This is a genomic window from Duncaniella sp., assembly GCF_029056165.1.
Lineage (GTDB): Bacteria > Bacteroidota > Bacteroidia > Bacteroidales > Muribaculaceae > Duncaniella.
Window position 1 is genome coordinate 1 of sequence record NZ_JAIDBW010000029.1, and the last position, 57671, is coordinate 57671.

General features: G+C 50.5%; 54 protein-coding genes and 1 pseudogene (1 of these 55 running past the window's edge). 39 read left to right on the forward strand and 16 right to left on the reverse strand.

Annotated features, from left to right (window positions below):
- From rplB to rplQ, 26 genes and pseudogenes are all read left to right on the forward strand, one after another.
- A pseudogene (rplB, locus tag K2G41_RS05820) lies at window positions 1-167 on the forward strand (50S ribosomal protein L2); the annotation flags it as partial.
- A 26-nt stretch (window positions 168-193) separates the two neighbouring features.
- Window positions 194-463, forward strand: a complete 270-nt coding sequence (gene rpsS / locus K2G41_RS05825; protein WP_107031214.1) for a 30S ribosomal protein S19 — start codon at window positions 194-196, stop codon at window positions 461-463.
- Window positions 464-517: 54 nt separating this feature from the next.
- Entirely contained in the window at window positions 518-928 is a 411-nt protein-coding gene (gene rplV / locus K2G41_RS05830; RefSeq protein ID WP_300116354.1) for a 50S ribosomal protein L22, read from the forward strand.
- A 3-nt stretch (window positions 929-931) separates the two neighbouring features.
- Window positions 932-1666 (forward strand): 30S ribosomal protein S3, encoded by a 735-nt coding sequence (gene rpsC, locus K2G41_RS05835; protein WP_300116357.1) that lies wholly within the window; start codon window positions 932-934, stop codon window positions 1664-1666.
- Between the two features lie 24 nt (window positions 1667-1690).
- Window positions 1691-2122, forward strand: a complete 432-nt coding sequence (rplP, locus tag K2G41_RS05840) for a 50S ribosomal protein L16 (RefSeq protein ID WP_297070312.1) — start codon at window positions 1691-1693, stop codon at window positions 2120-2122.
- A 6-nt stretch (window positions 2123-2128) separates the two neighbouring features.
- Window positions 2129-2326, forward strand: coding sequence for a 50S ribosomal protein L29 (gene rpmC / locus K2G41_RS05845; protein WP_300116360.1), 198 nt, complete (start codon window positions 2129-2131; stop codon window positions 2324-2326).
- A 12-nt stretch (window positions 2327-2338) separates the two neighbouring features.
- The gene (gene rpsQ / locus K2G41_RS05850; protein WP_300116363.1) at window positions 2339-2596 is read left to right on the forward strand and encodes a 30S ribosomal protein S17; all 258 of its coding nucleotides are present in this window, start codon (window positions 2339-2341) and stop codon (window positions 2594-2596) included.
- 3 nt (window positions 2597-2599) lie between these two features.
- The gene (gene rplN, locus K2G41_RS05855; protein ID WP_107031220.1) at window positions 2600-2968 is read left to right on the forward strand and encodes a 50S ribosomal protein L14; all 369 of its coding nucleotides are present in this window, start codon (window positions 2600-2602) and stop codon (window positions 2966-2968) included.
- A 30-nt stretch (window positions 2969-2998) separates the two neighbouring features.
- Window positions 2999-3319, forward strand: coding sequence for a 50S ribosomal protein L24 (gene rplX, locus K2G41_RS05860; protein ID WP_300116367.1), 321 nt, complete (start codon window positions 2999-3001; stop codon window positions 3317-3319).
- Window positions 3319-3870, forward strand: coding sequence for a 50S ribosomal protein L5 (gene rplE, locus K2G41_RS05865; RefSeq protein ID WP_300116370.1), 552 nt, complete (start codon window positions 3319-3321; stop codon window positions 3868-3870). Before rplX ends, rplE begins: the two co-directional genes overlap by 1 nt.
- A gap of 9 nt (window positions 3871-3879) precedes the next feature.
- On the forward strand, window positions 3880-4149 hold the full coding sequence (rpsN, locus tag K2G41_RS05870) for a 30S ribosomal protein S14 (protein ID WP_123615502.1): 270 nt from the start codon (window positions 3880-3882) through the stop codon (window positions 4147-4149).
- 287 nt (window positions 4150-4436) lie between these two features.
- Window positions 4437-4835 (forward strand): 30S ribosomal protein S8, encoded by a 399-nt coding sequence (gene rpsH, locus K2G41_RS05875; RefSeq protein WP_300116374.1) that lies wholly within the window; start codon window positions 4437-4439, stop codon window positions 4833-4835.
- 21 nt (window positions 4836-4856) lie between these two features.
- Window positions 4857-5414 (forward strand): 50S ribosomal protein L6, encoded by a 558-nt coding sequence (rplF, locus tag K2G41_RS05880; protein WP_300116377.1) that lies wholly within the window; start codon window positions 4857-4859, stop codon window positions 5412-5414.
- 17 nt (window positions 5415-5431) lie between these two features.
- Entirely contained in the window at window positions 5432-5773 is a 342-nt protein-coding gene (gene rplR / locus K2G41_RS05885; RefSeq protein ID WP_297070324.1) for a 50S ribosomal protein L18, read from the forward strand.
- Between the two features lie 6 nt (window positions 5774-5779).
- Window positions 5780-6298, forward strand: a complete 519-nt coding sequence (gene rpsE / locus K2G41_RS05890; RefSeq protein ID WP_300116380.1) for a 30S ribosomal protein S5 — start codon at window positions 5780-5782, stop codon at window positions 6296-6298.
- Window positions 6299-6313: 15 nt separating this feature from the next.
- Window positions 6314-6493, forward strand: coding sequence for a 50S ribosomal protein L30 (rpmD, locus tag K2G41_RS05895; protein WP_297070328.1), 180 nt, complete (start codon window positions 6314-6316; stop codon window positions 6491-6493).
- Window positions 6494-6517: 24 nt separating this feature from the next.
- The gene (gene rplO, locus K2G41_RS05900) at window positions 6518-6964 is read left to right on the forward strand and encodes a 50S ribosomal protein L15 (RefSeq protein WP_300116384.1); all 447 of its coding nucleotides are present in this window, start codon (window positions 6518-6520) and stop codon (window positions 6962-6964) included.
- 17 nt (window positions 6965-6981) lie between these two features.
- Window positions 6982-8331, forward strand: coding sequence for a preprotein translocase subunit SecY (secY, locus tag K2G41_RS05905; protein WP_300116386.1), 1350 nt, complete (start codon window positions 6982-6984; stop codon window positions 8329-8331).
- Between the two features lie 40 nt (window positions 8332-8371).
- The gene (gene map, locus K2G41_RS05910) at window positions 8372-9154 is read left to right on the forward strand and encodes a type I methionyl aminopeptidase (RefSeq protein ID WP_300116388.1); all 783 of its coding nucleotides are present in this window, start codon (window positions 8372-8374) and stop codon (window positions 9152-9154) included.
- 38 nt (window positions 9155-9192) lie between these two features.
- Window positions 9193-9411 carry a translation initiation factor IF-1 gene (gene infA / locus K2G41_RS05915; protein WP_107031232.1) on the forward strand — a complete coding sequence of 73 codons (219 nt, stop codon included), beginning with the start codon at window positions 9193-9195 and terminating at the stop codon, window positions 9409-9411.
- A 61-nt stretch (window positions 9412-9472) separates the two neighbouring features.
- On the forward strand, window positions 9473-9589 hold the full coding sequence (gene rpmJ / locus K2G41_RS05920) for a 50S ribosomal protein L36 (RefSeq protein WP_016562612.1): 117 nt from the start codon (window positions 9473-9475) through the stop codon (window positions 9587-9589).
- Between the two features lie 160 nt (window positions 9590-9749).
- Window positions 9750-10130 (forward strand): 30S ribosomal protein S13, encoded by a 381-nt coding sequence (gene rpsM / locus K2G41_RS05925; RefSeq protein ID WP_123615493.1) that lies wholly within the window; start codon window positions 9750-9752, stop codon window positions 10128-10130.
- A gap of 9 nt (window positions 10131-10139) precedes the next feature.
- Entirely contained in the window at window positions 10140-10529 is a 390-nt protein-coding gene (rpsK, locus tag K2G41_RS05930) for a 30S ribosomal protein S11 (protein WP_107031234.1), read from the forward strand.
- Window positions 10530-10834: 305 nt separating this feature from the next.
- A complete protein-coding gene (gene rpsD / locus K2G41_RS05935; RefSeq protein WP_300116391.1) occupies window positions 10835-11440 on the forward strand; it encodes a 30S ribosomal protein S4 in 606 nt (201 codons plus the stop codon).
- A 17-nt stretch (window positions 11441-11457) separates the two neighbouring features.
- On the forward strand, window positions 11458-12450 hold the full coding sequence (locus K2G41_RS05940) for a DNA-directed RNA polymerase subunit alpha (protein WP_300116393.1): 993 nt from the start codon (window positions 11458-11460) through the stop codon (window positions 12448-12450).
- Window positions 12451-12458: 8 nt separating this feature from the next.
- Window positions 12459-12959, forward strand: coding sequence for a 50S ribosomal protein L17 (rplQ, locus tag K2G41_RS05945; protein ID WP_300116395.1), 501 nt, complete (start codon window positions 12459-12461; stop codon window positions 12957-12959).
- 658 nt (window positions 12960-13617) lie between these two features.
- Here rplQ and K2G41_RS05950 read toward each other — a convergent pair.
- The gene (locus tag K2G41_RS05950; RefSeq protein WP_300116397.1) at window positions 13618-15000 is read right to left on the reverse strand and encodes an MFS transporter; all 1383 of its coding nucleotides are present in this window, start codon (window positions 14998-15000) and stop codon (window positions 13618-13620) included.
- A 984-nt stretch (window positions 15001-15984) separates the two neighbouring features.
- Here K2G41_RS05950 and K2G41_RS05955 point away from each other — a divergent pair.
- The gene (locus K2G41_RS05955; RefSeq protein WP_300116399.1) at window positions 15985-18018 is read left to right on the forward strand and encodes a transketolase; all 2034 of its coding nucleotides are present in this window, start codon (window positions 15985-15987) and stop codon (window positions 18016-18018) included.
- A 415-nt stretch (window positions 18019-18433) separates the two neighbouring features.
- Here the strand turns inward: K2G41_RS05955 and msrB are convergent, their stop codons facing one another.
- The 4 genes from msrB to K2G41_RS05975 all read right to left on the reverse strand — a co-directional run bounded on the left by msrB (window position 18434) and on the right by K2G41_RS05975 (window position 24781).
- Window positions 18434-19429, reverse strand: coding sequence for a peptide-methionine (R)-S-oxide reductase MsrB (gene msrB, locus K2G41_RS05960; RefSeq protein ID WP_300116400.1), 996 nt, complete (start codon window positions 19427-19429; stop codon window positions 18434-18436).
- A gap of 213 nt (window positions 19430-19642) precedes the next feature.
- Window positions 19643-20815 (reverse strand): T9SS type A sorting domain-containing protein, encoded by a 1173-nt coding sequence (locus K2G41_RS05965; protein ID WP_300116402.1) that lies wholly within the window; start codon window positions 20813-20815, stop codon window positions 19643-19645.
- 256 nt (window positions 20816-21071) lie between these two features.
- Complete coding sequence (locus tag K2G41_RS05970; protein ID WP_300116403.1) at window positions 21072-22229, reverse strand: OmpA family protein; 1158 nt, start codon at window positions 22227-22229, stop codon at window positions 21072-21074.
- Between the two features lie 41 nt (window positions 22230-22270).
- Window positions 22271-24781, reverse strand: coding sequence for a hypothetical protein (locus K2G41_RS05975; protein ID WP_300116405.1), 2511 nt, complete (start codon window positions 24779-24781; stop codon window positions 22271-22273).
- Window positions 24782-25219: 438 nt separating this feature from the next.
- Between K2G41_RS05975 and K2G41_RS05980 the strand changes: the two genes are divergently transcribed.
- The 6 genes from K2G41_RS05980 to K2G41_RS06005 all read left to right on the forward strand — a co-directional run bounded on the left by K2G41_RS05980 (window position 25220) and on the right by K2G41_RS06005 (window position 32028).
- Window positions 25220-26140: a hypothetical protein gene (locus tag K2G41_RS05980; protein WP_300116407.1), complete on the forward strand. Its 921-nt coding sequence runs from the start codon at window positions 25220-25222 to the stop codon at window positions 26138-26140.
- A 156-nt stretch (window positions 26141-26296) separates the two neighbouring features.
- Window positions 26297-26683 carry a BlaI/MecI/CopY family transcriptional regulator gene (locus tag K2G41_RS05985; protein WP_300116409.1) on the forward strand — a complete coding sequence of 129 codons (387 nt, stop codon included), beginning with the start codon at window positions 26297-26299 and terminating at the stop codon, window positions 26681-26683.
- A 445-nt stretch (window positions 26684-27128) separates the two neighbouring features.
- Window positions 27129-29012: a M56 family metallopeptidase gene (locus tag K2G41_RS05990; RefSeq protein ID WP_300116411.1), complete on the forward strand. Its 1884-nt coding sequence runs from the start codon at window positions 27129-27131 to the stop codon at window positions 29010-29012.
- Window positions 29013-29109: 97 nt separating this feature from the next.
- Window positions 29110-30369, forward strand: a complete 1260-nt coding sequence (locus K2G41_RS05995) for a putative DNA modification/repair radical SAM protein (protein ID WP_300116413.1) — start codon at window positions 29110-29112, stop codon at window positions 30367-30369.
- The gene (locus tag K2G41_RS06000) at window positions 30366-31130 is read left to right on the forward strand and encodes a TIGR03915 family putative DNA repair protein (protein ID WP_300116414.1); all 765 of its coding nucleotides are present in this window, start codon (window positions 30366-30368) and stop codon (window positions 31128-31130) included. The genes K2G41_RS05995 and K2G41_RS06000 overlap by 4 nt, the downstream gene beginning before the upstream one ends.
- A gap of 49 nt (window positions 31131-31179) precedes the next feature.
- Window positions 31180-32028, forward strand: coding sequence for a patatin family protein (locus tag K2G41_RS06005; RefSeq protein WP_300116415.1), 849 nt, complete (start codon window positions 31180-31182; stop codon window positions 32026-32028).
- Between the two features lie 169 nt (window positions 32029-32197).
- Here K2G41_RS06005 and K2G41_RS06010 read toward each other — a convergent pair whose 3' ends face one another.
- From K2G41_RS06010 to K2G41_RS06030, 5 genes are all read right to left on the reverse strand, one after another.
- Entirely contained in the window at window positions 32198-32947 is a 750-nt protein-coding gene (locus K2G41_RS06010; protein ID WP_300116417.1) for a CpsB/CapC family capsule biosynthesis tyrosine phosphatase, read from the reverse strand.
- A 150-nt stretch (window positions 32948-33097) separates the two neighbouring features.
- Entirely contained in the window at window positions 33098-33871 is a 774-nt protein-coding gene (locus K2G41_RS06015) for a glycerophosphodiester phosphodiesterase family protein (RefSeq protein WP_300116419.1), read from the reverse strand.
- Window positions 33872-33929: 58 nt separating this feature from the next.
- Window positions 33930-35045 carry a radical SAM family heme chaperone HemW gene (gene hemW, locus K2G41_RS06020; RefSeq protein ID WP_300116421.1) on the reverse strand — a complete coding sequence of 372 codons (1116 nt, stop codon included), beginning with the start codon at window positions 35043-35045 and terminating at the stop codon, window positions 33930-33932.
- The gene (locus tag K2G41_RS06025; protein WP_300116422.1) at window positions 35045-37984 is read right to left on the reverse strand and encodes a PD-(D/E)XK nuclease family protein; all 2940 of its coding nucleotides are present in this window, start codon (window positions 37982-37984) and stop codon (window positions 35045-35047) included. The genes hemW and K2G41_RS06025 overlap by 1 nt, the downstream gene beginning before the upstream one ends.
- A gap of 59 nt (window positions 37985-38043) precedes the next feature.
- On the reverse strand, window positions 38044-39174 hold the full coding sequence (locus K2G41_RS06030; RefSeq protein ID WP_300116423.1) for a DNA polymerase III subunit delta': 1131 nt from the start codon (window positions 39172-39174) through the stop codon (window positions 38044-38046).
- A gap of 187 nt (window positions 39175-39361) precedes the next feature.
- Between K2G41_RS06030 and K2G41_RS06035 the strand changes: the two genes are divergently transcribed.
- From K2G41_RS06035 to K2G41_RS06050, 4 genes are all read left to right on the forward strand, one after another.
- Window positions 39362-40141, forward strand: a complete 780-nt coding sequence (locus K2G41_RS06035; protein ID WP_300116425.1) for a ZIP family metal transporter — start codon at window positions 39362-39364, stop codon at window positions 40139-40141.
- Window positions 40142-40288: 147 nt separating this feature from the next.
- Entirely contained in the window at window positions 40289-42061 is a 1773-nt protein-coding gene (locus K2G41_RS06040; protein WP_300116427.1) for a 1-deoxy-D-xylulose-5-phosphate synthase, read from the forward strand.
- A 192-nt stretch (window positions 42062-42253) separates the two neighbouring features.
- Window positions 42254-43054: a patatin-like phospholipase family protein gene (locus K2G41_RS06045; RefSeq protein WP_300116429.1), complete on the forward strand. Its 801-nt coding sequence runs from the start codon at window positions 42254-42256 to the stop codon at window positions 43052-43054.
- A gap of 73 nt (window positions 43055-43127) precedes the next feature.
- Window positions 43128-44831 carry an alpha-amylase family glycosyl hydrolase gene (locus tag K2G41_RS06050; RefSeq protein ID WP_300116431.1) on the forward strand — a complete coding sequence of 568 codons (1704 nt, stop codon included), beginning with the start codon at window positions 43128-43130 and terminating at the stop codon, window positions 44829-44831.
- A 95-nt stretch (window positions 44832-44926) separates the two neighbouring features.
- Here K2G41_RS06050 and K2G41_RS06055 read toward each other — a convergent pair whose 3' ends face one another.
- The 4 genes from K2G41_RS06055 to K2G41_RS06070 are packed head-to-tail and all read right to left on the reverse strand — an operon-like array spanning window position 44927 to window position 50776.
- Window positions 44927-46951, reverse strand: a complete 2025-nt coding sequence (locus K2G41_RS06055; protein ID WP_300116433.1) for a dihydrofolate reductase — start codon at window positions 46949-46951, stop codon at window positions 44927-44929.
- 32 nt (window positions 46952-46983) lie between these two features.
- Window positions 46984-48174 (reverse strand): class I SAM-dependent rRNA methyltransferase, encoded by a 1191-nt coding sequence (locus K2G41_RS06060; protein ID WP_300116435.1) that lies wholly within the window; start codon window positions 48172-48174, stop codon window positions 46984-46986.
- A 36-nt stretch (window positions 48175-48210) separates the two neighbouring features.
- Window positions 48211-49566 (reverse strand): RIP metalloprotease RseP, encoded by a 1356-nt coding sequence (rseP, locus tag K2G41_RS06065; protein ID WP_300116437.1) that lies wholly within the window; start codon window positions 49564-49566, stop codon window positions 48211-48213.
- A 37-nt stretch (window positions 49567-49603) separates the two neighbouring features.
- Entirely contained in the window at window positions 49604-50776 is a 1173-nt protein-coding gene (locus K2G41_RS06070) for a 1-deoxy-D-xylulose-5-phosphate reductoisomerase (protein ID WP_300116439.1), read from the reverse strand.
- A 184-nt stretch (window positions 50777-50960) separates the two neighbouring features.
- Here K2G41_RS06070 and K2G41_RS06075 point away from each other — a divergent pair, with 184 nt between their 5' ends.
- Window positions 50961-53168 (forward strand): tetratricopeptide repeat protein, encoded by a 2208-nt coding sequence (locus K2G41_RS06075; RefSeq protein ID WP_300116441.1) that lies wholly within the window; start codon window positions 50961-50963, stop codon window positions 53166-53168.
- A gap of 82 nt (window positions 53169-53250) precedes the next feature.
- Entirely contained in the window at window positions 53251-55338 is a 2088-nt protein-coding gene (locus K2G41_RS06080; protein WP_300116443.1) for a M3 family metallopeptidase, read from the forward strand.
- A 134-nt stretch (window positions 55339-55472) separates the two neighbouring features.
- On the opposite strand, the gene K2G41_RS06085 is transcribed toward K2G41_RS06080, so the two are convergent.
- The gene (locus K2G41_RS06085; RefSeq protein WP_300116445.1) at window positions 55473-56063 is read right to left on the reverse strand and encodes a nitroreductase family protein; all 591 of its coding nucleotides are present in this window, start codon (window positions 56061-56063) and stop codon (window positions 55473-55475) included.
- Between the two features lie 40 nt (window positions 56064-56103).
- Window positions 56104-57671: the 3' portion of a glycoside hydrolase family 43 protein gene (locus tag K2G41_RS06090; RefSeq protein ID WP_300116447.1), read on the reverse strand. It continues 28 nt past the right edge of the window; the window shows 1568 of its 1596 coding nt (coding positions 29-1596); its start codon lies beyond the right edge, outside the window; the stop codon is at window positions 56104-56106.

The following is a 57671-nucleotide window of genomic DNA, read 5'->3' on the forward strand; positions in this document are numbered from 1 at the left end:
ACCGCGGTGTTGTTATGAACCCTGTCGATCACCCCATGGGTGGTGGTGAAGGCCGCGCTTCCGGTGGTCATCCCCGCTCTCGCAAGGGCCTCTATGCTAAGGGTCTTAAGACTCGTGCCCCGAAGAAACATTCTTCGAAGTACATCATTGAAAGAAGAAAAAAGTAATCTGATTTAAATTAGCAACACTTATCATGAGTCGTTCATTAAAAAAAGGCCCGTTTATCAGCGTGAAGCTCGAAAAGAAGGTCGCTGCAATGGAAGAGAGCGGTAAGAAGTCGGTCATCAAGACATGGAGCCGCGCTTCTATGATCGCCCCCGAATTTGTAGGTCACACTTTCGCTGTTCACAACGGTAACAAATTTATCCCTGTCTATGTTACTGAAAACATGGTAGGTCACAAGCTTGGCGAGTTCGCTCCCACACGTACCTTCCGTGGTCACTCCGGTAACCGCAAGAAATAATTTGGGCCCTGATATAACTAATTCATTTGTAAAAAAGAAAAGAATTACAATAAAATGGGTGTAAGAAAAAGAAATTCAGCCGACCTCAGGAAAGCCGAACAGAAGACGGTAGCTTTTGCAAAGCTCCTCAACATCCCTACCTCTCCCCGCAAGATGCGTCTTGTCGCTGACATGATCCGCGGGGTCGAGGTCAACCGAGCACTCGGCATCCTGAAATTTTCAAATAAGGAAGCGGCTGCCCGCCTCGAAAAGCTCCTCCGTTCGGCTATCGCCAACTGGGAGGCTAAGAACGAACGCAAGGCTGACGCCGGTGAGCTCTATGTAAGCACGATCTTCGTGAACTGCGCTCCCATGCTCAAGCGTCTGCGTACAGCTCCTCAGGGCCGTGGCTACCGTATCCGTAAACGCGCAAACCACGTCACATTGATTGTTGACACAATTGATAACAAAAACGCTAAAGCTTAACAAATGGGACAGAAAGTAAATCCAATCAGCAATCGCTTGGGAGTTATCCGTGGATGGGACTCTAACTGGTATGGCGGTAAGAAATACGGCGATACTCTGCTCGAGGACTCCAAACTCCGCAAGTATCTCAATGTCCGCCTTGCAAAGTCAAGCGTTTCGCGCATCGTTATCGAGCGCACAATGAAGCTCATCACTATCACTGTCTGCACCTCACGTCCCGGTCTCATCATCGGTAAGGGCGGTTCAGAGGTTGACAAGCTGAAGGAAGAGCTTAAGAAAATCACCGACAAGGATGTTCAGATCAACATCTATGAAGTAAAGCGTCCCGAACTCGACGCGCAGATCGTCGCTTCAACTATCGCCCGTCAGATCGAAGGTAAGATCGCTTACCGTCGTGCTGTGAAGATGGCTGTCGCTTCAACTATGCGTGCCGGTGCAGAGGGTATCAAGGTTCAGGTATCAGGTCGTCTCAACGGTGCTGAAATGGCACGTTCGGAGATGTTCAAGGAAGGTCGTACTCCACTCCACACTCTCCGCGCCGATATCGACTACGCTCTCGTAGAGGCTCACACCAAGGTCGGTGTTATCGGTGTAAAGGTTTGGATCTGCCGTGGTGAGGTTTATGGAAAGCGTGACCTCGCTCCCCAGTACACCAATACCCAGAAGGAAAGCCGCAATTCATCTTCAAACGGCGCACCCCGTCGTGGCGGTTTCCGCAAACCTAAAAACAACCGTTAAACCCACAATTGATTCAACAACACAATGTTACAACCTAAGAAAACCAAATTTCGCCGCGCGCAAAAAGGCCGCATGAAAGGTATTGCGCAGCGTGGCAACCAGTTGGCCTTCGGTTCGTTCGGCATCAAGACTCTGGAGTCTAAGTGGATCACCGGTCGCCAGATTGAAGCAGCCCGTATCGCTGTGACACGTTACATGCAGCGTCAGGGTCAGATCTGGATTCGTATCTTCCCGGACAAGCCTATCACCAAGAAGCCTGCTGAAGTCCGCATGGGTAAAGGTAAGGGTGCTCCCGAAGGATTCGTTGCCCCTGTTACTCCCGGCCGTATCATCATAGAGGTTGAGGGCGTTCCCTACGACATCGCTAAGGAAGCACTCCGTCTCGCAGCTCAAAAACTCCCCGTGACCACTAAATTTATTGTGCGCCGCGATTATGACCCAACTCAAAATGTGTAACCCGTCATGAAGAAAGAATCATTCGCTGAAGTCAGCACTCAGGATCTCCGCGACCGCTTGGCTGAAATGGAGAAGGACTACACCCAGCTCACGATCAACCACGCTATCTCGCCCCTTGACAGCCCCGCAAAGATTACACATGCACGCAAGGCTATCGCTCGCGTAAAGACAGAGTTGCGTCAGCGCGAACTTAACAACAAATAAACTCCCCCTCAAATGGAAAAGAGAAATTTAAGAAAAGAACGTATCGGGGTTGTTTCGAGCAACAAGGGTGACAAGACCATCACCGTAACGGTGAAGTACAAGGAGAAGCACCCCATCTATGGCAAATTTGTCAACAAAACAAAGAAATATCACGCTCACGACGAAAAGAACGAATGTTCAGTCGGCGACACCGTCCGCCTTATGGAGACCCGTCCCCTCAGCAAGACAAAGCGCTGGCGTCTCGTGGAAATCATCGAAAAAGTGAAGTAAACTATGATACAGACTGAAAGCCGTTTAACAGTAGCCGACAACAGTGGTGCTAAGGAAGCACTCTGCATCCACGTCCTTGGTGGAACAGGCCGTCGTTATGCCTCTGTAGGTGACATTATTGTCGTTTCTGTCAAGAGTGTCATCCCCTCATCCGACGTTAAGAAAGGCACAGTATCGAAGGCTGTGGTTGTCCGTACAAAGAAGGAAATCCGCCGCCCCGACGGATCATATATCCGTTTCGATGACAATGCGTGTGTACTTCTCAACAATGCAGGCGAACTCCGCGGTACCCGTATCTTCGGTCCCGTTGCCCGTGAGCTCCGCGCTGCTAACCAGATGAAGATCGTTTCACTCGCTCCCGAAGTCCTCTAATCATCTTAACCGTCAAAAACAGTAAACGTAATGAGCAAATCACATATCAGAAAAGGCGACATCGTCTATGTTCTTGCCGGCGAAGACCGTGGCAAGGAGGGTCGTGTGCTCAAGGTGCTGAGAGAGAAGCAGAAGGCCATCGTTGAAGGTATCAACATGGTGACTAAAGCTACCAAGCCCAACGCACAGCACCCTCAGGGAGGCCTCATCAAGATGGAAGCTCCCATCCAGATTTCAAACATTGCTCTCATCGACCCCAAGTCAGGTAAGCCTACCCGCGTAAGCTGCCGTCGCGATGAAAAGGGTAATGTAATTCGTATTTCTAAAAAATCAGGAGAGGAGATTAAGTAATGAGCACCGAAACAGTTAAGAAAGACTATAAGGAACGCATCGTTCCCGCCCTGACCGAAAAGTTCAGCTATACAACACCCATGCAGGTGCCCAAGCTGAAGAAGATCGTCATCAATCAGGGTCTTGGCGCAGCTACTCAGGACAAGAAGCTCATCGAAACAGCTATCAACGAGCTCACCGCAATCACCGGTCAGAAGGCTGTCGCTACTCTCTCTCGCAAGGACATCTCGAACTTCAAGCTTCGTAAGAAGATGCCCATCGGCGTTATGGTGACACTCCGCCGCGAGAAAATGTATGAATTCCTTGAAAGACTCATCCGCGTGGCTCTGCCCCGTATCCGTGACTTCAAGGGTATCGATGGAAAGCTCGACGGCCGTGGTAACTACACCCTCGGTATCACTGAGCAGATCATCTTCCCTGAAATCAACATTGATGCTATCAACAAGCTCATGGGTATGAACATCACTTTCGTTACTTCAGCTAATACTGACGAAGAAGGTTATGCTCTGCTCAAGGAATTCGGTCTCCCTTTCAAAAACGCTAAAAACTAAGCTTAAGCTATGGCAAAAGAATCAATGAAGGCACGCGAGGTAAAACGCGCAAAGCTTGTTGCCAAGTATGCCAAAAAGAAAGCTGAACTCAAGGCTGCCGGTGACTACGAAGGTCTCCAGCTCCTCCCGAAGAACGCTTCAACCGTACGCCTCCACAACCGTTGTTCTATCACCGGTCGTCCCAAAGGCTACATGCGTCAGTTCGGCATTTCACGTATTCAGTTCCGTGAGATGGCTTCAGCCGGTCTCATCCCCGGTGTGAAGAAGGCTTCTTGGTAAGCAACCGTTTTACTGAATGTACTGAATGCTCCTGCGCTGCCTTTAGTCTGAGCATCCCTGTTTCCTGAGAGTCGGCGGCTCGAGAGTCGTTACCTCTAAGCGGAATCATGATCAATAAAGTTACTCGTATCCCACCGGTCATCTCCGCGGCCGTCTGACATAAAGGAACTCTTTCTCACTGACAGGTCAAGCGCACTCCTTACCTCTCACCTCAACCAGCTCCAAAGAATCATAGTGAGTATTAAATATTGTTGGGAAAATCCCAATCAATTTAAACATTTTTCAAAATGACTGATCCTATAGCAGATTATCTGACAAGATTGAGAAATGCAATCAAGGCCAACCACCGTGTGGTCGAGATTCCTGCCTCAAACTTGAAGCGAGAGATCACCAAGATTCTCTTCGAACAAGGCTACATCCTCAACTATAAGTTTGAGGAAAGCGAAACTCCCGCGGGCACAATCAAGATCGCCCTCAAGTATGATCCCATTGACAAGGTCAATGCCATCAAGAACCTTGAGCGCGTTTCCCGTCCGGGTCTCCGCCGTTATACCGGCTACAAAGATATGCCTCGTGTGTTGAACGGACTCGGCATTGCCATCCTCTCGACCTCGAAGGGTGTGATGACTAACAAAAAGGCCCGCGACCTGAAGATTGGTGGTGAGGTCCTTTGCTACGTTTACTAATCAATAAGGAGGATACAAATTATGTCACGTATAGGTAAAGCTCCCATTGAAGTTCCCGCAGGTGTCACCGTCACCGTCGATAAGGACAATGTAGTAACCGTTAAAGGTCCCAAAGGCACACTTACCCAGAAAGTAAATCCCGATCTCGAAGTTAAGGTTGAAGATGGTCACGTGACTGTGACCCGTCCCAGCGACGACCGCGAGCACCGCGCTCAGCACGGTCTCTACCGCGCACTCATCCATAACATGATCGTCGGTGTTTCTACTGGCTATCGCAAGGAATTGGAATTAGTAGGTGTGGGTTACCGCGCCGCCGCCACCGGTCAGGTGCTTGAGCTCTCGCTCGGTTACTCACATGCCATATATATTAAGCTTCCCCCCGAAGTTAAGGTTGAAGCAAAGAGTGAGCGTAACAAGAACCCCCTCATTATCCTTGAGAGCGACGACAAGCAGCTCCTCGGTCAGGTGTGTGCCAAGATCCGTTCACTCCGCAAGCCCGAACCCTACAAGGGCAAAGGTATCAAGTTTGTGGGCGAAATTATCCGTCGCAAGTCGGGTAAGTCGGCAAGTGCTAAATAATTAAATTGATTAAAACAATGGTTTCTAAGATACAACGTAGAAATAAAATCAAGGCCCGCATCCGTGGCAAGATTTCCGGCACCGCCTCTCGTCCCCGTATGTCGGTTTTCCGCAGCAACAAGCAGATTTATGTCCAGCTCATCGATGATCTCGCAGGAACTACTCTTTGCGCAACTTCATCAAAGGGCATCGAAGAGGGCACCAAGTGTGAAATCGCAGCCAAGGTTGGCGAAGCTATCGCTCAGAAGGCTCTCGCAGCAGGTATCACCGAAGTCGTTTTCGACCGTAACGGTTACCTCTTCCATGGCAGAGTAAAATCATTGGCTGACGCCGCGCGCAAAGGCGGCCTTAAATTCTAAGAAGATATGGCAAATAAGAATAATAAAGTAAAGTCCACAAACGATCTTGAACTCAAGGATCGTCTGGTTGCCATCAACCGCGTTACTAAGGTGACCAAGGGTGGCCGTACCTTTACCTTCGCCGCTATCGTTGTCGTTGGTAACGAAAACGGTATCGTAGGCTGGGGTCTCGGCAAAGCCAATGAAGTTCAGGCCGCTATCGCCAAGGGCGTTGAGGCAGCTAAGAAGAACCTCATCAAGGTTCCCGTTCACCGCGGTACAATCCCCCACGAGCAGTATGCTAAGTTCGGCGGTTCACGTGTTATCCTCAAGCCCGCAAGCCACGGTACTGGTGTAAAGGCCGGTGGTGCAATGCGTGCCGTGCTTGAGAGCGTAGGTATTACCGACGTGCTTGCAAAATCTAAGGGTTCGTCCAACCCCCACAACCTCGTAAAGGCTACCATCGAAGCGCTTGGCGAAATGCGCTCACCTGCTCAGGTTGCCCAGAATCGCGGTATCTCAATCGACAAAGTGTTTAACGGCTAATCCTCCATATATCAAATGGCAAAAATTAAAATCACCCAGATCAAGAGCCGCATCAACGCTCCTGCTGTTCAGAAGCGCACTCTCGATGCTCTCGGCCTGAGAAAAATGAATCATTCGGTTGTCCTTGAGGACACCCCCTCTATCATGGGTATGGTTAAAGCAGTAAGCCACTTGGTAAAAGTGACCAACGCCTAATTTCTAAAAATCATTAACACAACTATGGATTTAAGCAATTTAAAACCCGCTGCTGGCTCTGTTCAGAAAAAGACCCGCATCGGTCGTGGCGCCGGTTCCGGTAAGGGTGGTACTTCTACCCGTGGTCACAAAGGTGCAAAGTCTCGTTCAGGCTACAGCCGTAAGATAGGTTTTGAAGGTGGTCAGATGCCTCTTCAGCGCCGTCTCCCCAAATTTGGTTTCAAACCTCTTACCCGTACTGAATATAAGGCTGTCAACCTCGTTGACCTTGAAAACCTCGCCAACAGTGCTAATCTTGAAAAGATCGGTGTTGCAGAGCTCATCGCCGCTGGCGTTGTGAACGGCAAGCAGCCCGTCAAGATCCTCGCAAACGGTAAGCTCACCAAGAAGCTCACAGTTGAAGCTAACGCTTTCTCTGCAGCTGCTGAAAAGGCTATCGTTGAGGCCGGAGGTTCAATCAATAAAATTTAATCCCCCATCTCCTCCAAATGAGATTTGTTGAAACAATCCGTAACATCTGGACCATTGAGGAACTGAGAAAGCGAATTCTCGTCACCCTCCTGTTGGTACTGGTTTACCGTCTCGGTTGCTATGTCGTTCTTCCCGGCATTTCACCCGAAGATCTCGACGCCCTGTCGAAGTTTACCAACAAGAGTGGTCTGATGCAACTTCTCGATATGTTTTCGGGAGGTGCGTTCTCTCAGGCTTCCATCTTTGCTCTCGGTATCATGCCCTACATTACTGCATCCATCGTGATCCAGTTGCTCGGCATGGTCGTACCTTCTTTCCAGAAGATGCAGAGCGAGGGTGAGAGCGGACGTCAGAAGCTCAGCCAATACACCCGTTATCTGACTGTGCTTATTCTCGTTCTCCAAGGTCCTGCTTATCTGATAAATCTCCAAGTCCAAGTGAGTGCCGCTACTGGCGGCGCCCACATGGGCTTTTGGACATTGGCCTTCCTTACTGTCATCCTTGCTGCCGGCTCCATGTTCATCATGTGGCTTGGTGAGCGCATCACAGATCGCGGTATCGGCAATGGTATCTCCTTCATCATCCTTGTAGGTATCATTGCCCGTCTTCCGGGAGCACTCTTCTACGAATTCACCAGCCGTCTTCCGGGAGCTACCGGTAGTCAGGGTGGTCTGATTATGTTCGTTGTAGAGATCATCCTCCTTTTCGCCGTGACTGTCGGTGCAGTGCTTCTCGTTCAGGGAACACGCAAGGTGCCCGTACAGTACGCCAAGCGTATTGTCGGCAACCGCCAGTACGGAGGTGCTCGTCAGTATATCCCCTTGAAAGTTAATGCCGCCGGTGTGATGCCTATCATCTTTGCACAGGCCATTATGTTTATCCCCATCACTCTTGCCGGTTTCGGCAGCTCTGAGGGATCGTCGGGATTCTATGCAGCTTTCTCGGATATCAACGGCTTCTGGTATAATCTTGTCTATTTCATCCTCATTGTAGCCTTCACATATTTCTATACTGCCATTACCGTACGTCCTACCCAGATGGCAGAGGATATGAAGCGTAACAATGGATTCATCCCCGGCGTAAAGCCCGGAAAGAAAACCGCTGAGTATCTCGACTCCATCATGTCGCGTATCACTCTTCCCGGTTCTATTTTCCTTGGCATCGTGGCCATCCTCCCCGCATTTGCACGTTTCTTCGGCATTAGCCAGAACTTCGCGCAGTTCTTCGGAGGTACATCGCTTCTGATTCTTGTCGGTGTCGTCCTTGACACCCTCCAGCAGATCGAAAGCCACCTTATGATGCACCACTACGACGGTCTCATGAAGGACGGCAAGATCAAGGGTCGTACAACCGGTTCGGCTTATTGATGCCGTTGACTCGATTAACGCAGATTTTTTCATCAGGTAAATGATCTATCTAAAGACTCCCGAAGAAATCGAAAAAATGCGACAGGCATGCACGCTTGTGAGCCGCACACTTGGCGAAGTTGCCAAGTGGGTGGCTCCGGGCGTGACTACCCGTCATCTTGATAATATCGCGCGTGAGTTCATGCGCGATAATGGTGGTAAGCCTGCCTGTCTCGGTTACGGAGGTTTCCCCGGCACTCTCTGCATTGAGGTCAATGAAACTGTGGTTCACGGTTTCCCCTCTTCCTACGAATTGCGTGACGGCGACATCGTCGGTATCGATACCGTCGTGGAGCTTGACGGCTACAACGGAGATATGTGTTACACATTTCCGGTAGGTGAGGTTGCCCCTGAAGTCCTTGCTTTATGTAAAGTGACAAAGGAGTCCCTTTATAAAGGCATTGCTGCCGCACAGGAAGGCAAGCGTATCGGTGACATCGCAAATACAGTGCAGACGTATTGCGAACGCCACGGTTACACTGTGGTTCGTGAGATGTGCGGTCATGGCATAGGCCGTAAAATGCATGAGGATCCTGAAGTCCCCAATTATGGACGCCGCGGTGTCGGGCCACTCCTTAAGAAAGGAATGTGTATCTGCATTGAGCCGATGATCAATCTCGGTAGCAGAAACATTGTGATAGAGAAGGACGGCTGGCAGTGTCGTACTAAGGATCGCAAACCTTCGGCTCACTATGAGCACACGATCGTTATTGATCCCGAAGGCCCGGAGATCCTGACCACATTCGATTATATCGAAGAAGCCCTTGGCGATAGATTCATTTGACGTATTTAAAATCATTTGTTGAAACCTATATAAATTGTATGGCAAAACAAGCTGCAATCGAACTTGACGGTACCATCGTCGAAGCTTTGTCAAACGCAATGTTCCGCGTCGAACTTGAGAACGGACATGAGATCACAGCTCATATTTCAGGTAAGATGCGCATGCATTACATCAAGATCCTTCCCGGTGACAAGGTGAAAGTTGAGATGTCGCCCTATGATCTTTCGAAGGGACGTATCGCTTTCCGTTACAAATAAGGAATCGATCTTGGATAATAAAGAAACAAAACTAATCAACTTCAAATACACTGATAAACCAATGAAAGTAAGAGCTTCAGTTAAAAAGCGCACTCCGGACAGCAAGATCGTGCGCCGCAAAGGACGTCTGTACGTCATCAACAAAAAGAATCCTAAGTACAAGCAGCGTCAAGGCTAATGAGCTGTCTCGCGTAGCGGATGGCTCTATTGTAGCATCATATTAGTTAATATTTCCCAATGATTCCTAATAAGTGTTGCAAAAGCTTGTCCAACCGCTTCGCAGTCAGTAAAAAAGTATTACCTTTGCAAAAAATTTAGTCAAGAAATCAAGTATTTATATGGCAGTAAGAATCGTGGGAGTTGACCTCCCCCAGAACAAAAGAGGTGAAATCGCCCTGACCTATATTTTTGGTATCGGACGCAGCGCAGCCAAGACCATTCTCGGAAAGGCCGGCGTTGATGTCAATATCAAGGTGAAGGACTGGAGTGATGACCAAGCAGCCAAGGTTCGTGAAGTGATCGGTAGCGATTACAAGGTGGAGGGTGACCTTCGCAGCGAAATCCAGCTCAACATCAAGCGTCTCATGGACATCGGTTGCTATCGTGGCATCCGTCATCGTAACGGTCTTCCCGTGCGTGGCCAGAGCACCAAGAACAATGCTCGTACTCGTAAGGGTCGTAAGAAAACTGTTGCTAACAAGAAAAAAGCTACTAAATAATAAATCAACATGGCAAAAAAGACAGTCGCAGCTAAGAAACGTAACGTTAAGGTTGACGCCGCCGGTCAGCTTCACGTTCACTCGTCTTTCAACAACATCATTGTGTGCTTAGCCAACTCTGAAGGTCAGGTTATCTCTTGGTCTTCTGCAGGCAAGATGGGTTTCCGTGGCTCAAAGAAGAACACTCCTTATGCAGCTCAGATGGCCGCACAGGATTGTGCAAAAGTTGCCTATGACCTCGGCCTCCGCAAAGTGAAGGCTTATGTCAAGGGTCCCGGCAACGGCCGCGAATCAGCTATCCGTACCGTTCATGGCGCAGGCATCGAAGTTACTGAAATCGTTGACGTAACTCCGCTTCCCCACAACGGATGCCGTCCTCCCAAGCGTCGTCGCGTATAATAGCCCGTCAGCTTGTGGTCGCCGATTGATTTCCCGCTCTTAACTTTCATAATAAAAACAGAGAAATCAAATCGCCGGCAAAATCAGTAAATTTTGATTCATCAATTTTACATCCAGTCCCCCCGCATCGAGCCTGAATATCTGAATTTGTGTCAGTGACTGACAATAGATCAGAATATAATGAGGAATGGCCTCTCGTGAATGGACCATATTTTTTTCACCTCTCTATGGTCGCGGCTGTCACACCGGCCACTCCCTCAAGGTAAGAACAATCGGGACAAACCAATTTCAAATCAAACAATAAAATGGCAAGATACACAGGTCCCCGCACCAAAATCGCCCGTAAGTTCGGCGAACCCATCTTCGGTGAAGATAAAGTCCTCGCCAAGAAGAACTATCCCCCGGGCCAGCACGGACTCAACAAAAGAAGAAAAACTTCTGAGTACGGTGTTCAGCTCCGCGAGAAGCAGAAAGCTAAATATACCTACGGTGTGCTTGAGAAGCAGTTCCACAACCTCTTCGACAAGGCATCACGCGCTAAGGGTATCACCGGTGAGATCCTTCTCCAGCTTCTCGAAGGCCGTCTCGACAACGTAGTTTATCGTCTCGGCATCGCTCCCACCCGCGCAGCTGCCCGTCAGCTCGTACTTCACCGTCACATCGTTGTCAACGGTAAGGTTGTCAATATCGCTTCTTACGCTGTTAAGCCCGGCGATGTTATCGGTGTACGTGAAAAATCAAAGTCTCTCGAAGTAATTGCCGACGCACTCGCCGGTTTCAATCACAGCAAATTCCCTTGGCTGGAATGGGACGAAAGCCTCAAGGCTGGTAAGTTCCTCCACGTTCCCGCCCGTGAGGATATCCCTGAGAACATCAAAGAGCAGCTTATCGTCGAGTTGTATTCTAAATAATCATTAAATTAAGATCCATGGCTATATTAGCATTCCAGAAACCTGACAAAGTCCTCATGTTGGAAGCCGATAATCATTTCGGTAAATTTGAGTTTAAGCCATTGGAACCGGGTTATGGTATCACCATTGGCAACGCCCTGCGTCGCATCCTTCTCTCCTCGCTCGAAGGTTTTGCCATTTCGTCTATCCGCATTGACGGAGTAAGACACGAATTTGACACTATCCCCGGTGTCAAGGAAGATGTTACGAACATCATTCTTAATCTCAAGAAAGTCAACCTTAAGCAGACGGTTGAAGATACCGATTTTGAGAAGGCTACCATCACTGTGTCAGGTCAGGAAGAGTTCACAGCCGGTGACATAAGCAAAGTCCTGACAGGATTTGAAGTCCTGAATCCGGAACTTGTGATCTGTCATTTGGATCCGAGCGCCAGCTTCACTATCGATCTCACCATCAATAAGGGTCGTGGTTGGGTTCCCGCAGAGGAAAACAGAAATGCCAATGACGCTATCGATGTCCTCGCAATCGACTCGATCTATACCCCTATCCAGAATGTGAAATATACGGTGGAGAACTTCCGCGTTGATCAAAAGACCGACTACGACAAGCTCACACTTGAAATCACTACCGATGGTTCAATCCTTCCGAAGGATGCCCTCAAGGAAGCTGCTAAGATTCTTATCTATCACTTCATGCTCTTCTCCGATGAAAAGATCACTCTTGAAACGGATGAGACTGACGGTGAGGAAGAATTCGATGAAGAAGTGCTCCACATGCGTCAACTCCTCAAGAGCAAGCTTGTGGATATGGACCTCTCAGTCCGCGCACTCAACTGCCTTAAGAGCGCCGAGGTTGAGACCCTTGGTGAACTGGTGGTCTTCAACAAGACCGACCTCCTGAAATTCCGTAACTTCGGCAAGAAGTCGCTTACTGAGCTTGATGAGCTTCTGGCTAACCTCAACCTGTCGTTCGGAATGGACATTTCAAAATATAAACTTGATAAAGAGTAATTATAACGATGAGACATAATAAAAAATTCAATCACCTCAGTCGCAAGAAGGCTCACCGTGACGCTCTGCTCGCCAACATGACGATTTCGCTGATCATGCACAAGCGCATTTTCACCACTCTCGCCAAGGCTAAAGCTCTCCGTGTCTATGCCGAGCCCCTTATCAACCGCGCTAAGGAGGACAGCACACCCAACCGTCGCCTCGTCTTTGCTCATCTCCAGAACAAAGAGGCTGTGACTGAACTCTTCCGCGAAATTGCCCAGAAGATCGCTAACCGCCCCGGTGGTTACACCCGTATCCTTAAAACAGGCAACCGTCTCGGTGACAACGCCAAGACTTGCTTCATCGAGCTCGTTGACTACAACGAAAACATGCTGAAGGATAACGCACCCAAGAAGGCTGGCCGCACACGTCGTTCACGTCGTGGTGCTAAGGCTAACGCTGAAGCTCCTGCAGCTGAAGCTCCCAAGGCCGAGGCTCCTGCTTCTGAAGCACCCGCAGCTGAATAATCTTGTCAAAAGAAACTTTATTCATAGAATCATCGCTGGCTTATTCAAGTCGGCGATGATTTGTTTTTTATAGTTGAATTCTGGGTGCTTTTATCAGAATCCTATTGTTGAAGTTTATAATTCTGTTTTAAAGGGAGTGAAATTATGGGTAAATTCACGGCAGGAGAGCAGAGAGGGCTAATTGTCCTGATGGTTATATTGGCTGCACTATGTGTAGTGATGTTTACGCGGTCGTATATGAGTAGTCATACACTGGGTGAACTAAGGATCAATGAAGAGCGGGCTACGGTGCGTTTTGACAGTGTTTCGCGATCCGATAGTGCATTTGTTCAAGACAGTTTGAAGGTCAGGCGGAAGAGCAAGAATAAAGCTTCTAAATCAAAGATGGTACCTGCACGGCGAAATCCGCTTGATGAAGAGCTGAATTAAGCTATCCCTGCATTCCCGGTATGATCCGATGATTATTGAATTAGCGTTCTGAGAGCGGATTCTATAGGTTGCTGTGCATTGAATACGGTCTCAAAAGCGGGTCTGTCACATTGATTTAAATATGCCACAGAAAATCTCATATAAAAGTAATGCGGCCTGATTTGTCAGTTGAACGACAAATCAGGCCGTATTTTATTGGTTACAATAAGCTTTTTATGTCAGGTTCAGATTAGAGATTGAGAGGATCGGGTGTCTCTTCCTCAACAGGGATGTCGGTATTGACGTTCTTGCTACCGATGAGACCGTAGTAGAGGAGGTAGGCGAGCATTGCGACAACGAGCCAGTAGGAAGGCATATATCCGCAAGATTTTGCAATCGCATTCTGAATGAGGGGCATAACGCCACCACCGACAACCATCATCATGAAGATACCGGATGCCTGAGCCGTATATTTGCCGAGACCCTCGACAGCGAGGTTGAAGATACCACCCCACATGATCGATGTGCAAAGACCGCAGAGGATAAGCAGGAATGCGCTTACGGGTACCTGTGCGCCGCCTTCATAAAGCATTTCCGGTACGGGGAACGTTGTGGTCTTGGGGATGAAAATGGCAAGGATAATGAGGATGATTGCGGTAGTGGAAACAGCGATGAGTTGTGTGCGTGACGACACTGAACCGCTGATGAAACCGGAAAGCGTACGGCCGATAAGCATGAAAAGCCAATAGACAGCTACGATCGCACCGGCAATTGCCGAAGCCTGACCCTCAACGCCTGCACCGTTGGCACTCTGGTCGGCGAGGTAGAAGTTAAGAGTTCCCGGAATACCGATCTCGATACCTACATAGAAGAAGATACCGATGACGCCGAGTACGGTGTGACGGAAGTTCCACGGTGAGTGGGCATATTTGACCTTCTTACCGTTGCTCATGTTAGGCTCAGGAATGGAAACAAAGCAGAGGATAACGAATGCCACACTGAAGATACCCATACCGATGAAGAGGAGCGGATTGACATCGCCGATCTGTGTCTGGCTGCTGAGAACACCGATGAGCATACCTACGAAAAGCGGTGTGAGAGTACCGGAGAGCGAGTTGAGCGCGCCACCGAACTGGAGAAGCTGGTTACCACGGTTACCGCCGCCACCGAGAAGGTTGAGCATGGGGTTTACCACGGTGTTGAGCATACATACGCAGAAACCGCAGATAAATGCGCCGAGAAGATAGATGAAGAAGTTGAGTGTGATGGGGAATGTGGTTGCTACGCCCTCGGCATTAGTGGATGCGAACGTGGTGACCACAGTGTCAGTTCCGATTGAGCTTGAAAGGAATTGCACGAACAGACCGACGACACCGACGGCGAGAGCCCAGAGGGCTGTTTTTTTGTAGCCGATGCGGACAAGCATATTGCCAGCCGGGATGCCCATGAACAGATAGGCGAGGAAGTTCATCATGTTGCCCATCATACCGAGCACAGAATTTCCTTCAAACTGATAGCCCCAGATAGTACCGATGGGAGCTGCCAGATTCGTCACGAATGAGATCATAGCGTAGATGAAAAACATCACCACTATGGCCACTATCCGCGCATTGTTTTTTGCTGTAGTTTCCATTTTGTTTTTAGGTAAAATCGATTTGTTAATGATTCAATGAACTTAAAAATTTTTACTTTAGAATTGTGATTAAAGATAAGAAGATATAAAAACCTATTGTATCAGCAAAGATAATGATTCTTTTTTTGATTTCTGTTATAAGAAGGGTATAAATCAGGCAGTGATGACCAAAAATGATCTTCCTGGCGAGGGCCAACATTATTTTAGATTAAAAATATGCTTTATAGCTATGCTAAAGGGCGTTTTTTTGAAAAAATCCAACAAAATCTGCGGTGATTTCGCAGACATTATTTATTTTTGCGACGTAATTCTTCTAAAGACCTTTGCAACGGATAGTATTTGTTCCTGATCATCATTCCGTTCAATGTTTTTCAGCAATCATACAGTGCAATTCTCGATAGAACACAGAATTTTTATAGTAAAACTGAATCACAACAAACCTAATACACATTACCACCATACATAAAAGCATCAACCGGGTGCATGGCCACCCGTCCCGGTCATTTCATTGACACAGATCCGTTCCCGGAGCGCGTCTGTCGCGCCACTTTTGGCAGACAGGATTTATCCACGGTTATGAGTCGTGGATCAGTTGCGGCATCCGATCCTCTCCGGTACATTGCAGATGCCGGTATGTCACCATAAAAATTGCGGGGGCTTCAACTAACGAGCATATAGGATAAGCGTAAATCTTACATATCGCTATCCGAAGCCCCCTCCCATGATCGTCATGCTCAAAGAGTGTGGCGCAGCATAATAACAACGGTTGATCCGGCGACCGCGTGTCGCCCGGTCATGAATTTGGTGGCGATCCTCTTTGCGAAAAGCGGTCTCACCTGTTATTTGTTACTATTGTGTGTCGAATTCCTTGTCTTGATGGCAGGGAATTCGTTTTTAATTTGTATATTTGCAGATACTCTCCCTTCTTACCGATCAACAATCTGTTTTACCGAATCATTCGTTCTAATAATACAATACCTACCAATGAATCTGACATCAATTAACCGTGCGGCAGATAATATCCGTATTCTCGCCGCCTCTATGGTTGAAAAAGCAAAATCGGGTCACCCCGGTGGCGCCATGGGTGGCGCGGATTTTGTCAACGTGCTTTACTCTCAATTCCTCATTACTGATCCCGACGATGGCAAGTGGCTTGGCCGTGACCGTTTCTTCCTTGATCCCGGTCACATGTCGCCGATGCTCTACAGCGTGCTCGCGCTTTTCGGACACTATACCGTAGCAGAGCTTGAGCAGTTCCGTCAGTGGGGTTCGCCTACTCCCGGTCACCCCGAACTTCATCCCGAACGCGGCGTGGAGAATACTTCCGGACCTCTCGGTCAGGGTCACACTATGGCCGTCGGCTGCGCTATCGCAGAGCGTTTCATGACCGCCCGCTTCGGCGAGTGGATGAGCCACAAGACCTACGCTTTCATCTCCGACGGTGGTATTCAGGAGGAAATCTCGCAGGGTGCAGGCCGTCTCGCCGGTTATCTCGGTCTCCACAATCTCATCATGTTCTATGACAGCAACCGTGTCCAGCTCTCTACAATGGTGGATGCAGTCGATCGTGAGGATGTGGCTGCAAAGTACCGTGCATGGCACTGGAATGTGATCGAGATCAACGGTAATGATCCTGTCGAGATCGCCAATGCTATCGTTGCCGCACAGGGCGAAAAGGAAAAACCGACCCTCATCATCGGTAATACTGTTATGGGTAAGGGTGTTGTCAAGGCTGACGGCTCTAACTTCGAAGGCCAGTGCTCAACCCACGGTCAGCCCCTCAGCGCATCAGGTGCCGACTATGCCGCCACCATGAAGAATCTCGGAGCAGATCCTGAGAATCCTTGGGTGATCTTTGATGACGTGAAGGCTCTCTATGACGGACGTCGTCAGGAACTCCGTGAGATCGTCAAGGCTAAGCGTGCAGAGCAGGCTGCTTGGGAAGCTGCTAATCCCGAACTTGCAAAGGAACTCCATACATTCCTTGACAACAAGCTCCCCGCAATCGACTGGCGTGCGATCCCTCACAAACCGAATATCGCTTCGCGTCAGGCATCGGCCGACGTTCTCGGCGTGCTTGCTGAAAAGGTCAACAACATGATCGTTTCATCTGCCGACCTCGCTAACTCCGACAAGACAGATGCATTCCTCAAGAAAACTCATCCCTTCACCAACGGTGACTTCTCAGGCGCGTTCCTCCATGCAGGTGTGTCAGAGCTTACAATGGCTGCTGTAATGAACGGTATCGTACTCCACGGCGGTGTCATCGGTGCTTGCGGTACATTCTTCGTGTTCAGCGACTATATGAAGCCCGCTGTGCGTATGGCGGCCCTCATGGAACTCCCCGTGAAGTATATCTGGACTCACGACGCATTCCGTGTGGGTGAGGACGGTCCGACTCATGAGCCCGTAGAGCAGGAAGCTCAGCTCCGTCTCATGGAAGAGCTCCGCAACTTCAACGGTGAGCCTTCAATGCTCGTTCTCCGTCCCGCCGACGCTGCTGAGACTTCGGTTTGCTGGGCGATGGCTATGGAGAACTTCAAGACACCTTCGGCTCTCGTGCTCTCTCGTCAGAACCTTCCCGATCTGCCCGCTGCTTCCGGCGACCGCTTCGCCGAGGCTAATGCCGGCTGCCGTAAGGGTGGTTATGTAGTGGTTGAGGCTGAGAATCCCGATGTGATCCTCGTGGCTAACGGTTCGGAGGTTTCACTTCTCTGCGAAGTTGCTGACAAACTCGCTGCCGAGGGCAAGAAAGCCCGCGTGGTATCCGTGCCTTCACTCGGTCTGTTCTTCCTTCAGGATGCCGACTACCGCAAGTCAGTGATGACTCCCGGTGTTCCCGCATTCGGTCTCACCGCCGGCCTGCCTTCAACTCTCCGTGAGATTGTCGGTGCTGACGGTATGGTATTCGGTCTCGATCACTTCGGTGCTTCCGCTCCTTACAAGGTGCTTGATGAGAAGTTCGGCTTCACTGCTGATCATGTCAAGGGTCTCGTCGATAAGTTTATCGGCGCGTAAGTACGACAGAAAAATATCAATAATCAAAAGGATGTTTCGGGCTTGGCCCGAAACATCCTTTTGGTTTGTAGTTGCGTTTAGTTTATGCCCGTTTGGTTTGTAGTTGCGTTTGATTTATGGACGTTTGGTTTGTAGTTGCATTTGGTTTATGCCCGTTTGGTTTATAGTTGCATTTGATTTATGGACGTTTGATTTGTAGTTGCGTTTGGTTTGTAGGGACGCGGCGTGCCGCGTATGCCGGATAGAATAGTAATAGCCTATCATTTTTCAAGTTGATGTCATATATTTTTCAGGCAGATGTCATATCTTTTTCAAGATTATGTATTATGTTTTTTCAAGTTGATGTATTTCATTCGGCATACGCGGCACGCCGCGTCCCTACAAGTCATTTGGAAACATATAGGGATAATTGGGATTATTTGACGAAGGGGATGTATTGTCCGTAGCCTTCCGATTCCATTTCGGCGAGAGGTATGAAGCGGAGCGATGCGCTGTTGATACAGTAACGTAGGCCTCCGCGATCCTTAGGCCCGTCAGGAAACACATGGCCGAGGTGGGCATCTCCTGCACGGCTTCTGACTTCAGTGCGGATCATGCCGTGAGATGTATCGGATTTTTCAACGATTACACTATCATTGATTGGACGCGAGAAACTTGGCCATCCACAGCCGGAATCGAATTTATCAGTCGAGAGGAAAAGCGGTTCACCTGTGGTCACATCAACGTAGATTCCTTTACGATGATTGTCAAAATACTCGTTGCGGAATGGCGGTTCGGTAGCGTTTTCCTGCGTGACGGCATATTGCTCCGGGGTCAGGCGTGTGCGTAGGTCTGAATCGGATGGGCGCGAATAGGCCGACGCATCAACCTCGGCCTGCTGAGTCATGCGGGCATTTCGAGCAATCTCGAATAGGCGGGGATTTATATGGCAGTAGCCTGTGGGATTCTTTTCGAGATAACGCTGATGATACTCCTCGGCAGGATAGAAGTTCTGGAGCTGTTTCACCTCTACTGCGATCGGTTCGGAGTAAAGTTGCGATTCCTTGGCGAGTTCATCGAGAATTGTTCTCTGTTGGTCAGCGGTGGTGTAGTAGATACCTGTGCGGTACTGTGTGCCAACGTCGTTGCCCTGACGGTTGACCGATGTAGGATCGATGGTCATTAGATAGAGCTGTATCAGGAAGTCCAGTGTCACCTGTTCAGGATCGTATTCTACTTTCACGCCTTCGGCTGCTTGGGTCTGGCCGGTGCAGACCTCTTTATATGTGGGATAGGGGATAAGGCTATTTGCATAACCAACTTGGGTGTTACGGACACCGTTGATCTGGCGGAAGAAGTGCTCTGTACCCCAGAAGCATCCTCCGGCAAAGTAAATGATCGACATATTGAGTAGGATTTTGGTTATAAACACGTGGTAGTTTGTTTTTTATCTATAAACACGTGGGAATGGCCACGGGTTTACGGTGTTGTAGTAACGCAGCGTGCCGCGTATGCCGGTTGAAATACATCAGCCTGAAAAATAGGCGATTACTATTTCATTTGGCATACGCGGCACGCCGCGTCCCTACAATAAATTCGAGAGATAGATGGGACTATTGAATCGGTCCTGTTACGATAGGAGGGATCAGTGGATGATTACTTTTTCAACATGGTTATCGGCATGAACTACATAGACACCGGGGGCGGGGAGGGTGATGGCCGAGCCGGCAGGATTATCCTGACTGATTACGAGCTGTCCGGTCATATTGAAAATCTCAACTTTCGCCGCACCGTTCACATAGATGTCATGACCATTGACGGAAACAGTGATATTATCGGCGACAACATTACTTATGGCTGCGTTGACCGGTTCGATTCTCAATTCATCCGGAGTGCCGGGTGCAACGGTGAGGTAAGCTTTGTTGCGGGGAAGGTACTGATCATTGCTTGTCACAAATCCGATAGATCCGTCGGACAGGCGACCGAGCACACGCATGGTAGCCTTATCGTTGGGGGTAAGATTTTTGTGGAGAAGGCTTGTGTTGTTGAAATACACGCCCTTGAGTTTGTTGCCGGTAAGCATTGGAGCGTCGCCACCTATGTCGAGCTTGTTTCCGGCGGGGGATGCTGACGAGCATTTGATGATCACCGGAGTAGCGCGGGGAACAGTTCCTTTGATTTCTGCCACGTATGCAACACCGTTCTCGACAAGTGCAACCGTGTAGGCTGTCATACCTTCCGAATGGGTTGTGAAGGGGAAATCGGCATAGAGTGTGGCGTAATAGTCAGATCCGTCCTGAAGTTCGGGAGTGATACCGAAGTAGGAGCTGTCATCGGTGGTAAGGGGATGGAAATACCAACGGTGGTAATTGCCGTTGCCGTTTGATGTGGTATAACCACGGTCAGCATCGGATTCTGTTGCGTCACCGATGTAGCGGACGAGACCACTGTTGCGGCCATAGATCGAATAGATGCCGAGGTTCTTATTGGCAAGGTAGATTGTGACAGGATAATCGATCATGGATTTGACACCGGTTCCCTGCGTCTGGAGATCGAAGTTCTGACCTTTATCGTCGAGACTCTTTACATAGATGATTGTCGCGGGATCGGAGATGGTGTTCTCATAGCCTTTCCAGAGCTGGATGGCACCGAGTTCGGCTGTTGTTGCCTGAAAGTTAAGCGAACCTTTGTCGTCAAGCACATAGATGAAGCGTCCGGTCTGATAATTCTGCACACGATAGAAGCCGTCGCCGGTTATTAGTGCTGATGCGGAGAGAGATATGGCAGACGCGAGGAATGCCGTCAGTAATTTTTTCATTGCGAAAGTGTGATAGAGAGTGGAATTGTTTGAAATGTGATCAAACGCCTATGCGTTTTCGGTTTAGAGTGCAAATTTACGATAAAATTACGTGTTACAGAAAAATAGGATGTTAAAATGTAGCTTCCAGCTTGAAAAACAGGCTGAAATGTGTGATAAATGAAGCAGGGCTGTGTCAGAATTGACACAGCCCTGCGGTGATAGTGGAGATCGATGTCACCGGAATCAGATCCCGGTGACAGGATTGGGAATCGTATTATTCAACGATACAGATTGCTACACGGTTGTGAGCGGGAGTATCGTAGGGCTGATCCTCAACTTCACCCATGCTCTTGACGATGATGCGGTCAGCAGCAACGCCATACTTCTCCTGAAGAGTCTTGGCAACAACTTCAGCACGCTGAGCAGAGAGACGGAGGTTGATGGCCATTGTACCGGTACCCTTGTCAGCATAACCTGTTACGGTTACCTTGGTGTCGGGGTGGATCTTCATGTAGCGAGCCACCTCAGCAACCTTGCTCATTTCATCAGCAGTGATGTTGAAAGTAGAGATCTTGAAGAATACGTCGCGGGTAAGGGGAGCTACCACTTCCTTAACGACAACCTTCTCAACGATCTTCTCAACGGGAACTTCAACGATCTTCTCAACGATCTGAGTCTCGGTGACAGCAGCGCAGCATTTTTTACGCTTCTGCTTGGTGAAAGTTGTGCCGAAAGCATACTTAACACCAACGAGGCCGTTGAAATACCAGTCGGCATTGCCTGCCTTCTTGGAGTTGTAACCGTCGGGGAGGACGTTGGCCTGAAGTTCGAGACCGAGCTTGAGGTTTGAAGTGAGGTTGAAGTCACAGTATGCACCGAACTGACCTACGAAACGAGCCTTAGTACCGGTCCAGATGTTGCGGAGGACGTCGGGACGAGCCGATGCGGGTTCGATTGCGCTGTAGGTCGAAGCCTTGAGAGCGTTGTTCACCCTATTGGCTTCGCTGTTGCTGAAGGCAACGTTAGCACCGACACCACCGAAGATACCTGCGCTTACGAGGCGTTCGGGGTTGTAACCGCCGAAGAGGTTGGTGAAGTCAACCATAAGGTCAACGGTAGGAGCTACATAGTTCCACTTCCAATCGGAACGTTTGTCATCAATGGTGATTGAACCCTTTGAGGTCCAGCCATTGAACACGAGACGAGCACCGAGGACGGGGTTGAAGTTGTAGCCAACGCCGATCTGGCCGTTGAATGAGGACAGTCTGCCGAAGCTTGTTTCGCCCAAGGTCTCCTGCATACCAACCTGTCCTTGGATGTACCAGTGGGGCTGGAAGACGTATTCAGTCTCCTCCTGTGCCTCCTGTGCGTTAGCTGCGAAAGCTGCGCAGAGGGCAAATGAGGCTGAAAGGAATAACTTATTAATTTTCATCTTGATAGTTTTTCTAAAATTTTGAGCCTTGACGATTCAAATTACTTGCGAACAACCTGGAGGTAAGTCTTGACGGTTGAAGTGTGACCGGTGTAGTCGAGTGCCTGATAAGCGATCTCGTAAGTATAGACACCGTTCTGAGCACCCTTGACATCAAGAGCGAAGCGGTTGCGACCACCATTGACAACTTCTGCCATAACCTTGTTGGCTGCGTTCTTGAGAGCTACGTTCTCGTTGCCGTTCTGATCAGTAACCTTGGTTACACCGACAACCTTGAGGAATACGGGGCAGACAACTTCAAAGTTGTAAGTAGTAGCGAAGAGTTCGATAGCCTCGCCGTTACCCTTGAACTGAGAGGGCTGCTTAGCGTTAGTGCTGAGGAAGCCGAGACCACCGTTAGCCTTCTTGTAGAACATAACTGCCTGCAGGTAGTGGTTGGGATCGTCGAGCATACCGTTGATGCGGTCAGCAACAGAGTTGTACTTGTTGATGAGGCTGTTAACCTTGCTGAGGTAATCATTGTTGATCTGGTTAACGAGGCTGTCGAGCTTATCCTGAATGCTACCCATCATGTCGTTAACCTGATTTTCGATTTTAGCAATCATTCCGTCAGGACCGTTGAATGCAGTATCTACAGCTGAAGCAATAGCATCCTTGATCTTTTCGTCAAGACCCTTCTGATCGCCATTACCCTTGATCCAAGCATCGATAGAAGCCTGAATATTTGCAACTACGTCGTTGAGGTCTTTACCGATATTGATTTTGTCAGTCCCCCAGTTTGCAATATTACCGTTGGCGTCAAATTCGCTGGGATACTTGTATTCAACCCAAACGTCACCAACGGGATCAATCTCGATAGTGCCAAGTTCGATGGTTACATTGAGTTCAACGTTACCGATCACGAAGGGCTTGAGGTTAAGGTTTACGAGATCCTTGCTGATTTCAATCTGACCGAGGTTGGGGAGGTGACGGATAGAAGTACCCTTGAGGGTAGCGAACGAGAGGGGCTTGAAGGCAGTAGCTGCAAGACCGTAGTTGGTGTAAACCTTGCTGAGCTCGGTGGTGTAGTTGCCATTTTCGTCCTTGCCGGTTACAGTGTTGTAAGTGTAACGGAGGGCGTTAGCGTCGCAGAGGTCCTGAACCTGATTGTAGAGAATCTGAAGGAGGTGCATCATGTCAGCAGCCTTGTGGTTCTTGACAGCGTCCTTCACAGCGTTTACGAGACCGTCCTCGATGTTGATCTTGATGTTGTCGAGATCCTCAACAGCCACAGCAGCTTCACCTACATAGAGGCCGTTGCCGTTGCCAGCAGCGCGTGAGCCACCTATACCGAACTTGAGAACTGTATCGTCGTCCTTGGTAACGTTGACGAGTCTAACGTGAGTATCATCAACAGAGTTAACGATATCGAAGCCGTTAACGTCGAGATTATTAACTGTACCGGGGTTAACAGTAAACCAGAGGTTACCGAGTGAAGCCTCAGTGTCGCTTACCATGGGAACGAGAGTGCGGCTCTTGAATTCGTAGGGAGCAGAAGCAAGCACGCTTGACCAATCAACGTTGTAGTCAGCATACATTTCAGCACCCATATCCTTGGCGTTAGAAACGGGGAATGACTCTGCACTTGTAGCGAGCTCACCGTAATAAGCCATGAGCACCATAGAGTTGATGCCGAAGGGAGTGTTGAATGAAGGATAAACGTTGTTGGTAGTAGCCTGAAGAACGAGGCTGGTCACCATATCGTTGAGACGACCGAAGAGCTTGTCAACGTCGGTCTTGAGGGCTTCGATAGCAGCAGAGTTAGTTTGGATGTTCTCCATAACAGTCTCGTAGCTCCACCACTGCTTGTCGGCAGTTCCTTCGGGGAAGAGGATGGTGTACATCTCGGAGATCTTGCTGAGCTGTGTATAGTTGTCAGCGAGAGCCTGAAGAGCCTCTTCGCTAAGGAGACCCTTGGTCTTGAGATCTTCGATGCCTTGGAGGGCTTCTGCGTGAGCTTTCACCCAAGCACCCTGCTTAACATATTCTTGGAAGGTAGCAGCGTCGATACCGATACCGTCGAACCACTTGTTGAGATCCTCAACAGCCTTGATGACACCACCTTCGCCGTTAAGACCTTCGCCGATAAGAGCCTGAGCCTGACCTGCGATAGCCTTGAGTGCTGTAAGCTCTTCTTCAGAGAAGCCACAAGTGCAGCCTGCACCGCCGTTGCCGAGCTCACCATCTTCGATCTTTTTAAGGATGCCGGCTACGTCAGATTTCAGCTGATCGATCTGATTGGCCTCTGCCCAAGCAGCGATGAGCTTATTGACACCTTCTGCATCCTGCTTTTTGCCGAGTTGTTCTTTGATATCAGCAATTTCCTTGCCGCAGTTGGTCTGGCACTCATTGAGCTTATCGCTCAGTGCTTTGAGAGCTGCTTCGAGAGAAGCCTGCTGACCCATGAGCTCGGTACGGAGATCTTCGTCCGTATCCTTACATGAAGTTAAGGTGCTGAATCCTCCGGCAGTTACAGCCAAGAGAAGCAGTCCAGAAATAAATTTTTTCTTCATTTCAGTTTGATTAAAAATTTTTGGTTGGTTTTATTTTTAGTCGTTGATTAAATTTAAAAAAATCGGTAGGTCGGAGCATGTCGTTCGTTCAGCTTTGAGGATGGTCGTATCCCTTAGCCGATAGCATCTATGATATATATAAAGGTGAGCAACGTCGATTTGCATAGAGAAAATCCTGTAAATTCGGTTGTCGTCATCATATTTGTCATTATGAACTTAAATAGTAGAAAAATTCACGTGAGAAAAGCTTTTTCAAGTGGCAAAGGTAATAATTTTGCATGAATTACAACAAGTTTTAACGGAAAAAATGTTTCGTTATTCAAATTTTCGGAAATTTGGAAGAATTTTGTAACTTTGTCACAATAATTAAAAGACTACATTAAAATAATGTTACATTTCCCGGCAATGGTGAAGCGTTTCTGCCTCGCTTCCGTCTTAATGTTATCACTTGGCACTGCGCTGTCACAGGATAAGGCAGATGATAATATTTTCCGTCATCTTGATGTAGGAGCTTCGGTCGGCACGACCGGTATCGGCTTTGACGTATCGACCCACATCACGGATCACGTGAGGGTGAGGGCAGGTCTGGATTTCACACCTCATATCTCGTTTCCGATGTCGTTCAGTCTCCAGAGCTACACTGACGGAGTGGGAGTGACCGGAGGAAACTTCGAGAAGCTGCAGAATTATATGTATAAGCTGACACATATAAATGTGGATGACCGCGTGGAGCTCGACGGAAAGCCTACGATGACCAACTTCAAATTTCTTGTCGATGTCTATCCTTGGAAGACCAAAGGCTGGAGATTTACAGCAGGATTCTACATCGGTTCGCGCAAATCGGCCAAGGCTATCAACACGATGGGCGAGATGCCCTCGCTCGTGGCCGTCAACATCTACAACAGTTTCTACGATTATATAATGAGTGACGAGGCTATCGACGAACCGTTTTTCGGCGATGTCTATTGGGATCCCTTCCTCATCGAGGATCTTCGTGCGGATCTTGAAAACGAGGGTCACATGGGTATCCACGTCGGCGATTTCAAGGACGGCAAGCCTTACATGATGCAGCCCGACAGTGACGGAATGGTCAAAGTGTCGGCTTTCGTGAACTGTTTCAAACCCTACGTCGGTCTCGGCTACACGAGCGCGCTCGACAAGGCCAAGCGTTTCAACCTCGACGTAGATTTCGGTATGATGATCTGGGGAGGATCGCCGAAGCTCATTACCCACGACGGTACTGATCTCACCAATCAGGTGAAGAATATCAAGGGCAAGCCCGGCGACTACGTGGATCTGATGAAGAGCTTCAAGGTCTATCCTGTGGTCAGTGTCAGATTCTCGTATAAATTGTTTTAAGTATTTTTAACTGTAAAACTACCGGTATCGGTAGCATACTGTTTGAATTAGTTATAACTTTGTAGCATGAAACCTGTTTCAGGGTTTCATGTCACACAAAGTAAAAAAAGTTGAATTGTTTAAACAACATATTTTTATTAAAATCCCGTATTAGTTATGAAGCCCGGACGTAAACCGCAACTCCTCACAGAAAAAGAATTGGTGATCATGCAGATGCTTTGGGAGCGTGGCCCGCTTTTCGTGCGTGAGATGGTAAATATCCATGAGGAACCCAAGCCTCATTTCAACACACTCTCTACCATAGTCCGTATCCTTGAGGATAAGGGTCACGTGGCTCACGAAGTGTTCGGCCCGACTCACCGCTACTATGCTGTCGCAAAGAAGGAGGATTTCCAGAAGCGTTCGGTGGCACGTCTGGTGAAGGATTACTTCAATAATTCCTACAAGAATGCCGTGTCGGCTCTTGTCGAGGAGGAAAAGATGTCGGCCGACGAACTGCGTGAGATCATGGATCTCATCGAGAGCAAGAACGGCGGAAAGTAAGAAAGTTTTCCGGAAGGCTTCTTCCCATCCACGGCTCCTGCAACCGTCAATAATGTGAGCCTGCCAATTTATTAGGAGTGATGACACAGGTATCATCACTCCATTTTGGTTGTATCCGTGCGGATTTAATTCCATCCGGATGGTTTGATTTGTCCGGATGAGTTGTAGGGACGCGGCGTGCCGCGTATGCCGGATGAAATACATCGGCCGATGGGATGGAACATTTGACGGTGGAGGATAGTCCGTGTCGTGGGATTGTTTTTTTTAAATTGCCTGTCACTATTCTATCGGGCATACGCGGCACGCCGCGTCCCTACAAACTATCTGGGCACGCCGCGTCCCTACAACTGGGTGGAATGTCCCTACAATTGGGTATCGCGTCCCTACAAACTATACTTCCCTACAAATAATCATACTCATTACATTATAATCTCTCTCTGATCACATGGGTGTCATACTCTCTTATTCGCTTTTCAGTTCCATAGTTCTCGTGCTGCTCTATCTTGCCTACAAGTGGATGATGGCCGGGGAGAACCAACATGCCTTCAACCGAGTGGCTCTGTGGGGCATTTATGCTGTCTCGCTGCTTGCGTTCCCACTTATGGCACTGTGGGGTGAGAATGAGGTCGCCGTGGAGTTGACTGATGCCGATGTTTTCGGTCTGACAGATATTTCCGATGTTTCCGGCGTGTCGGTTGGCGAGCCTTTGACGGAAGTTGCGTCGCCAATGTGGCCGCGGGTCATGCTGTGGATCTATCTTGCAGGAGTCGTGGCTATGACGAGCCATACGCTCCTCGTCGGTTGGCGGTTGTGGCGTGTGATCCGTCGCGGTGAAGAGGTGGAAGAGGTGGATGGCTACAGTGTGGTCGTGACCGACGACACGGGTGTAGCTCCTTTCAGCTGGTGTCGCTACGTGGTGATGAACCGTCAGGACTATGAGGCACACGGCAACCTGATCCTTGTCCATGAGTTGCGTCATCTCGGACTCGGACACTGGGTGGATCTGCTCGTGGCGCAGATGGTCGGCATACTGCAGTGGTACAATCCTGCTGCATGGCTCATGCGCGAGGAGATGAAGACCGTGCATGAATATCAGGCCGACAAGGCTGTGCTGCAGTCGGGGATAGACGCGCGCGACTATCAGATGCTGCTCGTATGCAAGGCTCTCGGCTCAAGATTCCCATCATTGGCCAACTGTCTCAATCACAGCAAGCTCAAAAAGAGAATCACTATGATGTATGACGAGCGTACATCCGCCGTCAGGCGTTTGCGCGGGCTCATCCTACTGCCGGCATTGGCGGTAGCGTTGGTTGTGACGGATATCGACGCGGTGGCTTCGGTCATTGCTGAAACCGCAGTGGTAACCTTTGGAGATGGAACTCCTGAAGGGCTTGCTTCGGATAAAGAGCAAGATTTTGCTATTGCGGATGAGATTATCCCGGAGGTGGAAACCGAAGAGAGTGATGTTCCGGCAGAGGAAACTGCTCCGGTTGTGAGCGAAGCGGAGGTGCAGGAGACACCGACCGTTGAAATGAGTCGTCAGGCAGAGGATTTGGCGGAAACTCGTCCCGATCATAAGGAGGCAACTATTGAGGCAACTATCGAGGATGTGAAAGCTGTTGACTATGCCTCTACGGCTGATGCCGGTGCAGAAGTTCACGTGCAGACTGCAAGCCATGGGGGAACGGGTAGTGGAGATGAGTCTGCGAAATCGACCGTCGGTAGCACGGTATCTGACAGTAGCTATCAGCCGGTGGAGGTGGTATATTCAGTGACCGAAGAGAAGCCGAAATTTCCCGGTGGAGATGTGGCCCTCCTCAAATTTGTGGCCGAGCATCTAAGGTATCCCAGCGAAGCGCAAGAGAAGAATATACAAGGTCGTGTGGTCATCCAGTTTGTTGTCAAGGCGGATGGCGGAATCGGTGATGTCAGGGTGGTACGCAGTCTCGATCCTGCGCTTGATGCGGAGGCCGTCCGTGTGGCCAAGTTACTCCCCGCGTTCTCGCCGGGTAGGATTAACGGTCGGCCTGTTGCCGTGTGTTATACGCTTCCGGTTACATTCAAGCTCAAGGGGGCTGAGCCGAAGAAGCCAGATGTCAAGACTGTGGTGCTGGATGGAAAGAAGCTGAAAGAGGATAAAGTTGAATTTTATATAGATGGTGTGCGCATTGATGATGTTGAGAACGCAATTGCAATGCTTGATCCAAGTACGATAGCGAGGATCGATGTCATAAAGGATTCGGATAGGGTATTTATTACTCTGAAACCGCAGGCTGAAACGAAAACATCATCAACCTCATCCCGGCAGATTGCAGCAGTAGGTATGTAATGTAGTGAAACGGTCTTATTCAGATAATGTCTCCTAAACATATTTTAACCGGGATGGGTCGTGATCTGGCTCATCAGTTGACTATCTTTGCACCGTTATGACACAAGCAACACTTGATAAGCTCAAAATACTTGCTGAGGCGGCGAAATATGATGTATCATGTTCGTCGAGCGGAACTGTACGCCGTAATTCAGGCAAAGGTGTAGGGAATACGGTAGGAGGAGTGGGGATCTGTCACAGTTTCGCCGCCGACGGACGGTGCATATCGCTGCTGAAAGTGATGCTTACGAATTATTGTATGTATGACTGCGCCTATTGTATCAACAGGCGTTCGAACGATATCCCGCGTGCCACTCTTTCGGTATCCGAGGTGGTTGACATAACGATGGAATTTTACCGCCGCAACTACATCGAAGGGCTTTTCCTGAGTTCGGGAGTGGTGAGAAATCCGGACTATACTATGGAGCGGCTGGCGCGCATAGCGAAGGATCTGCGCGAGGTGCACCGCTTCAACGGCTACATCCATCTCAAGAGCATCCCCGGAGCATCGAGGGAGCTTGTGGATGAGGCCGGACGCTATGCCGACCGTATGAGCGTCAACATTGAGATCCCGCGTGAACAGTCGCTGAAATATCTTGCACCGGAGAAGGATCACAAGAGCGTCTATGAACCGATGGGGTTCATCCGTCAGGGCGTGTTGCAGTGTGAGGAGGACAGGAAACGTATGCGCCACGTCCCGCGCTACGTTCCCGCCGGACAGAGCACTCAGATGATCGTCGGGGCTTCGCCCGACACTGATCGCGACATACTTCTTACGTCGTCGGCTCTGTATTCGATGCCGACTATGCGTCGTGTGTATTATTCGGGCTATGTGTCGGTCAACTCCTATGATACGCGTCTCCCGGCATTGAAACAGCCTCCGCTCGTGAGGGAAAACCGTCTCTATCAGGCCGACTGGCTGATGAGGTTTTATCAGTTCCGCGCCGATGAGATTACGGACGCGGCCAACCCGAATCTCGATCTCGAAGTCGATCCAAAACTCGGATGGGCTTTGCGCCATCCGGAAGCTTTTCCGGTGGATGTCAACCGTGCGCCCTACGAGATGATACTCCGTGTGCCGGGCATCGGTGTCAAGTCGGCTACCCTGATTGTCAATGCCCGCCGTTACCGCCATCTCAATTCTGATCATCTGTCCAAGATCGGGGTGGTGATGAAGAGAGCAAAGTATTTCATAACCTGCGGAGAGCTTGCTGTCGCTTCGATAGCCGACACGTCGCCTGAATATGTCAGACGTGTCCTGACGGAGCGCAAGACCAAGCGCGACAATCCGCTCCAGCTGTCGTTTGATTTCTCATGATAATCTATCGTTTTGACGGAAGTTTCGACGGACTACTTACTGCGGTCTTTGATTCGTTCGTGCGTAAGGAGCAGCCCGATTTACTCCTTGGGCCGGACGGTGATATGCCGTTGTTTTACGATGTGTTCCACGAAGTTATTACGGATATTGAGAAAGGGTCACGTGTGTGGAAGAAGTTGGGGAAGTCCGTCACACGCGGAGCTCTGACGGCTCTCACTTCGGCCTTTCTGACGGACAATCCTGAGTTTCCGCTCCTCGCGCTCCGCTTCATCAGTCGTGCAGTGACTGCTCCGGTCTCCATAGAGAATGATTTTTCAGATCCGGCTGTCCTGACACTTGTCAAGGAGGCGCGCAGAGTCAGGGGTGAGGCTCATCGGTTGCTGCAGTTCGTGAGATTTCAGAAAGCTGTCGATGGGACATATTTTTCGATGGTCGAGCCGATTTTCGATGTGCTTCCCTTTGCCATAAATCACTTCACTGACCGGTTTGCCGATCAGCCTTTCATTATTTATGACGGTAAGAGGAATTACGGTTATCACTATGACGGCACGGAAGCGCGCCGCATCACGCTGACTTCCGACGGCGAACATCTGACCACCGGGCGGCTCACCGAGGATATGATGGATCCGGACGAGCCTCTCTATCAGGAATTATGGCGCAGCTATGTCAAGCACATAGCCATCGCCGCCCGTACGAATCCGAGGAAGCAGAGGGCCGATATGCCGGTGAGATATTGGAAATATCTTACAGAAATGCAGTGAGCGATCTGAAAAAATACTTATCTTTGATCCCGGATAACAATTATTGAATATGCGGACCGGACTTGTGCTTGAAGGAGGTGCGATGCGCGGGCTGTTCACAGCCGGCGTTATCGACGTGATGATGGAGCAGGGAATAGAATTTGACGGAATCGTCGGCGTTTCGGCTGGATCAAGCTTCGGGTGTAATTATAAGTCGAGACAACCCGGACGGGTGCTACGTTATAATCTCCGTTTCTGTAAAGATCCGCGTTACATGGGTCTGCGTTCGCTCTTGACCACCGGAGATCTGGTCGGAGCGGAGTTTGCCTATCATACCCTTCCGCTCGAACTGGACGTATTCGACATAGCTGCATTCGAGGCGAATCCGACGGAGTTTCATCTGGTCTGTACGGATGTCACGACCGGACAGCCGGTCTATTACCGTATGGATCGTGTGGATTACGACTCGCTTGAATGGCTTCGTGCGTCGGCTTCGATGCCGATAGTCACACGGCCTGTGCGGGTAGCTGACGGACATATCATGCTCGACGGCGGAATCAGTGATTCGATACCTTTGGAGTATTTTCAGAGGCAGGGCTTCCGGCGTAATGTCGTCGTGCTGACCCAGCCCCTCGATTACCGCAAAAAGGCTGCAAGCCGCTGGGTGTTCAGACTGTTCATGCGTCGTTATCCGGCTATAGTAGAGGCAATGGCGAGGAGGCACGAAATGTATAACGCGCAGCTTGATTTTGTGCGTTCACAGTCGCTCCTGCCCGACACATTCGTGATCGCTCCTGCCCGTCCGCTCCCGATAGGACGCGTTAAGATGAATCCGGCGAAGATGAAGACTGTCTATGACATCGGTCGTGAGACTTGCATTAGCCAGTTGAACGCATTGCAGGAGTTTATGAAAGGATGAGAGCGGCAATGATCTGAACTTGTAGGGACGCGGCGTGCCGCGTATGCCAAAACGAATAGTTATAGCCTGTGGTTTCAGGAATACGCATTTCATTTGGCATACGCGGCACGCCGCGTCCCTACAAATTTTAAACCGCTCGGTTTTTCACATCGTGGTGCAAAAAAACGCCTTAATTGAACGCCGTGTCATTGAGGATTTTTCCTTTCAGGGCATCGAAATGGCGGCGAGCATCCTTTGTGGTCAGATACTCGTCGATTGCATCGGCATGGCGTGATTTGTGCAGGTCAGTGCCGAGGAAATCCACATAGCCTTTCTCAATGAGTTTTTCAGCAACACGTTTTTCGGTTTTTGAGTATGCGCCGGCGAGCGAAAGCACGTTGATCTGGAAGAGCGTACCCGCGCGGTGGAGTTGGTCGTATCGTTCGGGGCGACCTTCAAAATAGTAGTGATATCGTTCGGGATGGGCGAGTATGGGGCGATAGCCCTGCATGGTGAGATCAAAGAGGAATTGATCAAGCTGCCACGGTTCCTGAATGAAGGAATTTTCGACGAGGATATATCTGTTTGGGTAAGCTGTGATCTGCCCGCTTGCCAACTGTGCGCGGAAAAAGTCATCGATACGGTTTTCCGACGCACGGCTCAGTTCTATGTCCGGACAGGAGGTTTTCAGCGCGTCCTGTAATTCCTGCAAGGCCGGATCGAGAATGTCGGGGGTATTCTCGAATGTCGATTCAGTTATGTGCGGTGTGGCTATTATGCGTTCGATTCCCCAATTTTTCATGCGTTTCACAAGTTCGACAGAAGTTGCAGTGTCGGGTGACCCGTCATCGACTCCCGGAAGAATGTGGCAATGTATGTCGGTTTTGAACGGTAGTTTGACCGGTTCGCTCTTTTTTGACAGAAAACTGAATAAAGCCATGTCTATTTAATAGTCTCTTTTAGATGTATCGTTGTGTGAAAAAAAGGAGTGCAAATTTAGCAATATGCTCCCGAAAAACTTCCAACGTGGTGGTTAAATATTGTCAATTAGCCGGTTGCGTCTGCAATCGTTATGACGGGCGTGATGAGGTCAGGGCTGAATGTAGTCCGTCACCATGTAATCCACACCCATGTCGGCGAGTCGGCGGTAGTCATCGGGAGTGTTGACGGTCCATACGTTGACCTTGACGCCTGCATCGTGGTAACGTTTCACACAGTCGGCATCGACAAGATCTTGACGTATCTGCACGTCGAGTTTGCGGGCGCATGACCAGTCAAACATCTCCTGCCATTTTGTATCAGCCTGAAATTGCAGTTTGATGTCGGGATGGTTGGTCATGAGATATTCGATATAGTCAGGTTCGGATGTGAGTATCACACATTTGTCCGTGAGCCCCTTCTCGGCCACCGTTATCATGAGTGGTGTGAGGAATGAGCACTGTTTTGTGTCCTTTGACAGAGTTTTCAGATGTAGCAGTGGAGCGACATTGTTTTTCTTGCAGATGTCGAGAAACTCGGCGACCGTGCATACGGTTGATCCCTCGTATGCCGCGCTGTCTCGCTGCTGGGTGTAGCGTTCGCTCTTCAGATCGGCAAGCGTTGAGCCGGCTATCTTCATTTTTCCGCCGAGGCGGTCAGTCTTGCCGTCATGCGAGGTCACAAAGACAGAGTCGGCTGTCAGACGCACGTGTGCTTCCATCATTTTGTAGCCGCGACGTGCGCCCTCGTTGTAGGCTTCGGCTGTGTTCTCGATGGCGTAACCGCATCCGCGTCGGCCGATCAGTGTCGGATCTGCGGCGTGAAGCATTGCGGGGACGCTGAGGCAGGAGAGGAGGAACAGTGATATGATTCTTTTGGCTTTCATTTTTGGTGGTTTTTAAGGTAAATTGGAGGGGTTGGATTGGAGGTAAAAAGATAGAATTTTATACGCGTATGAGTTCAAGAAGTATGGAGTTGGAGGTGAGCCAGTGGTTTTCGGGTATCGTGATAAATCCGGTTTCACTTACATTCAGCATACCGGTCTTTATCAGCGGTTCTGCCTGTGAGCTGAACTCATCCGCAATCTCCTTGCCGAAACTTTCGGTAATTTCCTGTATGTTCACACCGCGGGCCGTCCGCAGGCGGGTGATCAGCATATCGTTGAAAAGACTGTCGCGGCTCTCTTCCTCTCGGACTCCGGTGTCAGCACCGTTGAGTGTGATGTAATTTTTCAGATCGGAGGGATTGAAGGATCTTGTGTGGCCGTCCCATGAATGTGCGCCCGGTCCGAGTCCGATGTAAGGCGATCCATCCCAGTAGGATGAATTGTGTATTGCTTCACGTCCCGGCAGAGCGAAGTTAGAGATTTCATAGTGGCGGTAGCCGGCCGATGCTGTGGCTTTGCACAGGTGGCCATACATGGTCTCTATCAGATCCTCGTCCGCTTCGGTGATCTTGCCGCGTTGCAGCATCGCACTGAGGCGTGTCCCCTGCTCATAGGAGAGCAGATAGGCTGAGATGTGTTCCGGCCGGAGGTCTATGAGGGTTGACAGTGACCGCATCCATGACTCCATGTCCTGTCCGGGCAGACCGTAGATGAGGTCACAACTGATGTTGTCAATACCTCCTTCACGCAGGGAACGGAAGGCTTCGACGGCACGCCGTGAGTCATGTCGGCGGCCGATGAGCGAGAGTTCGCTGTCCGAGAATGATTGTATGCCCATACTTACTCTTCGGAAAGGAGTATATTCACGAATGAATGAGACCCATTCCGGTGTTACATCTTCAGGATTGGCCTCGATGGTCGCTTCGCGCAGTGGCGCATGGTCAAGCCGGAGTCCTTTGAGAAGCCGGTCGAGCGTAGCAGTTGGGAGCGATGACGGTGTCCCACCGCCGAGATAGAGTGTATCGACCGGTTCTGTGAGTCCTTCCGACCGCAGATTCCATTCATTGACGGCGGCATCAACGAATGCCTCCATCCATTCCCGGCGCGGGGTGGAATAGAAGTCGCAGTAGGCACACTTCGAGTGGCAGAAAGGTATGTGAACGTAGAGTTTCATCAGTGTTTCCGGCAGATGGTTTTGAAACCGCAGAATTTACAGGCAGAATCATCAACTGCCTGCGTGAACGGCACTTCGGGATCAAACATCTCGGTGAGCGTGGCGCGGAAAAGCTCCAAGAAGTCATCGTTGATGGTGCGGTAATCCAGAAATTCCTCTTTATTATAGATCAGTGGACGCAGACCGGTGGTGGATAGTGTCCGGAACGAGTAGATCTGCGGCATGATCGCATCTGTGTAGCCGATCTTTCCTGCGTATGCGTTGCAATAGAACATCAGCTGCAGGATCGCTTTGCGCCGGTGGTCGGTCTCCGGATTGAAAAGCTCGTCGATATCCTTGAAATCTGTCTTGTCAGAACCGGTCTTGTAATCGACGATCCTGAGACGTCCGAGCCCTTCGCCGTAACGTCCGCCGGGATACACACGGTCTATACGGTCAATGAACTGGAGGATGTTCACAGTCAGATCATCTGAAATTTTCATCGTCCCCTCGACTTTGTGTTCACCGTCAATGAAGTCAAACGGTGCGATCTCCTTCTCACGTCGGAACATGAGGATGAGGAAGTGTTTCATGACTTTTCCAAGCACAAGGCTTTCGCCGGTCAGAGGAGTGCGGTCGCCTTTGGGGAGACGATTGTACTTTTCGTTAATGAGTTCGGTGATGATACTGTCCATCTTCACCTCGTCACGGATAAAGCTGTCGAGAATCTCTGTCGTGATCTTCACTTCGTCGCGGTCGCCACGTAGTTCCTTATACATTCGTTCGGCTACTTCGTGGAGGATGCTTCCGTAAGTTCCGGAATCCATGTAATCCACCACATCTTCATCAAGATCGAGTCGGCAGATGCGCTTCAGATAGAATGACAGCGGACAGTTTATGTAGTCATTGATCGCCGTGGCCGAGAGTGTGCGTCGGCCCGGAGGGGTAAACTCCCGCAGTTTCTCCATGATTTCGGGAGTTTTCTCCACCGTGATAGGCTCTTCTTCGAGGGGGTGGGTGGTGAAGGAAGCAAGGTCATGGGTGATCTTGCATTCCGGGAAAAGGTATAGGAGCTGGGCTATGTAGCGCGAGATTTCACTATTCTTTCCGCTGAGGGTGCGTGCGTCGTAGCACAACCTGACTTTTGACGCACGGGAGATGAGGCGGTAGAACGAATAGGCGAATATCGACTCCTGAAGCTCGGTCGTGGCCATTCCGTAACTACGGCGGAGCGAGTCGGGGATGAATGAACGGCTGTATTGCTTATGAGGAAACACGTGCTCGTTCATCGAGAGCATGATAAGTTTGTCAAAGTCGAGCGCACGCGTCTCAAGCACACCCATCACCTGAAGTCCGGCAAGCGGTTCGCCTGTGAAACGGACACTCACCGTCGAGATGGTCCGTTGAAGCAGTTCGATGAAAGTCTTGTCGCGCATGGTGATACTCCAGCGTCGGCTTGCGGCACGCAGATTCTCCAGTTCCACGAGGTAGGTGTCTAAGAAATAGTTATCGATTTTCAGATCCTTACGTCCGATGGTGAATGCGCGCAGTCCTTCGATGAGGTTGAAGAAGTAGGTGTGGACTTCATCAAGGTTGTTGGTATCGCGTACAGGTGTAAAGATGAAAGCGAGAACCGGCACGGTGGCATCGATCTGCGATGCGGGTACCATATAAAGCCGTCGTTCGAGTATTAGTCGAAGAAGAGAGTTGCACCCTTCTGGATCTACGGCCTGCAGTAGTGGATGGGTGAGCACTGAACGGAGGTCCTCGTAGAAGTAGCTCCACTCATCACGTGTGCGGTAAGCACGCAGGTGCATGGCTACGATGGCTGATATGAGCGACGAGATGGAGGTGCTTTTCAGCGGGAATCCCATCGTCACGTTGAGTGCCGTGATTTCCGGCGGGACAGCGTGGATCATCGGGATGAAGAGCGATTCATCCGGCAGGACCACTGCTGTGTCTATGGCGTTGGCGGGATTTTTGATTGTGCCGTCGCTGATCCACTCCGCAAGTTGCATTCCGGCCGCCTTGGTCTGACCGAAAGCTGTCGGGACACCTGTAATGTGGATTTCGGGAAACGTGGCTTCTTCCGGGAAAAGCTCTTTGAGGTCGTACCGGGAAGGAAAGCACTCCACATTGCGGCGCATGAAAAAGACCGCGCGGTTGCCTTCATCGCGGAATGCAGGTGAGGCCATGTCCCAGTAGAAATCTGCCATTCCACGAGCCTGAAGTTTCTCAAAAATCTTGATTTCGGCGAGTGTGAGGACATTGAAACCGACGAAAATATAACGTCGGTAGGGCAGAGGTGAGCCTGTGGTCTTGCTGAGATAGTTGACGGCATTGCGGGCAAACATTCCGCGTGTGGCCATTCCGTTGTCCAGCAGGCTTTGCTTGAAGCGTTCGAAAAGCGTGTCGAGCACCTCCCAGAGCTTCAGGAATTTACTTTCGAGCGGCGTGGGTTGATCCTCATGAAGATGATTCCAGAACTGGTCAGGGCTCACGTGGACGAACCGTTCACCCCAGTAGCGGTTTATGATCTCGATCTGTTCGTCCGTAAGATAGTTGGAACTGACTTCACGGAAGCGTTTGAGATTTACGAAAAGCTTGTGTGGATCGGCGAGATAGAGATCCACGTCGTTGAAGTCATTGAGGAGCATTTCACCCCAGAAGATGAATTGGTCGAAATCAACCACCTCTTCGCTCAGTTTTCTGTATTCGTTGTAGAGAATGAAAAGCTGGTCGAGTCGCGGTGCTTCCGTCAGGGCCGAAAAACGGTTCGTAACCTCGGCTATGGTGCCGATTTCTGGCATTATGAACGGTTGGCCGTGGGCTTCGAGTGAGAGATAGTGACGGAAGAAAACACCGCTTCGCTTGTTTGGAAACACGAAGCAGAAATCGGCGAGTTGCGGAAGCTCGTTTTGGATGTAGGCTGACGCTATCTGTTGGAGAAACGGTGTCATGGCTGAAATTCCGGTTGATGGTTGTGATGGTGACCGGTCTGTGAGGATAGGGGGCGATATCAGAAATTCTTTATCAGTATGATCATCTTTATTGCGAAGTCGAAATTGACTATCTTACCGTTGGCGTTGCCGGCTATGTCGGTGGCCGCACGGTCCATTTCGGCTATGATCTTTTCGGCATTGTTCTCTGTGATAAAGCGGGCGAAGTTCTTGCTGAATGCAGCTTCGTCGCGGTTGAGGTAGAGAAGTTCGGGGATGTGGAAGTTATAGACGAAATTTTCGCGGATGAGCCGTCGGGCGTAGTCATAGAACTTTACTTCCTGTTCCCTGCCGAGGGCGGCAATCTCCGTGCTCCAGTCCTTCAGCCCCTTGACGTCGCGCTGATATGCGAGACGCATGAGACGGACGAAGTAGTCGAAAAACATACGGCTTACACTCGTGGCATCCATAGCGCGGAGGGCGGCGTTCATGTCACCGGCCGCTATATGTGCCATTGACATTGCGTCCTGTGGGTCGAGGGCGAGACGTGCGGTTAGGTAGGCCGCTATTGCATCGTCGCTCAAGCGTTTCATCTCGATTGGGCGGCAACGGGAATAAATGGTAGGCAGTATGGCCGAGGCATTGTCGGAAACAAGAATAAAGATCGTATCCTCAAACGGCTCTTCGATAAGTTTCAGAAGTTTGTTGGCCGTCTGCTCGTTCATTTTTTCAGGTAGCCAGATCACGACGGTCTTATAACGTGAGACGGTTGTGGTGACGGACAGACGTTGTTCGAGGGCCTCGCTTTCGCTGACATAGATCACCGGTTGGGCGTTTTTCTTGTCGAAATATCCTGTCCATCGTTCGAAATCCATAAACGGACTTGCTCCGACAAACTCCTTGAACTCACCCATATAGTCATCGGATATAGGAGCTTTCAGCTTATCGGTTTTCACGACCGGGAAAACGTAGAGGCTATCCACGTGGTTGAACGATTCGTGCTGACGGCATGACGGACATTCGCCGCACGGTTCGCCGTCAGCGGTGGGTGACTGGCAGTGGAGATACTGCGAGAAAGTCCGCGCGAGCATGAATTTACCTATCCCCGTCGGTCCGTGTAGGAGCAGGGCATGAGGTATCCGACGGTCGGCGACCATCTCGCGCAGCTGACGCTTGACATTGTCGTGTGATGGGATTTGGCTGAACTTCATTGTAACGCAAAGTTACTCAATTAGCCCGACAAATGGAAACTTCGCCGAGGATTTCTACCGGTACGCCTCCAAATCATCTCCGCGATGTCGAAGCGACCATCTCTACTAATGTTATTTGGTGTGTCGCCTGTCATACATTTTTATCCTTATGATGAAACTTTATATTTTTTTGATGCGTTTAACAGTTATGAATGGACTGATTTTAGGAATACTGTTGCCGTTTGTGGGAACTACCCTTGGTGCGGCTTGTGTTTTTCTCATTAAGAAGAACTTTGCTCCCCGTCTGCAGAAAGGGCTTACAGGATTTGCAGCCGGGGTGATGGTGGCTGCGTCCGTGTGGTCACTGTTGATCCCATCGATGGAGATGACGGGAAAGGAGGGATTGGCCAGTATCGTGCCGGCTGTCGTCGGTTTCATGACAGGTATATTGTTTCTTCTTTTTCTTGACAGTGTGGTCCCGCATCAGCATTTCGACAGCGATCAGAGTGAGGGTCCGAAATCCCACCTCTCCAAGACGGCCAAACTTGTGTTTGCCATCACTCTTCACAATATACCCGAAGGCATGGCCATAGGAGTCGCGCTTGCCGGGGCATTGGAACATAATTCCTACATGCCTATGGCTGGAGCGATTGCTCTGTCCATCGGTATTGCCATTCAGAATTTTCCGGAAGGTGCTATAGTCTCGATGCCTCTCCACAGTGCAGGAAACTCCCGGTCGAAATCATTCCTGATGGGAACGCTGAGCGGTGTGGTCGAACCCATCGGAGCTATCATCACCATGCTGCTTGCATCCATCGTCGTGCCGATCCTGCCCTATCTCTTGGCTTTCGCGGCCGGAGCGATGATCTATGTAGTGGTCGAGGAACTGATCCCCGAAACGCAGGAGGGTGAGCACTCCAACATGGGCACAATCGGTTTCGCCATCGGCTTCCTCCTCATGATGGCTCTCGATGTCCTCCTCGGATGATGACGCAGATTTATCATGGTTATTAAAATGGCCATGGTCATCCGGATTTTTGGTTGGGATTAATGGATTTTTGGTTGGGATTTACCTTCTGATAGAGCAACATTATTGTTTTATGTGGCGTTTTATATTTAAAGTACAATTCTAATTATGAAAGATATAGATTTATCAGAAATTAAGTCTCCGGCCGACATACGGAAAATGAGTCTGCCGGAGCTGACCAAGCTTGCCGGTGAGATGCGCGGCGCGTTATTGGAAAAACTTTCAGTGCATGGCGGCCATGTCGGGCCGAACCTCGGAATGGTGGAAGCAGTGATAGCCCTGCATTACGTGTTTGACACTCCTGAGGATAAGATTGTCTTTGATGTGTCACACCAGACATATCCCCACAAAATGATCACTGGACGTATGGAGGCATTTACCGATCCCGCCCACTATGACGATGTCACCGGTTACACCAATCCTTCCGAAAGCCCCTACGATCTTTATTCGCTCGGTCATACGTCATCAGCGGTGGCTCTTGCTGCCGGACTTGCCAAGGCACGTGATCTTCAGGGTGGAAAGGAGAATGTCGTAGCCGTGATCGGCGATGGTTCGCTCAGTGGCGGTGTTGCTTTCGAAGGTCTTGACTATGGTGCTACGCTCGGCTCAAACTTCATTGTGATCGTCAATGACAATCAGATGAGTATTGCCGAAAATCATGGCGGCATATATGCTGATCTGCGTCTGCTGCGCAACACCAACGGTACTGCCGACAATAATCTATTCCGTGCGATGGGCTACAGCTACAGATATGTCAACTATGGCAATGATCTCAAGAGCCTTATCGATATGTTCAGTTCCGTGAAAGATATCGATCATCCTGTAGTGGTCCACATAAATACCATGAAGGGTATGGGTCTGCCTGTCGCCGAGGCGGACAAGGAGGAGTTCCACTACGCAGGTCCGTTTGATCTAAAGACGGGAGCACCGCTTCACGAAGAAGCACCGCAGACTGCACCGGAAGATTATAGCGAACTCTTTGCAAAGGGAATGTTGCGTCGCATGAAAGAAAACGGCAAGGTTGTAGCCATCACAGCCGGAACGCCCGGTGTACTCGGATTTGACAAGGCACGCCGAAAAGAGGCCGGAAAGCAATTCATCGACGTAGGTATTGCCGAGCAGGCAGCTGTCGATTTGGCCAGCGGTCTCGCCAAAGGTGGTATGCGTCCGGTGGTAGGTTTTGTCAGCAGTTTCCTCCAGAGGGCCTACGATCAGTTCAGTCAGGACATCGCGCTCAACAAGCAGGCTGCCACGTTTGTGGTGTTCTACGGTTCGATGTTCGGCATGAATGATGAGACTCACCTCGGTTTCTTCGACATCGCACTCCTCTCGAATATCCCGAATCTCATTTACCTTGCGCCTACATGTAAGGAAGAGTTTGAGGCCATGCTTGACTGGGCTGTAAAGCAGGACGAGAGAGCGGTGGTGGTCCGTACTCCCGGTTCTGTTGCGGTGTCGAATACAGAGATAGAACTCTTGGACGATTATTCAAAACCGGCTTATGAAATTGTCCGCGAGGGCGACGGCGTGGCTCTCATCGGTGCAGGTTCAATGTTCGGGTTTATGCAGCAGGCGGCTGATCTGCTTGCACAGCAGGGAGTGAACGTCACACTTATCAATCCGCGCAACCTGTCCGAGCTTGACACCGCTGCACTTGACTCGTTGAAAGACTATAAGGTAGTGATCACTGCTGAGGACGGTATAATCGACGGTGGCTACGGACAGAAAGTAGCTTCATATCTCGGCGAATCACCTGTCAAAGTAGTGAATCTTGGTTTGCCGAAGGAATTCCTTAACCGTTACAATTATTCAGAACTCCAGAAGCGTTGCGGTCTAACTCCTGACCAGATAGCACAGACTGCCATGAGCGCGCTGAAATAAGAATTTTATCGCACCGCTAAAACGGTGTCGGAATCTAATTGGTCGTAGGGCCTGCGCTTGCGCCGGCTCTACGACCATATTTTGATACCCTTGGTGGCATACGATTGTGACACGGCTTAAAATGTGTTTTAACATCTGATTTTTGGTGGGAGTTCGTGGAAAAGTTGTAAATTTGCATTCGTCATGCTTGATATGCTTAAATTTTCAAAGAAGCCCTACAAGGTAGGTCTTGTCCTCAGCGGGGGCGGGGCCAGAGGTTTCGCACATGCAGGTGCACTGCTTGCGTTGGAGGAAGTTGGTATAAAAGCCGACATCATCGCCGGTGTGAGCGCAGGTTCGGTGGTCACAGCGATGTATGCTGCCGGGATGCGACCCGAAGAGATAATGACGGCATTCGCCGGTGTGAAGTTCGGTGATTTCGCCGAGCTTGGAGTCCCGCGAGACGGTTTCTTCTCGATGGACGGATTCAAGAAGTTCCTTAAAAAACAGATTCCCTACGAGAAGATCGAGGATCTTCCAATCCCGGCTCTTATCTGCGCGACAGATCTTGACAATAATAAGCCGGTAGCTTTCTCGGAAGGTCCGATAGTTGATTGTGTGGCTGCGTCGTGCAGTATTCCTATCGTTTTCAAACCTGTGAGGATCAAAGGGGTGACTTACGTCGATGGCGGAGTGCTCGCCAATCTCCCTGCATGGGCCCTGCGTGACAGCTGCAAGTATCTCATCGGCATCAACTGCAGTCCGGTACCGCCGCGCGGCAAGCCTACGTCACTCATGGATATAGCCCACCGCACTTATGACCTGCTTGTGAAAAATAATTCGCAGAAGCAGATGGATCTCTGTGACCTTGCGGTGAGTGTCAACGATATCGCATCCTACAAAGTATTTAATCTTAAAGAAATAAGGCGAGTGTTCCGTTCAGGCTACGACAGCACTCTCGCCGCGCTTCTTGACGCGGGCTTCACCCATCACGGTCCGCGAAAAAAATCATAAATCATGCGGACAGCTCCCCTCATCCGTGCATATAATAACACTCTGTATCTACACAAAGTAGCAACCATTCAGTATGGATCGTAAACCTATAATCTACCAGTTATTACCACGACTTTTCACCAACACCAACAATCAGTGTATGCCCGGCGGCACATACGTGCAGAACGGATCGGGTAAAATGAATGATATCACCGAGGCAGTTCTTTCGGGGATCAAGGAACTCGGAGTGACCCACGTATGGTACACCGGCGTGATAGAACATGCCACCAAGACCGATTACAGCGAGCACGGCATACGTCCGGACAATCCTTACGTCGTGAAGGGTCAGGCCGGATCACCTTACGCCATCAAGGATTACTATGACATTGACCCTGATCTCGCGGTCGATGTCGAGAACCGTATGGGTGAGTTCGAGGCACTTGTGGCACGCACTCATGACGCGGGTCTTGAAGTGATCATTGACTTTGTCCCTAACCACACCGCACGCTGCTACAACAGCGATGCGAAACCTGAAGGTGTCCGCGATTTCGGCGAGGATGACAATACGGAGATGTTCTTCAGCCCGGATAATAACTACTACTATATAACCCGTCAGCTTTTCGCGCCGTCCATAGATCTCGGTTCAGGCAAGAAGGCATACATCGAGTTTCCGGCAAAGGCTACGGGCGATGACTGCTTTACGGCTTTCCCCGGTGTCAACAACTGGTACGAGACCGTCAAGCTAAACTATGGCCGTGATCCCGGCAACTGGACTGGACACTACCGTCCGATCCCCGACACGTGGATGAAGATGCTCCACATCCTCCGCTTCTGGGCATCGAAGGGTGTCGATGCGTTCCGTTGCGATATGGCCCACATGATCCCCCTTGAATTCTGGCAGTGGGTGATTCCCAATGTCAAGGATCGCTATCCTCATGTGAAGTTCATAGCGGAGCTTTACGATGTCGGGATCTACCGTGATTTCATAAAAATAGGTGGTTTCGACTATCTCTATGACAAAGTGAATCTTTACGATACACTCCGCGGCATTCAGAGTTCCAATTTCTCGGCTGCGACAATCACAAATTGCTGGCAGACAGTAGAAGGTATATCGGAGCACATGCTCAACTTCCTTGAAAATCATGACGAGCAGCGTTTCGGTTCGAAATTCTATGCCGGCGATCCCGCCAAGGTCATTCCGTCGCTCGTGGTCAGCTCAATGATCTCCACCGGACCTATGATGATCTATGCCGGACAGGAATTGGGAGAGCAGGCCACGGATGCCGAAGGTTTCAGCGGCTATGACGGACGGACGACTATATTTGATTACTGGAGCGTCGGGACACTGCGCCGCTGGTATAACGGTGGTAATCCCGATGGATCGCAGCTCACTCCGCGCGAACGATGGCTGCGTGCAAAGTATTGCTCGATACTTAAACTCTGCAATACCGAACGTGCCATCTCAGACGGTCGTTTCTTCGACCTGATGTATGTCAACTATCAGAATCCCACGCTCAATCCTCACCGCCAGTATGCTTTCCTGCGCTCGTGTGACGGCGAGACGCTTCTTATAGCCGTCAACTTCTCGTCTGATTCGTGTGATCTCGCGATCAATATGCCTCTTCACGCTTTCGAGATGCTGAATATCCCGCAGGGTGAGGTCATGGCTACCGAGCTTCTGACACGTGAGTCAGATATGAAGGATCTGAATGCCGACAAACCTTTCCGCACAATGATCCCGCCATACGATGCGGTGGTATGGAAGATCCGCCATCGTGACATCAAGCCGTTGGGATAATTTTTACACGGTTGTTGTAAGCAATTGCCGTTATACAAAAAAGTCGCTTCATCGATCATCGGTGAAGCGACTTTTTTGATTGTACTGTCCGGCTGTTATTTGCTGTTGGCAGGGAGCGTGCGATACTGCTCTGAGTAGCGGAGCACCTGCGGCAGATAGTCCTCGCTGTAAGTGATGGTGACATCGGTGATGTTGCCGTCCTTGTCGGTGACAGGGGTATAGACGGGATTCACGAAGCCCTTGTAAGGAGCGATGTTGAGAGTTGCATAACGGTCAAGGACTTCCTTGTGGAGGGCGGGATCAACCTTGACGGCGTATGTCTCGACGAGGTCACGTCCGGCCTCATAATCGCCCTCGCTCTTGATACGCTGCACTTCGCCGAGGAGCTGGCCGAAGAGGTCGCGGAGCTTGCCGTAGTCGTTGATCTTGATGAAAGTCTTGCCGTCGCGTTTCACCATTTCGATCACGTTGTCGGGCTTACCCTTTTCATAGGCCCAAGCAGCGATGAGCTGACGGTTGCGCATGTGGGCTTCCTCCACATCCTTTCCGGGCTCGATGCGCATGAGCTGTGTCATGAGGCCGTTGAGGATATATTTGTAATATGAAGCCTTATATGCATCGGGGTTGTCGAGCAGACCGAGTTCGAGGAGCTTGGGATCGGCGAGATAGTAGAGCGCGAAGAGGTCAGCGCGGGCTTCTTCGAGTGTAGAACCGTGGGCTTTGAGGGCATCGGGATCTACGCCGGGGAGCAGACGTCCGGAAGCGTGGCCGAGACATTCGTGGAGGTCGGTGTGGAGGTTATCGGTGATGAAGAGATATTTGTCCATGAGATCCGATGTCTCCTGATCAATGACGAACTCTTCATTGAAACCATTGCCGTGCGAAGCCTCATCGTAAGCTTGGGTGATGTTTTCGAGAGTCACGGATTTCGAACCGTGTGCCGCACGGATCCAGTTAGCGTTGGGGAGATTGATACCGATAGGAGTTGCAGGGTAGGAGTCACCCGCGAGGATGGCAGCGGTGATCACTTTCGCGCTCACACCCTTGACTTCGTCCTTGCGGAAACGGGGATCGACGGGCGAGTGCTTCTCGAACCAGTCGGCATTGCCTGAGATCACCTCCGTGCGGTGAGAGGCATCTTCATTCTTGAAGTTGACGATTGACTCGAATGCACCTGTCATTCCAAGGGGGTCACCGTAGCTTTCGATGAAACCGTTGATGAAATCAACTCTTGAATCAGTGTCCTCGACCCATGCGATAGAGTAGTCGTCGAAAGTCTTGAGGTCACCGGTGGTGTAGAAATCGATGAGCTTGGCGATGATGGCACGCTGCTTGTCGTTTTCGGCATACTGGCTTGCCTTGCCGAGAAGATCGACTATACGGCTGATTGATTCGGAGTAGAGACCGCCCACCTTATAGGGCTGTTCGGTCACCTTGCCGTTCTCTTTCACGACGCGTGTGTTGAGTCCCCAAGAGATAGGGGTTGCATCGGTGGTGTCTTTGCGGGCGTTGTAGAAATTCTCGACTTCTGCCTGAGTCACTCCCTCATAGAGATTGTTGGCCGATGTAAGGATGAGATCGGCACCTTCCGCCTGATTGACGCGCTTGGGCATTACATTGGGGTCGAAGATGACGGTGTAGAGCATTTCGGCATTTTCGGGTTGCTTGTCTGCGGGAAGTTTGCCGACGTTTTCAACGAGAAATTCGCGCGAGAAGGCAGGGATGAATTTATCCATCGAGTAGTGATGGTGGATGCCGTTGGCAAATTCTATCTGTTTGAGATATGTTTCGAGAGCTTTGAATTCCTTGCTGTCGCGGTCACCGTCATAGTTCTTATACACGTTCTCGATAAGATCGCGGATGGCAAGATTATATTTGCCGTTCTGATCCCAGAGGATGTCACGACCGGTGAGGGCAGCCTCGGTGAGATAGTAGATAAGTATGCGCTGCTGGGGTGTCAGATTTTCAAAATCGGGCACTTGGTAACGGAGCACTTCAATGTCGGCGAAGCGATCGACTGTGTAGTCAAAGTCTCCTGCTTTTTCGTCAGTGGCTTTCGATGCACATGACGTGATGGCTAAAGCTGCCATAGCGGGGAAGATGAATTTTGTTAAGGACATGATTGATTTATCTAAACTCTAAACTTAAAAATTTACTCCACGTAGAGGACGAGACCTTTGAGGTATTCGCCTTCGGGATGATAGATGTTGACGGGATGGTCGGCCGGCTGGGTGAGCTGATGGAGGATGCGCACACGGCGTCCCGACATTGCTGCGGCGGTAAATACAGCCAGACGGAACTGCTCCTTGCTGATAGCCTGCGAGCAGGAGAAGGTGAAAAGTATGCCGCCGGGGGCTATTTTTTCAAATGCGGCGGCGTTGAGCCGGCGATAGCCTATCATGGCGTTGCGGATGGCACTGCGATGCTTGGCAAAAGCAGGCGGGTCGAGCACGATGAGGTCGTAAGCCCCTTTTTCCATACGTGCGAGGAACTTGAACGCATCTTCGGCGTATGATTTGTGGCGTTCGTCGCCGGGGAAATTCAGCTCGATATTGGCATCGGTCAGTGTGATGGCCTTGGCCGATGAATCGACGGAGTGGACAAGCTCCGCACCGCCTCGCATGGCATAGACGGAGAAACCGCCTGTGTAGCAGAACATGTTCAGTACTCTCGCGCCCTGACTGAATTTCTGGATCAGGGCACGATTGTCGCGCTGATCCACGAAGAAGCCTGTCTTCTGGCCCTTGAGCCAGTCGATGTTGAATTTCAGTCCGTTTTCGATTGCTATGTTGGTGTCGAAACCGCCTACTATATAGTCGTTGACTGGATCGAGACGCGCTTTGAACGGGAGGGTGGTTTCCGATTTGTAATAGACATTCTTTATGCCTGCTCCCGGCAGACGGGTCAGCTCCTCGGCTATAATGTTGCGTGCGAAGTGCATACCGGGACTGTGGGCCTGAAGTACAGCTGTGTCACCATAAATATCGACAACGCATCCGGGGAGGAAGTCTCCCTCGCCGTGGACAAGACGGAAGGTAGTGTTGTCGGGCCGTATGAGACCCAGTCGCTGACGCAATGCCCATGCCTGAGCAAGACGTTCGGCGTAGAACGATGCGTCAATCTCACGTTCGGTCGGATCGAGCAGACGGACGGCTATCGAGCCGATTTCGTAGTGACCGACACCGAGCGGACGGCCGTCGGCGGCCTCGACGCGCACGGTCTCGCCTTCTTCAAGACCTTCCGGCAGGTGTGCGATAGCACCGGAAAATACCCAAGGGTGGAAACGCAGGAGCGATTCCTCCTTGCCGCGTTTCAGGGTTATCGTTTTTAGCTTTGATGACATTGTTTTTGATTGATTTGACAGCTTGCGGTAAAAATCTTATTTAAAGAATGCCCTGAACACATCGTTGCCGTTGGCATATATCAGCAGAAGGAGGAGGAAGGCCATGCCGATGTACTGAGCTACGATGAGCACCTTTTCAGGGGCTTGCTTTCCGGTAATGATTTCCCAGAGCAAGAACATCACGTGACCACCGTCAAGACCGGGGATAGGGATGATGTTCATGAACGCGAGGGCTACCGAAAGAAAGGCTGTGATTTCCCAGAATGAAAGCCAGTTCCAACGTTCGGGAAACATATTGCCGATGGCACCGAAACCGCCGAGGCTCTCCGCGCCTTCCTGAGTGAACACATGCTTCATTGATCCGACATAGTTCGAGAGGGTGGTCGTCCCGATCTCCCATCCTTTGGGGAATGATTCGAAGAAGCCGTAGTCAACGGTGACGGGCTTATACACATCGGTGATCGGTTTGAGTTGGAAACCGAGTTTACCATGGGAATTGGGTGTGACGGTCACACTGACGGTCTTGCCTCCGCGCTCCACCGTCACGGGAATTGATTTGTCGGCATAGAGTTGCAGTGCGGAGGTCAGTTCTGTATATGACGGGGTAGGGATGGTGTCGATAGCCACGATGTGATCCCCTTCCTGAAGTCCGGCTTTAGCAGCGGCCTCACCCGGTACGATACGATCGATATAGACCGGTATGCGGTAGGCAAGGAAACCCTTGTCATCGTTGAGACGGAAAAGGAAGTCGTCGGGTATGTTGATGTTGACGGTGTCCTTGTGGTTGCGGATCACGGTGACCACGTCTGCGTCCGCCATCTTGTAGGGATAGTCGCCCTGCGAGGCGTCGAGCAGTTTGCCGTCGGCCATATAGGGGATGTCGCCGTTGCGGAATCCGATTTTCTGTGCGGCGGGAGTGAAATCGAACCCTTCGGTAGCCGCATCGAAGGGAATATACTGTGCGCCCCAGTGCATGGCTATACCGGCATAGATGAGGATAGCGAGAATGAAATTGAACATCACGCCGCCGAGCATTACGAGAAGGCGTTTCCATGCAGCCTTGGTGCGGAATTCCCAAGGCTTGGGCTCTTGTTTCATCTGTTCGGTATCCATTGACTCGTCGATCATGCCTGCGATCTTGCAGTAGCCGCCGAGAGGTATCCAACCGATTCCGTATTCAGTGTCGCGCCATGAGCTTTTGTTGGGGTCTGCACCGGGTTTCGGCTTAGGTTTCCACTTGAACAGTGAGAAGTAGGGGTCGAAGAACATATAGAACTTCTCGACTTTTATGCCGAATATGCGGGCGAAGATAAAGTGGCCGAACTCATGGATGATGACCAGAAAGGCCAAGGCAACGATGAGTTGGGCTGCTTTTATGAGAAATGTTTCCATAAAATGAGAGTGCGGATTTGGGGATAAGGGTTATATATCAGACATGGAGAGGAATTCGGCATCCGGTGTGTTCCTCGGCAAACTGGATGGTCGCGCGGTGTGTGGCCACATAGTCCTCAAGCGATGGTGACTCGACGAAAGGTATGGCCTCAAGTGCGTCGGTGATCGTAGTAAAGATTTCGGGGAAGCGGATCTTTTCTTCAAGGAACGCGCGGACAGCCACCTCGTTGGCTGCATTGATGATACATGCGGCATTGCCTCCGCGGTTGAGCGCGTAGGGAGCCAAGGTGAGGCATGGAAATTTTTCGGGATCAGGTTTTTCGAAAGTCAGCTGTGCATAATCGCTGAGCATGAGCGAACGCTCGGAGGCGGGCAGACGCGAGGCATCTCCGAGGGCATAGCGTATGGGCAGACGCATATCAGGTATGCCGAGCTGCGCTTTGACAGCACCGTCGATAAACTCGACCATCGAATGGACGATTGACTGCGGATGGACCACAGCCTCGATCCGTTCCGGGGCTATGTCGAAAAGCCAGCGCGCCTCGATGATTTCAAATGCCTTGTTGAGCATTGAGGCGGAGTCGATGGTTATTTTTGCACCCATGTTCCAACGTGGATGTTGCAGGGCCTGTGCCGGAGTCACGTCTGCAATCTGTTCGCGCGTGAATGTGCGGAACGGACCGCCGGAAGCAGTGATGATAAGCTTGCTTACCGTGGCCGGATCTTCTCCTACAAGACATTGATATATGGCTGAGTGCTCGGAATCCACCGGTACTATGCGAGTGGATGCTTCCGTCATGAGCCGTGTGATCAGCTCACCGGCCACAACGAGGGTCTCTTTATTGGCGAGGGCGATCTGTTTGCCCGCACGGATGGCACGTATGGTGGGGAGGAGTCCGCTGTAACCGACGGTTGCGGTCACAACGGTGTCGAAATCCGGACGCTCCATAGCGTCGGCGAGAGCCGCACTTCCGGCAGCGGTCTCTATGCCGAGAGGCGAAAGTACATCGCGCAGACGTTCGTATTTCGATTCATCGGCTATTATTGCAAGTGACGGACGGAATTTGACTGCCTGCTCGATGAGTTGACTGACATTTGATCCTGCGGCAAGCACAGTGGCTTTGAATCGGTCGGGGAAGCGCGAGATTACGTCGAGAGTCTGCGTTCCGATTGACCCGGTTGATCCCAGTATGGCTATATTATGTGGCATGGATTTTGATTTCACAGTTAAAGACGCATTGCGTTTAAGAACTGCAAAAATACGGAAAAATACTCAATTCTGGCACGGTTTTTGCTGAAATAATAGTAAATTTGCATACATTAAGGTAACCGTCGGGTGACTGCCGGATCGCTTCCGGACCGGACTTCCCGCGAATTGCCGATAACCCAAGCCTATGAATCACCATATAGACATTTCCAAGGATATTGAGCGGCTGCTGTCACAGCGTCGTGTCAATGATGCCCTTGACCTGATTGATAATGCCGCCGCTACGCTCGGCGCAAGTCCCGAACTCCGTTCGGCCACATCGCGTCTGCGCGAGAGCTACCGGTTCATGACGCACTACGCTCTAAAAGGTATGCCCGATCCGGCACGCCCGGAACTCTATGCGTCAATCCTTGCCGACATAAGGACTCTTGCCGATGAGCTTCACCGGCGTTCACGTCTTGAGGATGCTCCAACTCTCTATTTCAACACTCTCCGCTATCAGCGGATGCGTCCCGATATAAATATCGCCTCGCTTCTCGATGAATACCGGAGGGTGAACCGCCGTCTGCAGATGGCCATGCTGACAGAGGATGTCGAAAAGGCCGGTAAGGAATTCACGCAACGTGCCGAGGATCTTGAAAAACAGATCTTCAATCAGATATGGACCACCTATCCGCTATCTGTCGATGATGCGGCTGCAATAGGCGCACTGCTGACCGATATCTCGCTTCCGCGCCATTTCAAGCAGCTTGTGGTTTCGTCCGTAATGCTCGGTCAGATGGAGTATCCGGATGAAAAACGCCTGCGTCTGCTGATGGATGCCTACGGCTCGGATGATAGTGAACTGTCGGTACGCGCTCTCTGTTCGTTACTGATCGTCATGTCGATGCAGCGTGACCGTCCTTTCTCGCCTTCGCTCGTGCGTCGTTTCGATTCACTGCGTGAGATGCCCGGATGGAATAAGGATGTCAAGATGGCGTTACTGCAGTTCATACGTGCCCGTGATACTGAGCGCATAGGCCGTAAACTGACCGATGAGGTCATACCCGAAATGATGAAGCTTCAGCCTGAGCTTGAAAAACTCGGTTCGATGCCTGTTGATCCTGAATCAATGGAGGAGAATCCAGAGTGGGCTGAGCTGATTGACAAGTCCGGTGTAGCTGATAAACTGAAAGAACTTCAGGAGATACAGGAGGACGGGGGCGACGTGATGATGGTGACGTTCAGCAAGCTGAAGACATTCCCATTCTTCAACGATATCGCCAACTGGTTCCTGCCTTTCCATACCGATCACTCCTTGATAGCTGGAAGTAACGACGCTTCGGTTCGTATGCTTGCCGATGTGATAGGTGGTGCGCCCGTGTTCTGCAATAGCGATAAGTATTCAGTCATTCTCTCCCTCTCGCAAGTCCCGGAGGCGCAGAAACAGATGATGTCTGCACAGCTTAAAGCCAATTCCGCACAGATGGCTGCCATGAGCATGGGTGATCTTGATCAGTCGCTCAAAGGCCGCGAACGCATGGCGGGTAAGTACGTGCAGGATATCTACAGATTTTTCCGTCTCTTCCGCCGTAAGGGCGAGTTTTCCGATCCGTTTGCCACCACGCTTAATCTCGTGACCGTCCCGCTTCTCGCGGACATTTTCGATGATACGGACACACTGCTGCTCGTAGGCGAATTTTATTTCCGCCACAGGCATTTTGCGGATGCGTTCGATGTGTTCCTGCGTCTCTCTGAGAAAGTCCCCCCTACGGCCCAGCTATATCAGAAGATGGGCTATTGCATGCAGATGCTCGGAGCTGTTGATAAGGCTATCATGTACTACGAGCAGAGCGAACTGTTGAATTCTGAAAGCCGCTGGACCATCAGGCGTCTGGCTAACTGTTATCGCAACGTGCGTGACTGGAAGAAGGCTGTTGAGTACTATTCGCGTATCGCCGCGGCTGAGCCGGATGATGCTGCCATAGCCCAGAATCTTGCTCTCTGCCATCTGGAGGCTGGACAGATCTCCGATGCGGTGAATCTGCTCCATAAGGTTGAATTTCTGCAGGGTGAGTCTGACCGGACGTCGCGTCCGCTTGTCAGATGCGCGCTCCTTGAGGGAGATATCGAAAAGGGACGCCGTTACTCCGGTCATGTCCTGTCGCGCGATCCGTCGGCGACCGATTTCCTTAATGCCGGACATCTTGAGATTCTATCAGGAAATCTTGACGAGGGTGTCCGCCGTTATGCCGAGTCTATCGCCGCCGATAATTTCGAGGTCGGTAACTTTGTCAGGACGATGAGGGAGGATATGGAGACCTATAGTGGCCTCAAGGCTATCGATCCCTTGACACTCGGACTGATATTTGATGAGGCTATCCTCCGATCCGCTTCCCTCGGACATAAAGTCTGAACCATTCTGAACCGGTCAATTCACATTTTATAAACAGAATATGCGTAAAATCCTTTTATCGGCTTTTGCCGCTGCAAGTATTATGATTCAAGCTCAAAATCCATTTTTTCAGGAGTTCACTTCCGCACCCCACGGAGCTGCTCCGTTTGACAAGATAAGTTTTGCCGACTATGAGCCGGCCATTGACCGTGGAATTCGTCTCGGCCTTGAGGCTGTCGATGCCATAGTCAACAATCCGGATGCCCCGACATTCGACAATACGATTGTCGCTCTCGAAAATGCCGATGCGGATCTCAACCGCGTGCTCCTCGTATTTGATCCTCTGCTTTCGGCCATGAGTGACGATGCCATGATGGATCTTTCGATGAAGATCACTCCCCGGCTTTCGGACTATTCCACTTCGGTGTCACTCAATAAGGGCCTTTGGGAACGTGTGAAGCATGTCTATGACCATCGTGCCGACTACAATCTCGCCAAGGAGGACAGTATGCTTCTCAAGAGAACATACGATTCATTTGTGCGTAACGGTGCACTGCTCGAAGGTGAGGACCGCGAGACTTATTCGCGCCTGTCCAGCCGTCTGAGCGAACTGACCACACGCTTCGGACAGAATGTGCTGAAGGAGATGAACACCTACGAGATATGGCTCACAGCCGATGACCTTGCCGGACTTCCCGAAAGTTCTGTCGAAGCGGCCTCGCTTGCCGCTAAGGAGAAGGGGCGTGATGGTGAATATCTCTTCACTCTCGATCAACCTGTCTATATGGCTTTCATGAAGTATAGTGACCGTCGTGATCTTCGTGAAAAGATGTATCGTCTCTACACCGGGCGCAACGTCAAGGGTGAGTACAATAATCTTCCTGTCATGAAGGAGATTGCCGAGACACGCATGAAGATTGCGAATCTCCTCGGTTATCCGACCTACGCCCACTATGTACTTGAAAAGACCATGGCTAAGAAGCCTGAGAATGTCTATGGGCTTCTAAATTCGCTCCGCGATGCCTACATTCCCGCTCAGAAGGCTGAGTTTGCCGAATTGACTGACTATGCGTCGAAACTTGAGGGCAAGAAAATGGAGATCCAGCCTTGGGACTACAGCTACTATTCCAATAAGCTGAAAAACGCCAAGTATGCCTACGATGAGGAGAAATTGCGTCCGTATTTTGAGCTGAACAATGTCATCGACGGTGTGTTCGGTCTCGCCACCCGTCTCTACGGTGTGACGTTCAAGAAGAATCCCGATATTCCCGTCTATCATCCCGATGTAACTACCTTTGACGTTATTGACCGCGACGGTTCGTTCCTCGGTGTGATCTATACTGATTTCTTCCCGCGTTCGAGCAAGCGTCCGGGAGCATGGATGACCGAATTCAAGAGCGAGGAGATCAAGCCTGACGGCACTGTCGTGCGTCCCCATGTCACTATCGTGATGAATTTCACCAAGCCGACCGGATCGAAGCCCTCGCTTCTCACTCCGTATGAAGTCGAGACATTCCTGCATGAGTTCGGACATGCTTTGCACGGTCTTTTCGCAAGCACTAAGTATGCTTCCCTTTCAGGAACTAACGTGCTCCGTGACTTCGTAGAGCTTCCCTCGCAGTTCAATGAGAATTATCTTACCGAAAAGGAATTCCTTGACGGTTTCGCCCGCCACTATCAGACTGGCGAGGCTATTCCGGAGGATCTTGTGAAGCAGATTGTAAGTTCCTCACAGTTTGGGGCGGCATACGCATGTCTGCGTCAGCTCAACTTCGGCCTTATCGACATGGCATGGCACAGCATCACATCTCCCGTGGATGATCCCGCGAAATTCGAGCAGGAAGCCGGTGCATCCGTCGCCATGTTTGATCCTATCGAGGGTTCGGTTACCGGCAGCACTTTCTCACATATCTTCTCCGGAGGATATGCCGCCGGTTACTATAGCTACAAGTGGGCGGAAGTGCTTGATGCCGACGCGTTCGCTCATTTCAAGGAGAATGGAATTTTCGACAGCGAGACAGCTGATTCTTTCCGTCGAAACATCCTGATGCGAGGTGGCACTGAAGATCCCGATGTACTTTATCGTCGTTTCCGTGGCAAGGATGCTTCGATAGACGCGCTCCTTGAACGCGACGGCATCACCCCCGAAACTCCAAAATCCGGCAAACTCTCTCAGCCGCTGGACAAGTAAACGAATGCCATGTGATATTAGCTGAGTATTAATCATCCAAAGATCATATAAACGCCGTGTGATTTTCGAAATCTGAAATCACACGGCGTTTATATGATCTTTGGATTTATCTATTATTGATATGCATGGATAAATTATCCGATGATCAATTCATCCAAGGGGCGTTTCGGGACGATGTGGTGGTCGTTTTCGTCGCGGTAATAGCGGATGTCCGCATCCATTGTGCCGTCCGTGTCAGTCAGCTCCACTGTTTCGGCCGGATAGCCGAGAGCAAGCACGTAGAGCGGTTTATAATAGTCGGGGAGATTTGACACAGTGCTTACGGTTGCAGCATTGAAAGCCTTTATGATGCAGCCGTGGATTCCAAGAGTAGATGCTCCGAGAGTTATAGCTTCAAGCTGAAGACCGTCGTCACAAAGACAGTTGGTTGTAAGGCGTGTGTCAAGACATTGGATAAGATAGGCAGTCGGACGTTCATGCTCTTCCGGACCATCCCAGTCAGTGAGATAACCGGCCCATTTAAGTGCGGGAAATAGAGCGGCACATTCATCTTTCGAGCAGATAATCCTGTAACGTAATGGCTGGAGGTTTCTTGCGGATGGACAGAAACGAACTAGTTCTACGAGGCGGCTCAGTGTGTCATTGGCTATCGGACGCGAGGCATCGAAACGGCGGTAGCTGCGGTCACTTGCAAGCAGGGCTTTCAGTTCATCGAAGGTGGTCATGGTGCGTAATCAGTTTATAGGGTGCGAAATTGTAAGGAGATCATTTTTTAGAAGGAGTGGTATAGCCTGTCTCCGGGAGATAGTCGAAGTAATCGAACACAGCTTCACCTTGTCCGGAGGGAGAAGTTGCGAACAGACCGATGAACGTACCGGTGAAACCTCCGGCGGTCTCCGTGGAGAGATAGCGGGTGTTCATGTCGGCGATAACGGTATAGGTATTCCCGCCATCAAACGAGCAGGCAAACCTATAGGTATTCGGAGAGGCCGTGACTTTAAGCTCGACAGTCGAGCAACCGTCGGGGAGCGGGACGATTGGTTCGTAGTGAGTGAGTTCGTTGAGACGGTAGCGAAGCTCTACGGCTTTGCTCCCGTTTTTCTGACGTGTCAGGAAAAGATCGTAGTGCGACTGTTCGGATGCGAATATGCTTATACCTGCTTCCATCCCGACGGGTGCATCTTCAAGACTCACTTTCGTTACAGCCGTGAAATTGATATGTTCCTGCCGGCGCAGGATCAATGACGGAGATGACTTACGGTTGTCGAGGGTCACGTCTGTAGCCTTTACCCTGAGTTGACCGTTGTCAAGTGAATAGTTGGTCATGTCGGGGTTTCTCAACCACACCCATTCAAATCCGAAGTCTGGGCCGTCAAAATCATCGCGCGGCTCCGCAGGTGCGGAGGGCTGAAGTGGGAGCGTAGGGACATCCATCGTGAGATCTATAGTTCCGTTGCCGTTGACTACCGGCCATGCATCCTTGTCCCATCTTACCGGAGCGAGATAGGTTTCGCGTCCAAGCAGATGATGAGCTCCGTTCTGCTGACGGAATGCCAGACATACGAGCCACCATGATCCGTCGGGAGCTTGGACGAGATCTGCATGGCCTGTTCCCTGAATGGGATTATATTGTCCGGCGCGGTTGAAATGGGTCAGTATCGGGTTTGACGGATTGGGTGTGTAAGGACCGTAAATGTCCTTGCTGCGCGCTATGGTGACACCGTGGCCCATTTCCGTACCACCTTCCGCAATCAGCAGATAGTACCAGCCGTCTTTTTTGTAGATGTGGGGTGCTTCCGGATATCGTCCGCCAGTACCATCCCAGATCCTCCGGCTTTCAGTGAGCTGTTCGCCGGTGAGCGGATCTATCTCACACAGTGTGATTCCGTTGTCGGGATTACTGACCATGTAGCAACGGCCATCCTCGAAGTACAGCGACGGATCGATACCTTCCTGCTTGAGCCACACCGGATCGCTCCATCCTTTGGCCGGATCGGTGGTGTGGACAAGGAAGTTGCCACGGTTGGAGACATTGGTGGTGATCATGTAGAAACGACCGTTGTCATAGCGTATGGTCGGAGCATAGATACCACCCCAGACATTGGCTTCCTTGAGACTCAGCTGACTCTCCCTGTCGAGCACATGGCCGATCTGCCGCCAGTTGACGAGATCCTTGCTGTGATAGATAGGTACGCCGGGAAAATAGCAGAACGATGAGTTGACAAGATAGAAATCATCACCTACGGCCACGACTGACGGATCTGGGTGAAAACCGGGTATAACGGGATTGTCATAACCAGCTGCATTCAGTCGCGGCATGGTGAGCAGGAGAC

What these genes read in the sequence shown, in the direction of transcription:
- rpsS (WP_107031214.1), top strand. Translation starts at nt 194, where the DNA reads ATGAGTCGTTCATTAAAAAAAGGCCCGTTTATCAGCGTGAAGCTCGAA.
- rplV (WP_300116354.1), top strand. Translation starts at nt 518, where the DNA reads ATGGGTGTAAGAAAAAGAAATTCAGCCGACCTCAGGAAAGCCGAACAG.
- rpsC (WP_300116357.1), top strand. Translation starts at nt 932, where the DNA reads ATGGGACAGAAAGTAAATCCAATCAGCAATCGCTTGGGAGTTATCCGT.
- rplP (WP_297070312.1), top strand. Translation starts at nt 1,691, where the DNA reads ATGTTACAACCTAAGAAAACCAAATTTCGCCGCGCGCAAAAAGGCCGC.
- rpmC (WP_300116360.1), top strand. Translation starts at nt 2,129, where the DNA reads ATGAAGAAAGAATCATTCGCTGAAGTCAGCACTCAGGATCTCCGCGAC.
- rpsQ (WP_300116363.1), top strand. Translation starts at nt 2,339, where the DNA reads ATGGAAAAGAGAAATTTAAGAAAAGAACGTATCGGGGTTGTTTCGAGC.
- rplN (WP_107031220.1), top strand. Translation starts at nt 2,600, where the DNA reads ATGATACAGACTGAAAGCCGTTTAACAGTAGCCGACAACAGTGGTGCT.
- rplX (WP_300116367.1), top strand. Translation starts at nt 2,999, where the DNA reads ATGAGCAAATCACATATCAGAAAAGGCGACATCGTCTATGTTCTTGCC.
- rplE (WP_300116370.1), top strand. Translation starts at nt 3,319, where the DNA reads ATGAGCACCGAAACAGTTAAGAAAGACTATAAGGAACGCATCGTTCCC.
- rpsN (WP_123615502.1), top strand. Translation starts at nt 3,880, where the DNA reads ATGGCAAAAGAATCAATGAAGGCACGCGAGGTAAAACGCGCAAAGCTT.
- rpsH (WP_300116374.1), top strand. Translation starts at nt 4,437, where the DNA reads ATGACTGATCCTATAGCAGATTATCTGACAAGATTGAGAAATGCAATC.
- rplF (WP_300116377.1), top strand. Translation starts at nt 4,857, where the DNA reads ATGTCACGTATAGGTAAAGCTCCCATTGAAGTTCCCGCAGGTGTCACC.
- rplR (WP_297070324.1), top strand. Translation starts at nt 5,432, where the DNA reads ATGGTTTCTAAGATACAACGTAGAAATAAAATCAAGGCCCGCATCCGT.
- rpsE (WP_300116380.1), top strand. Translation starts at nt 5,780, where the DNA reads ATGGCAAATAAGAATAATAAAGTAAAGTCCACAAACGATCTTGAACTC.
- rpmD (WP_297070328.1), top strand. Translation starts at nt 6,314, where the DNA reads ATGGCAAAAATTAAAATCACCCAGATCAAGAGCCGCATCAACGCTCCT.
- rplO (WP_300116384.1), top strand. Translation starts at nt 6,518, where the DNA reads ATGGATTTAAGCAATTTAAAACCCGCTGCTGGCTCTGTTCAGAAAAAG.
- secY (WP_300116386.1), top strand. Translation starts at nt 6,982, where the DNA reads ATGAGATTTGTTGAAACAATCCGTAACATCTGGACCATTGAGGAACTG.
- map (WP_300116388.1), top strand. Translation starts at nt 8,372, where the DNA reads ATGATCTATCTAAAGACTCCCGAAGAAATCGAAAAAATGCGACAGGCA.
- infA (WP_107031232.1), top strand. Translation starts at nt 9,193, where the DNA reads ATGGCAAAACAAGCTGCAATCGAACTTGACGGTACCATCGTCGAAGCT.
- rpmJ (WP_016562612.1), top strand. Translation starts at nt 9,473, where the DNA reads ATGAAAGTAAGAGCTTCAGTTAAAAAGCGCACTCCGGACAGCAAGATC.
- rpsM (WP_123615493.1), top strand. Translation starts at nt 9,750, where the DNA reads ATGGCAGTAAGAATCGTGGGAGTTGACCTCCCCCAGAACAAAAGAGGT.
- rpsK (WP_107031234.1), top strand. Translation starts at nt 10,140, where the DNA reads ATGGCAAAAAAGACAGTCGCAGCTAAGAAACGTAACGTTAAGGTTGAC.
- rpsD (WP_300116391.1), top strand. Translation starts at nt 10,835, where the DNA reads ATGGCAAGATACACAGGTCCCCGCACCAAAATCGCCCGTAAGTTCGGC.
- K2G41_RS05940 (WP_300116393.1), top strand. Translation starts at nt 11,458, where the DNA reads ATGGCTATATTAGCATTCCAGAAACCTGACAAAGTCCTCATGTTGGAA.
- rplQ (WP_300116395.1), top strand. Translation starts at nt 12,459, where the DNA reads ATGAGACATAATAAAAAATTCAATCACCTCAGTCGCAAGAAGGCTCAC.
- K2G41_RS05950 (WP_300116397.1), bottom strand. Translation starts at nt 15,000, where the DNA reads ATGGAAACTACAGCAAAAAACAATGCGCGGATAGTGGCCATAGTGGTG.
- K2G41_RS05955 (WP_300116399.1), top strand. Translation starts at nt 15,985, where the DNA reads ATGAATCTGACATCAATTAACCGTGCGGCAGATAATATCCGTATTCTC.
- K2G41_RS05965 (WP_300116402.1), bottom strand. Translation starts at nt 20,815, where the DNA reads ATGAAAAAATTACTGACGGCATTCCTCGCGTCTGCCATATCTCTCTCC.
- K2G41_RS05970 (WP_300116403.1), bottom strand. Translation starts at nt 22,229, where the DNA reads ATGAAAATTAATAAGTTATTCCTTTCAGCCTCATTTGCCCTCTGCGCA.
- K2G41_RS05975 (WP_300116405.1), bottom strand. Translation starts at nt 24,781, where the DNA reads ATGAAGAAAAAATTTATTTCTGGACTGCTTCTCTTGGCTGTAACTGCC.
- K2G41_RS05980 (WP_300116407.1), top strand. Translation starts at nt 25,220, where the DNA reads ATGTTATCACTTGGCACTGCGCTGTCACAGGATAAGGCAGATGATAAT.
- K2G41_RS05985 (WP_300116409.1), top strand. Translation starts at nt 26,297, where the DNA reads ATGAAGCCCGGACGTAAACCGCAACTCCTCACAGAAAAAGAATTGGTG.
- K2G41_RS05990 (WP_300116411.1), top strand. Translation starts at nt 27,129, where the DNA reads ATGGGTGTCATACTCTCTTATTCGCTTTTCAGTTCCATAGTTCTCGTG.
- K2G41_RS05995 (WP_300116413.1), top strand. Translation starts at nt 29,110, where the DNA reads ATGACACAAGCAACACTTGATAAGCTCAAAATACTTGCTGAGGCGGCG.
- K2G41_RS06000 (WP_300116414.1), top strand. Translation starts at nt 30,366, where the DNA reads ATGATAATCTATCGTTTTGACGGAAGTTTCGACGGACTACTTACTGCG.
- K2G41_RS06005 (WP_300116415.1), top strand. Translation starts at nt 31,180, where the DNA reads ATGCGGACCGGACTTGTGCTTGAAGGAGGTGCGATGCGCGGGCTGTTC.
- K2G41_RS06010 (WP_300116417.1), bottom strand. Translation starts at nt 32,947, where the DNA reads ATGGCTTTATTCAGTTTTCTGTCAAAAAAGAGCGAACCGGTCAAACTA.
- K2G41_RS06015 (WP_300116419.1), bottom strand. Translation starts at nt 33,871, where the DNA reads ATGAAAGCCAAAAGAATCATATCACTGTTCCTCCTCTCCTGCCTCAGC.
- hemW (WP_300116421.1), bottom strand. Translation starts at nt 35,045, where the DNA reads ATGAAACTCTACGTTCACATACCTTTCTGCCACTCGAAGTGTGCCTAC.
- K2G41_RS06025 (WP_300116422.1), bottom strand. Translation starts at nt 37,984, where the DNA reads ATGACACCGTTTCTCCAACAGATAGCGTCAGCCTACATCCAAAACGAG.
- K2G41_RS06030 (WP_300116423.1), bottom strand. Translation starts at nt 39,174, where the DNA reads ATGAAGTTCAGCCAAATCCCATCACACGACAATGTCAAGCGTCAGCTG.
- K2G41_RS06035 (WP_300116425.1), top strand. Translation starts at nt 39,362, where the DNA reads ATGAATGGACTGATTTTAGGAATACTGTTGCCGTTTGTGGGAACTACC.
- K2G41_RS06040 (WP_300116427.1), top strand. Translation starts at nt 40,289, where the DNA reads ATGAAAGATATAGATTTATCAGAAATTAAGTCTCCGGCCGACATACGG.
- K2G41_RS06045 (WP_300116429.1), top strand. Translation starts at nt 42,254, where the DNA reads ATGCTTAAATTTTCAAAGAAGCCCTACAAGGTAGGTCTTGTCCTCAGC.
- K2G41_RS06050 (WP_300116431.1), top strand. Translation starts at nt 43,128, where the DNA reads ATGGATCGTAAACCTATAATCTACCAGTTATTACCACGACTTTTCACC.
- K2G41_RS06055 (WP_300116433.1), bottom strand. Translation starts at nt 46,951, where the DNA reads ATGTCCTTAACAAAATTCATCTTCCCCGCTATGGCAGCTTTAGCCATC.
- K2G41_RS06060 (WP_300116435.1), bottom strand. Translation starts at nt 48,174, where the DNA reads ATGTCATCAAAGCTAAAAACGATAACCCTGAAACGCGGCAAGGAGGAA.
- rseP (WP_300116437.1), bottom strand. Translation starts at nt 49,566, where the DNA reads ATGGAAACATTTCTCATAAAAGCAGCCCAACTCATCGTTGCCTTGGCC.
- K2G41_RS06070 (WP_300116439.1), bottom strand. Translation starts at nt 50,776, where the DNA reads ATGCCACATAATATAGCCATACTGGGATCAACCGGGTCAATCGGAACG.
- K2G41_RS06075 (WP_300116441.1), top strand. Translation starts at nt 50,961, where the DNA reads ATGAATCACCATATAGACATTTCCAAGGATATTGAGCGGCTGCTGTCA.
- K2G41_RS06080 (WP_300116443.1), top strand. Translation starts at nt 53,251, where the DNA reads ATGATTCAAGCTCAAAATCCATTTTTTCAGGAGTTCACTTCCGCACCC.
- K2G41_RS06085 (WP_300116445.1), bottom strand. Translation starts at nt 56,063, where the DNA reads ATGACCACCTTCGATGAACTGAAAGCCCTGCTTGCAAGTGACCGCAGC.